Source organism: Photobacterium damselae (assembly GCF_003026815.1).
GTDB classification, from domain to species: Bacteria; Pseudomonadota; Gammaproteobacteria; order Enterobacterales; family Vibrionaceae; genus Photobacterium; species Photobacterium damselae.
In genome coordinates, this window is the sequence record NZ_PYOG01000012.1 from 57,672 (window position 1) to 115,342 (window position 57,671).

Annotated in this window: 49 protein-coding genes and 1 tRNA gene (2 of these 50 cut by a window edge); 18 read left to right on the top strand and 32 right to left on the bottom strand. The window is 41.3% G+C overall.

All coding sequences use genetic code 11. The features are described from left to right. Positions 1–1,051, top strand: the 3' portion of a protein-coding gene (locus tag CTN07_RS12290) for a SpoVR family protein (protein WP_005298316.1). 479 nt of this gene lie to the left of the window's left edge; the window shows 1,051 of its 1,530 coding nt (coding positions 480–1,530); the start codon falls outside the window, past its left edge; the stop codon is at positions 1,049–1,051. Between the two features lie 83 nt (positions 1,052–1,134). On the opposite strand, the gene fadR is transcribed toward CTN07_RS12290, so the two are convergent. Continuing rightward, entirely contained in the window at positions 1,135–1,986 is an 852-nt protein-coding gene (gene fadR / locus CTN07_RS12295; protein WP_036763447.1) for a fatty acid metabolism transcriptional regulator FadR, read from the bottom strand. Between the two features lie 596 nt (positions 1,987–2,582). Between fadR and nhaB the strand changes: the two genes are divergently transcribed. Then, positions 2,583–4,172 carry a Na(+)/H(+) antiporter NhaB gene (gene nhaB / locus CTN07_RS12300; protein ID WP_005298311.1) on the top strand — a complete coding sequence of 530 codons (1,590 nt, stop codon included), beginning with the start codon at positions 2,583–2,585 and terminating at the stop codon, positions 4,170–4,172. 220 nt (positions 4,173–4,392) lie between these two features. After that, the gene (gene dsbB, locus CTN07_RS12305; RefSeq protein ID WP_036763445.1) at positions 4,393–4,914 is read left to right on the top strand and encodes a disulfide bond formation protein DsbB; all 522 of its coding nucleotides are present in this window, start codon (positions 4,393–4,395) and stop codon (positions 4,912–4,914) included. 78 nt (positions 4,915–4,992) lie between these two features. Here the strand turns inward: dsbB and CTN07_RS12310 are convergent, their stop codons facing one another. Beyond that, entirely contained in the window at positions 4,993–5,616 is a 624-nt protein-coding gene (locus CTN07_RS12310) for an SEC-C metal-binding domain-containing protein (RefSeq protein ID WP_036763444.1), read from the bottom strand. Between the two features lie 183 nt (positions 5,617–5,799). Between CTN07_RS12310 and dusC the strand changes: the two genes are divergently transcribed. From dusC to CTN07_RS12325, 3 genes are all read left to right on the top strand, one after another. After that, positions 5,800–6,744: a tRNA dihydrouridine(16) synthase DusC gene (dusC, locus tag CTN07_RS12315; protein ID WP_005298308.1), complete on the top strand. Its 945-nt coding sequence runs from the start codon at positions 5,800–5,802 to the stop codon at positions 6,742–6,744. Between the two features lie 240 nt (positions 6,745–6,984). Beyond that, positions 6,985–7,848, top strand: a complete 864-nt coding sequence (gene ypfJ / locus CTN07_RS12320; RefSeq protein WP_005298306.1) for a KPN_02809 family neutral zinc metallopeptidase — start codon at positions 6,985–6,987, stop codon at positions 7,846–7,848. Between the two features lie 262 nt (positions 7,849–8,110). Further along, positions 8,111–9,094, top strand: coding sequence for an MBL fold metallo-hydrolase (locus CTN07_RS12325; protein ID WP_005298304.1), 984 nt, complete (start codon positions 8,111–8,113; stop codon positions 9,092–9,094). 127 nt (positions 9,095–9,221) lie between these two features. Here the strand turns inward: CTN07_RS12325 and CTN07_RS12330 are convergent, their stop codons facing one another. The 3 genes from CTN07_RS12330 to CTN07_RS12335 all read right to left on the bottom strand — a co-directional run bounded on the left by CTN07_RS12330 (position 9,222) and on the right by CTN07_RS12335 (position 11,022). After that, complete coding sequence (locus CTN07_RS12330) at positions 9,222–10,073, bottom strand: CPBP family intramembrane glutamic endopeptidase (protein WP_005298302.1); 852 nt, start codon at positions 10,071–10,073, stop codon at positions 9,222–9,224. 200 nt (positions 10,074–10,273) lie between these two features. Then, complete coding sequence (locus CTN07_RS23240; RefSeq protein WP_085999117.1) at positions 10,274–10,408, bottom strand: hypothetical protein; 135 nt, start codon at positions 10,406–10,408, stop codon at positions 10,274–10,276. A 176-nt stretch (positions 10,409–10,584) separates the two neighbouring features. Beyond that, positions 10,585–11,022 carry a YcgN family cysteine cluster protein gene (locus tag CTN07_RS12335; RefSeq protein ID WP_005298300.1) on the bottom strand — a complete coding sequence of 146 codons (438 nt, stop codon included), beginning with the start codon at positions 11,020–11,022 and terminating at the stop codon, positions 10,585–10,587. A 265-nt stretch (positions 11,023–11,287) separates the two neighbouring features. On the opposite strand from CTN07_RS12335, the gene CTN07_RS12340 reads away from it, so the two are divergent. Then, positions 11,288–11,542 (top strand): YkgJ family cysteine cluster protein, encoded by a 255-nt coding sequence (locus tag CTN07_RS12340; protein WP_036763439.1) that lies wholly within the window; start codon positions 11,288–11,290, stop codon positions 11,540–11,542. A gap of 19 nt (positions 11,543–11,561) precedes the next feature. On the opposite strand, the gene CTN07_RS12345 is transcribed toward CTN07_RS12340, so the two are convergent. Together CTN07_RS12345 and CTN07_RS12350 are read right to left on the bottom strand one after the other, a co-directional pair. After that, positions 11,562–11,807 (bottom strand): TIGR02647 family protein, encoded by a 246-nt coding sequence (locus tag CTN07_RS12345; protein ID WP_005298298.1) that lies wholly within the window; start codon positions 11,805–11,807, stop codon positions 11,562–11,564. 251 nt (positions 11,808–12,058) lie between these two features. Further along, positions 12,059–12,916, bottom strand: coding sequence for a Tim44 domain-containing protein (locus CTN07_RS12350; protein ID WP_171027818.1), 858 nt, complete (start codon positions 12,914–12,916; stop codon positions 12,059–12,061). A gap of 593 nt (positions 12,917–13,509) precedes the next feature. Between CTN07_RS12350 and CTN07_RS12355 the strand changes: the two genes are divergently transcribed. Beyond that, positions 13,510–14,106: a TetR/AcrR family transcriptional regulator gene (locus tag CTN07_RS12355; protein WP_036763436.1), complete on the top strand. Its 597-nt coding sequence runs from the start codon at positions 13,510–13,512 to the stop codon at positions 14,104–14,106. Positions 14,107–14,120: 14 nt separating this feature from the next. After that, positions 14,121–15,998, top strand: coding sequence for an MFS transporter (locus CTN07_RS12360; RefSeq protein WP_005298291.1), 1,878 nt, complete (start codon positions 14,121–14,123; stop codon positions 15,996–15,998). A gap of 84 nt (positions 15,999–16,082) precedes the next feature. On the opposite strand, the gene menE is transcribed toward CTN07_RS12360, so the two are convergent. Genes menE through CTN07_RS12385 form a run of 5 tightly spaced genes read right to left on the bottom strand, consistent with a single transcriptional unit; the run spans position 16,083 to position 22,451 of the window. Continuing rightward, entirely contained in the window at positions 16,083–17,513 is a 1,431-nt protein-coding gene (menE, locus tag CTN07_RS12365) for an o-succinylbenzoate--CoA ligase (RefSeq protein ID WP_005298288.1), read from the bottom strand. Continuing rightward, positions 17,501–18,475 (bottom strand): o-succinylbenzoate synthase, encoded by a 975-nt coding sequence (gene menC, locus CTN07_RS12370; protein WP_005298286.1) that lies wholly within the window; start codon positions 18,473–18,475, stop codon positions 17,501–17,503. Before menC ends, menE begins: the two co-directional genes overlap by 13 nt. 52 nt (positions 18,476–18,527) lie before the next feature. Continuing rightward, the gene (gene menH, locus CTN07_RS12375) at positions 18,528–19,352 is read right to left on the bottom strand and encodes a 2-succinyl-6-hydroxy-2,4-cyclohexadiene-1-carboxylate synthase (protein ID WP_005298283.1); all 825 of its coding nucleotides are present in this window, start codon (positions 19,350–19,352) and stop codon (positions 18,528–18,530) included. Next, a complete protein-coding gene (menD, locus tag CTN07_RS12380; protein WP_036763433.1) occupies positions 19,336–21,102 on the bottom strand; it encodes a 2-succinyl-5-enolpyruvyl-6-hydroxy-3-cyclohexene-1-carboxylic-acid synthase in 1,767 nt (588 codons plus the stop codon). Before menD ends, menH begins: the two co-directional genes overlap by 17 nt. Continuing rightward, positions 21,084–22,451 carry an isochorismate synthase gene (locus CTN07_RS12385; protein WP_050787789.1) on the bottom strand — a complete coding sequence of 456 codons (1,368 nt, stop codon included), beginning with the start codon at positions 22,449–22,451 and terminating at the stop codon, positions 21,084–21,086. The genes menD and CTN07_RS12385 overlap by 19 nt, the downstream gene beginning before the upstream one ends. A 468-nt stretch (positions 22,452–22,919) precedes the next feature. Between CTN07_RS12385 and CTN07_RS12390 the strand changes: the two genes are divergently transcribed. From CTN07_RS12390 to CTN07_RS12400, 3 genes are all read left to right on the top strand, one after another. After that, positions 22,920–24,134, top strand: a complete 1,215-nt coding sequence (locus CTN07_RS12390) for a pyridoxal phosphate-dependent aminotransferase (RefSeq protein WP_005298278.1) — start codon at positions 22,920–22,922, stop codon at positions 24,132–24,134. Positions 24,135–24,243: 109 nt separating this feature from the next. Further along, positions 24,244–24,828, top strand: a complete 585-nt coding sequence (gene yfbR, locus CTN07_RS12395) for a 5'-deoxynucleotidase (protein ID WP_005298277.1) — start codon at positions 24,244–24,246, stop codon at positions 24,826–24,828. Next, positions 24,828–26,156, top strand: coding sequence for an anti-phage deoxyguanosine triphosphatase (locus CTN07_RS12400; protein WP_005298275.1), 1,329 nt, complete (start codon positions 24,828–24,830; stop codon positions 26,154–26,156). The genes yfbR and CTN07_RS12400 overlap by 1 nt, the downstream gene beginning before the upstream one ends. A 197-nt stretch (positions 26,157–26,353) precedes the next feature. Here CTN07_RS12400 and CTN07_RS12410 read toward each other — a convergent pair whose 3' ends face one another. Continuing rightward, positions 26,354–26,974: a tRNA-uridine aminocarboxypropyltransferase gene (locus CTN07_RS12410; protein ID WP_005298274.1), complete on the bottom strand. Its 621-nt coding sequence runs from the start codon at positions 26,972–26,974 to the stop codon at positions 26,354–26,356. A 9-nt stretch (positions 26,975–26,983) separates the two neighbouring features. On the opposite strand from CTN07_RS12410, the gene rrtA reads away from it, so the two are divergent. After that, positions 26,984–27,541 (top strand): rhombosortase, encoded by a 558-nt coding sequence (gene rrtA / locus CTN07_RS12415; RefSeq protein WP_005298272.1) that lies wholly within the window; start codon positions 26,984–26,986, stop codon positions 27,539–27,541. Between the two features lie 86 nt (positions 27,542–27,627). Next, positions 27,628–27,966: a TehB family protein gene (locus CTN07_RS12420; RefSeq protein ID WP_005298270.1), complete on the top strand. Its 339-nt coding sequence runs from the start codon at positions 27,628–27,630 to the stop codon at positions 27,964–27,966. An 84-nt stretch (positions 27,967–28,050) separates the two neighbouring features. Here CTN07_RS12420 and CTN07_RS12425 read toward each other — a convergent pair whose 3' ends face one another. The 8 genes from CTN07_RS12425 to CTN07_RS12460 form a co-directional block, all read right to left on the bottom strand. Then, on the bottom strand, positions 28,051–28,311 hold the full coding sequence (locus tag CTN07_RS12425) for a ComEA family DNA-binding protein (RefSeq protein ID WP_370466065.1): 261 nt from the start codon (positions 28,309–28,311) through the stop codon (positions 28,051–28,053). Between the two features lie 189 nt (positions 28,312–28,500). Next, the gene (gene ppiD / locus CTN07_RS12430; RefSeq protein ID WP_036763431.1) at positions 28,501–30,393 is read right to left on the bottom strand and encodes a peptidylprolyl isomerase; all 1,893 of its coding nucleotides are present in this window, start codon (positions 30,391–30,393) and stop codon (positions 28,501–28,503) included. Positions 30,394–30,743: 350 nt separating this feature from the next. After that, positions 30,744–31,016, bottom strand: a complete 273-nt coding sequence (gene hupB / locus CTN07_RS12435) for a nucleoid-associated protein HU-beta (RefSeq protein WP_005298263.1) — start codon at positions 31,014–31,016, stop codon at positions 30,744–30,746. Between the two features lie 200 nt (positions 31,017–31,216). Beyond that, a complete protein-coding gene (gene lon, locus CTN07_RS12440; protein ID WP_005298261.1) occupies positions 31,217–33,580 on the bottom strand; it encodes an endopeptidase La in 2,364 nt (787 codons plus the stop codon). 225 nt (positions 33,581–33,805) lie between these two features. Further along, entirely contained in the window at positions 33,806–35,086 is a 1,281-nt protein-coding gene (gene clpX, locus CTN07_RS12445) for an ATP-dependent protease ATP-binding subunit ClpX (protein WP_036763429.1), read from the bottom strand. Positions 35,087–35,198: 112 nt separating this feature from the next. Further along, positions 35,199–35,822: an ATP-dependent Clp endopeptidase proteolytic subunit ClpP gene (gene clpP, locus CTN07_RS12450; RefSeq protein ID WP_005298256.1), complete on the bottom strand. Its 624-nt coding sequence runs from the start codon at positions 35,820–35,822 to the stop codon at positions 35,199–35,201. A gap of 105 nt (positions 35,823–35,927) precedes the next feature. Next, entirely contained in the window at positions 35,928–37,226 is a 1,299-nt protein-coding gene (gene tig / locus CTN07_RS12455; protein WP_005298254.1) for a trigger factor, read from the bottom strand. Positions 37,227–37,737: 511 nt separating this feature from the next. Then, positions 37,738–37,814: transfer RNA gene (locus CTN07_RS12460), tRNA-Arg, on the bottom strand. Positions 37,815–38,071: 257 nt separating this feature from the next. Between CTN07_RS12460 and folD the strand changes: the two genes are divergently transcribed. Further along, complete coding sequence (folD, locus tag CTN07_RS12465) at positions 38,072–38,932, top strand: bifunctional methylenetetrahydrofolate dehydrogenase/methenyltetrahydrofolate cyclohydrolase FolD (RefSeq protein WP_005298253.1); 861 nt, start codon at positions 38,072–38,074, stop codon at positions 38,930–38,932. 261 nt (positions 38,933–39,193) lie between these two features. Here the strand turns inward: folD and galU are convergent, their stop codons facing one another. Then, on the bottom strand, positions 39,194–40,096 hold the full coding sequence (gene galU, locus CTN07_RS12470; protein ID WP_005298251.1) for a UTP--glucose-1-phosphate uridylyltransferase GalU: 903 nt from the start codon (positions 40,094–40,096) through the stop codon (positions 39,194–39,196). Between the two features lie 87 nt (positions 40,097–40,183). Next, positions 40,184–40,681, bottom strand: a complete 498-nt coding sequence (gene rfaH, locus CTN07_RS12475) for a transcription/translation regulatory transformer protein RfaH (RefSeq protein WP_036764870.1) — start codon at positions 40,679–40,681, stop codon at positions 40,184–40,186. 435 nt (positions 40,682–41,116) lie between these two features. Between rfaH and CTN07_RS12480 the strand changes: the two genes are divergently transcribed. Then, positions 41,117–42,505 (top strand): peptide MFS transporter, encoded by a 1,389-nt coding sequence (locus tag CTN07_RS12480; RefSeq protein ID WP_036763427.1) that lies wholly within the window; start codon positions 41,117–41,119, stop codon positions 42,503–42,505. Positions 42,506–42,558: 53 nt separating this feature from the next. Here the strand turns inward: CTN07_RS12480 and CTN07_RS12485 are convergent, their stop codons facing one another. Next, a complete protein-coding gene (locus tag CTN07_RS12485) occupies positions 42,559–43,611 on the bottom strand; it encodes a response regulator (protein ID WP_005298245.1) in 1,053 nt (350 codons plus the stop codon). Between the two features lie 322 nt (positions 43,612–43,933). On the opposite strand from CTN07_RS12485, the gene CTN07_RS12490 reads away from it, so the two are divergent. Both CTN07_RS12490 and CTN07_RS12495 read left to right on the top strand, forming a co-directional pair. Continuing rightward, positions 43,934–44,809 (top strand): LysR family transcriptional regulator, encoded by an 876-nt coding sequence (locus tag CTN07_RS12490; protein WP_036763424.1) that lies wholly within the window; start codon positions 43,934–43,936, stop codon positions 44,807–44,809. A 378-nt stretch (positions 44,810–45,187) separates the two neighbouring features. Beyond that, entirely contained in the window at positions 45,188–45,787 is a 600-nt protein-coding gene (locus tag CTN07_RS12495) for a Yip1 family protein (RefSeq protein WP_005298241.1), read from the top strand. Positions 45,788–45,939: 152 nt separating this feature from the next. Here CTN07_RS12495 and purF read toward each other — a convergent pair whose 3' ends face one another. The 8 genes from purF to CTN07_RS12535 all read right to left on the bottom strand — a co-directional run. Further along, positions 45,940–47,457: an amidophosphoribosyltransferase gene (gene purF / locus CTN07_RS12500; protein ID WP_005298240.1), complete on the bottom strand. Its 1,518-nt coding sequence runs from the start codon at positions 47,455–47,457 to the stop codon at positions 45,940–45,942. A 69-nt stretch (positions 47,458–47,526) separates the two neighbouring features. Continuing rightward, complete coding sequence (locus CTN07_RS12505; protein ID WP_036763422.1) at positions 47,527–48,018, bottom strand: CvpA family protein; 492 nt, start codon at positions 48,016–48,018, stop codon at positions 47,527–47,529. A gap of 64 nt (positions 48,019–48,082) precedes the next feature. After that, positions 48,083–48,751, bottom strand: a complete 669-nt coding sequence (gene dedD / locus CTN07_RS12510; protein ID WP_005298239.1) for a cell division protein DedD — start codon at positions 48,749–48,751, stop codon at positions 48,083–48,085. A 53-nt stretch (positions 48,752–48,804) separates the two neighbouring features. Next, complete coding sequence (gene folC / locus CTN07_RS12515; RefSeq protein WP_005298238.1) at positions 48,805–50,073, bottom strand: bifunctional tetrahydrofolate synthase/dihydrofolate synthase; 1,269 nt, start codon at positions 50,071–50,073, stop codon at positions 48,805–48,807. Positions 50,074–50,297: 224 nt separating this feature from the next. Beyond that, a complete protein-coding gene (gene accD, locus CTN07_RS12520) occupies positions 50,298–51,230 on the bottom strand; it encodes an acetyl-CoA carboxylase, carboxyltransferase subunit beta (RefSeq protein WP_005298236.1) in 933 nt (310 codons plus the stop codon). Between the two features lie 450 nt (positions 51,231–51,680). Next, positions 51,681–52,466 carry a tRNA pseudouridine(38-40) synthase TruA gene (gene truA / locus CTN07_RS12525; RefSeq protein WP_005298234.1) on the bottom strand — a complete coding sequence of 262 codons (786 nt, stop codon included), beginning with the start codon at positions 52,464–52,466 and terminating at the stop codon, positions 51,681–51,683. A 172-nt stretch (positions 52,467–52,638) separates the two neighbouring features. Continuing rightward, positions 52,639–54,171 carry a PKD domain-containing protein gene (locus CTN07_RS12530; protein WP_005298232.1) on the bottom strand — a complete coding sequence of 511 codons (1,533 nt, stop codon included), beginning with the start codon at positions 54,169–54,171 and terminating at the stop codon, positions 52,639–52,641. 281 nt (positions 54,172–54,452) lie between these two features. Beyond that, on the bottom strand, positions 54,453–57,671 hold the 3' portion of the coding sequence (locus tag CTN07_RS12535) for a FimV/HubP family polar landmark protein (protein WP_005298229.1). It continues 774 nt past the right edge of the window; the window shows 3,219 of its 3,993 coding nt (coding positions 775–3,993); its start codon lies beyond the right edge, outside the window; it ends in the stop codon at positions 54,453–54,455.

The following is a 57,671-nucleotide window of genomic DNA, read 5'->3' on the forward strand; positions in this document are numbered from 1 at the left end:
TGGCGTAGATGAGGTCGAAAAACTTCTCGATTCCTGTCATGCCTTGATGAATTATGGGGTTGATCGTTATAAACGCCCACAAAAAATCTCTTTAGTTGAAGAAACTGCCAGACAGAAAGCACGAGAAGATTATTTACAGACCCAAGTCAACGCTTTGTGGCGAACCATTCCTGTCCATAAAGAACTAGAACAAGAAAAACCTAAAGAGCGTTTTCCATCAGAACCACAAGAAAACATATTGTATTTTTTTGAAAAACACGCACCGCTATTAGAGCCATGGCAACGAGAAGTTGTGCGTATTGTGCGAAAAGTCAGTCAGTACTTTTACCCTCAAAAACAGACCCAAGTGATGAACGAAGGCTGGGCTACCTTTTGGCATTACACCATTATGAATCACTTATATGATGAAGGACTAGTTTCTGAGCGCTTTATCATGGAGTTCCTTCATAGCCATACCAATGTTGTCGCGCAGCCAAGTTATAACAGCCCCTATTACAATGGTATTAACCCTTATGCTTTGGGGTTTGCTATGTTCCAAGATATTCGCCGTATTTGTGAAAACCCAACGGAAGAGGATAAATATTGGTTCCCTGATATTGCAGGCTCTAATTGGTTGGACACAGTCCATTTTGCGATGGAAAACTTTAAAGATGAGAGTTTCATTAGCCAGTTCTTATCGCCGAAAGTGATGCGAGATTTTAAGCTGTTTGCGGTTGATGATAATGACCGTCATAACTATGTTGAGATCAGTGCTATTCACAATGAAGAAGGCTATCGTATGATTCGAGAAAAACTCTCTTCACAATATAACCTTAGCAATAATGAACCCAATATTCAGGTGTGGAATGTCGATCTTCGAGGTGATCGTTCACTCACCTTACGCTACATTCCGCACAACCGAATTCCACTGGCTGATTCACACAAAGAAGTCATTAAACATCTACATCGTATTTGGGGGTTTGACGTTATCTTAGAGCAAGAAGAGCCCGATGGCCGCGCAAAGATCTTAGAAACCTGTCCTCCTAAAACCAATTACAATACGGAAATATAAACTGCACACAAAAGAAAAGGGAGAGCTTAATATAGGCTCTCCCTTTACTTATATAATCTGTAGCTCCAACGAACAAATCGTTATTACTGCTCTTCTTCGTGCATATAACGCATGATCTCGTCTCGGTGCATAAACCAAATTGCACCACTATCGCGACCATAGGTACGAATACGCTCAGCAACTAATTCAGGCTGCTGATTATCACAATATGCCTGCATATCACGATAGTAACTTAACGCCAACTGGCACGCTTCTGGCTTCATAAAGTAGTAGCCACCAACACGAGTGTAGATTTTGCGAAGGCCATTAATGGTCAGAACATATAAGGTATTGTTTGAACACTTCGCCATGCCTTGGAACATGCGGTAATCATAAAAGTTAAATGCACGAGCGCGACAAATTGCTTCACACAGTTCAGGATCATCCTTACCGTATTTATCGACAATTTTCTTCACTTCTTGTAGCAACTCAACTTTATCTTCGTTCTCTTCAATAAATTCCGCAAAGCTCTCTGCTGCAAGCAGTTTTTCACATGATTCGATCACATGCTGAATTAACTTGCTTGACTCTTCTGCATTACCTTTAACGGCATAACGCATAAAAATGCTACTGATATCAGTACGAGCTGCCAGCAGATCCGTTAATACTCGTTGTACATCCTGTCCATCTAGAGTAATCAGCGTATCTAAAATATTAAGACCCGACGTATCCATATAATTATTTACGCGGGTTGGCTTACCATGCTGAATGGTCAACCACCCATCACGAGCAAGACGCTGCAATACTTCACGTAAAGTCGTACGGGTTACACCAATCAATTCAGAAAGCTCTCGCTCCGCAGGTAAGATAGATCCCTGAGGAAAGTGATTATTCCAGATGCTTTCGATAATATATTTTTCTGCAAATGTTGCTGGGCTATCTGCCTTTATAACCATTTAACTATTATCCAATTTGCTTCTTGCTTATATTTATATTGACTCATCATACCACTAGTTTTGCCATATCCCCAAACTACTTCCATTATCCTTTTTGTCGCAATTGGCCAAGATGAATATCTACAAAATGTAAACTATAAAGCATAATATTTGCGCAACTAATAACGCAAATTAGTGAACTTAGTTTGATGTTACGCAACATTCCCTTACACTTTTGCCGTTATATTAATCAGCTGAGTGTCTGGCACATTATTGCTCCCATTTTTGTGATGTAATTTTAAGAAAAGAATTAAGTTCAAGTTATTCTCTTGACTGATCTAGATCAAAAGGTAGAGTAACAAGACATGAACTTTGGGAGTGAAATGGATGTGACTGCCTGCTTTAAGTTAAACACCATATTTACCGCTTAATTCAAGTAATAACCTTACTATTGAAGCAGTTAAAGCATCACAACTTATGGTTTTTAGCTTAGAGGTCTCAATAATTCATCGTTACCTACTATTGCACGGAGCAATGTAAGTAACTCGGCCTATTGATTACTTAAGGTACTGCAGCCAGTTCTCTGTATTAACACATAATTATAAGAGACCGTTTACATGGCTATATCTCTAGGGAACGCCTTTATCAAAAATTTCCTCGGTAAGGCGCCCGATTGGTACAAAGTTGCAATTATTGCATTTTTAATTATTAACCCTATTGTTTTCTTCCTTGTTGATCCTTTTGTTGCTGGTTGGCTTTTGGTGGTTGAATTTATCTTCACCCTAGCCATGGCACTGAAGTGTTACCCGCTCCAACCTGGTGGCTTACTGGCTATTGAAGCCGTTGCTATTGGGATGACTAGCCCAGAGCAAGTAAAACACGAATTGGTTGCCAATATTGAAGTTCTACTGCTACTTGTGTTTATGGTGGCAGGTATCTACTTCATGAAGCAGCTGCTACTGTTTATCTTCACCAAGATCTTAATTGGTATTCGCTCAAAAGTTTTATTGTCGTTGGCATTTTGTGTCATGGCCGCATTTCTTTCCGCTTTCTTAGATGCTTTAACTGTTATTGCGGTTGTTATTAGCGTAACAGTTGGTTTTTACAGCATCTATCACAAGGTAGCTTCCGAACAAGATCCAAATAGCCAGCATGACCACACCTCTGATGAAAATGTGCAGGAAGTGAGTCGTGATGACCTAGAAAACTATCGTGCTTTTTTACGTAGCTTATTAATGCATGCTGGTATCGGTACCGCTTTAGGTGGCGTAACAACCATGGTTGGTGAGCCACAGAACTTGATTATTGCCGATCAAGCTGGCTGGCAGTTTGGTGAGTTTATTATCCGCATGGCTCCAGTGACAGTGCCTGTATTTATCTGTGGTCTACTCACCTGTATTTTGGTCGAAAAGTTCCACTTATTCGGATATGGCGCTCGGTTACCAGAAAATGTACGTAAGATCTTAGTTGATTTTGATAATGAAGAGCGTAAAAGTCGCACTAACCTCGACTATGCCAAGTTAATCATTCAAGTTGTGATTGCTGTATGGTTAATTGTAGGTTTGGCTCTGCACCTTGCCGCGGTTGGCTTAATTGGTCTTACTGTGATTATTCTGGCAACATCATTTACCGGGATCACCGAAGAGCATGCACTGGGTAAAGCGTTTGAAGAAGCGCTACCTTTTACGGCACTATTAGCGGTATTTTTCTCTATCGTTGCCGTTATTATCGACCAACATCTGTTTGCACCTATTATTCAATGGGTACTGAGTATGGAAGGCAGCGCTCAGCTCACTATGTTCTATGTCGCAAATGGTATTTTGTCGATGGTGTCAGATAACGTCTTTGTTGGTACGGTATACATCAACGAAGTTAAAGCAGCTCTGCTTGATGGTGTCATTACTCGCGATCAATTCGACATGCTAGCCGTAGCAATCAATACCGGAACGAACCTACCATCGGTTGCAACACCAAATGGTCAAGCAGCATTCTTATTTGCTCTAACTTCGGCAATTGCACCACTGATTCGTCTTTCTTACGGTCGTATGGTCTATATGGCGCTGCCGTATACGATTGTACTGACATTAGTAGGTCTTGCTGGTATTGAGTTACTTCTTGTACCAATGACCCATTGGTTCGAAGCTACTGGTTGGTTAACCGCTCCTGCAGCAGAAGCCATTCAAGCTGTTGTCCCTGCGGCTCATTAAGAAGCAAGAGTTTTAGACTAGGTAACAAAATATCATAAGGCCAGTTTACTTATTACTGGCCTTATGATTGAATCTTTGCCAATTTCAAAGGTCATAGATAAGTAGTTACCTAAGAGCAAAAACCTTGTAGCTTCAATTAATTAGTTATATATGATTACCCAACCAATGATGCTCTACCTAAACAGGAAGCATTGGTGTTCCAATATCAGAGAATGACATAATGCAACTGATGCAATTTTTTAACGCCTATTCAAAAAGCCGTAAAGCTTGGCTGACCCTATTGTTCTGTATCATCTTTTTTGAAGGCTGTGCCCTATTTTTTGAACATGTCATGGGACTTGCACCTTGCGTTATGTGTATTTATGAGCGTGTAGCAATGATGGGGATTGTCGTTGCAGCTCTAATTGGTTTAATTGCACCGCAGTACCCTTATTTCCGCTGGTTAGGTTTAGCTGGATGGGCATACAGTGCGTTTCGAGGATTTGAGTTAGCTCAAGAGCATGTTGGTTATCAGTTTAATCCATCACCATTTGCAACTTGTGACCTCTTCGTAAAATTCCCTGATTGGGCACCTCTAAACCATTGGGCTCCTTGGATGTTTGAAGCTTATGGGGATTGCTCAAAAGTGGTGTGGAGTTTCTTAGGCCAATCAATGCCACAATGGCTAGTGATCATCTTTGCTGTGAACCTACTGGCATGTGCTGTGATGATTTTGGCGCAGTTTTTTAATAAGAAAGCTTAAATAGAACCAATTAAATAAGCCCATAAGTAAAAAAAGCGAAGTTTAACCATAACTTCGCTTTTTTGTTATCTGCAGTGATTACTTACCGCAACACTGCTTGAATTTTTTGCCACTGCCGCACGGACACGCGTCATTACGACCGACATCTTTAAATGGATTAACCGCTTGTGCCCCCGCTCCAATTTGTAGCTCATCACCGGCCATCATCACTTCAGTTAACATCAAAGAGAGTTGCTGGCATAAAATCTCAAGCTCTGGCATCGCATCAATGCCAGCTTCTTGCATCTGAGCACGAGTCTCTTCTTCATCAACTAGTAGCATTAAAGTTGTGAGTAAAGCAGATAGCATACGCATAGTGCCATCATTAATTGGTTGTTCTGCCCAGTTTGGTTCAATGTGTTGCCAAACAGACAAAAAACCTTGGGCAAATTGTGCTAAATTTGCACGGTTCTCTTCAGCCCATACTAACGTTGGATCTAACTGATACTCGCCAGCTTTAACGGTACGATATTGCAATTCAAAGTGATTAAGAATAAGCGTTTTATCATCATCACTAAGGGCTACATCACTCCCAAGCAGTTCTGGCAACCAAACTTCTGGCTCCATTGGTTTTGGGTTTGAATTAGCAGCAAACAGTGCACCTTCAATAAATGTTGCTGACATGCCCTGCCAATGGTCAGGAAGTTTGATTAAATCGGTCATTACTTATCTCAATTAAAATGAGCAAAAGAAAATAATTATACCCAATGGTCGAGAATATGCGAACCCGAGAAAAATCCAACCATAAAAACATCAACATTAAAACAGAGGTGACAAGCTAACTCTCAACCTCTAAAATCACGCCCCTTACTGTGAATTCATCCTTTATTAAGAGTTAGCTAACCCATGCGCGTAATTTTAGGTCCGATGGAAGGAGTGCTCGACCATTTAATGCGAGAGATCTTGACCGATATTAATGACTATGATCTCTGTGTTACTGAATTTGTTCGAGTTGTTGATCGCCTTTTTCCTAACAGTGTCTTCTATCGTCTTTGCCCTGAATTACACAATGGGGGAAAAACTCGTGCAGGAACCCCAGTTCGCGTGCAAATTTTAGGACAAGATCCAAATTGGATGGCAGAAAATGGCCGTCGAGCTGTAGAACTTGGCTCCCCTGGTGTCGATATTAACTTTGGTTGTCCAGCTAAACTGGTAAACAAAAGTAAAGGTGGCGCAGTATTACTTAAAGAACCAGAGCTCATCCACCAGATCGTGAAATCTGTTCGTCAGGCTGTTGATCCCACCAAACCGGTTACAGCAAAGATTCGCCTTGGCTGGGACGACCCTAATCACTGCTTTGAGATTGCCGATGCCATTGCTCAAGCTGGCGCGGATGAAATTACCGTTCATGGTCGAACTAAAGAAGATGGCTATCGCGCAGAAGAGATTAAGTGGGATTACATTCATCAATTACAACAACACAGTCCTATCTCAATTGTTGCCAATGGTGAAGTATGGAATTATCAAGACGGCCAACAGTGTATTGCCACTACAGGCACCCAATCTTTGATGGTTTGTCGCGGCGCAATTAACCTGCCAAATTTAGGTAATGTCATAAAATATAACGCTGACCATATGCCATGGACCGAAGTATTAGACCTATTGCTGCACTACTCTACGTTTGAAATTAAAGGTGATAAGGGCTTGTACTACCCTAACCGAATCAAGCAGTGGTTTGCCTATTTACGTCATGAATATCCTCAAGCAAAAGCACTTTTTGCCGATATTCGTCGTCATAATAAAGCTCAACCTATTGTTGATATTCTAACTCAAGCTCGCGCTGCGCTTTAAGTCAAACACGCTCCTAGCTCTTTTCAAATAACAGATCATATACAGGGTCTTATGATGGCCCTGTTGATCTAAGTTCAGTCATCCTATTTTGTAATGTTCCCTACTCACTCCATACCACTTTTGTCTGCACTTTGTAAAATTTTCTGCTAACAGCTATTATTTGCCGCCATTTTTTTGTCACAGCCAGATCGATTGGTTTATCCTCGACTAAAAATTAAATAGATAATCAAAGGTAACAGTATGCGTTGGCGCGATTCCAAACAAAGTGACAATATCGAAGACAGACGAGGCCAAGAACCCGCTCAAGCAGGTATGGGTGGCGCGGGCCTTATCCGTTTGATTCCATTTCTGATCCGAACCAAAGTCGGTCGTATTATTTTATTGGTCGGTGCTGCATTTTTCGCTGTTCAACATTTTACCGGCGGCTCATTATCTGGCTCACAAAGTCCATCCAAAGCAAGCTCTCACGTTGCTAACGATGAAAATAAACAATTTGTCGCAGCCGTTCTTGGTACGACAGAAACCGTTTGGAAAAATCATTTAGGTAATCGTTATCAAGAGCCAACTTTAGTTCTGTACAACAAAGTCACTCGTACAGGCTGCGGCGTTGGGCAAGCACAAACAGGCCCATTTTACTGCCCAGCAGATCAAAAGATTTACCTTGATCTTAGCTTTATGAAAGAGCTAAAACAGCTCGGTGCACCTGGAGATTTTGCCTTTGCTTATGTGATTGCTCATGAAGTCGGTCACCATGTTCAAAATCTATTGGGTACCAGTACCAAAGTACACCAACTTCAACAACGTAGCAGTAAAGTTGAAGCCAATAAACTGAGTGTGATGTTAGAGTTACAAGCTGACTGTTACGCTGGTGTTTGGGGACACGATGTAAACAAACAGATGAACATGCTAGAGCCTGGTGATATCGAAGAAGGTATTAAAGCTGCCGATGCCGTTGGTGATGACCGCTTACAGCAAATGGCAGGTCAAGCCGTGCAGCCAGATGCATTTACCCATGGTTCTTCTGCTCAACGTATTGCATGGTTTAAAAAAGGCTTTGAATCAGGCGATCCTCGGGTTTGTGATACCTTTAGCTCAGTACAATAGTACATATCATTGGTAACCCAATAGGCTCAGTAAGGTCATCTCTTATTGAGCCTTAATTTTTCGGCGATTTCTCTCCCAAATCCATAGCCCTACAGTGCAACCAGTAGCTTTAGCACAATCAGAGCGCCTAAAACACATCACACCATAAATCTCTAAATAACTTCATCGAGATCCCATTCTCAGTAAAAATAACTTTGTGATCTGAGTATCTTTTTGTATATAGCCTCAAAATTTTGTGGAATATCGATTCAAGAAGGATCTTATGGTAAGAAAACTGATTGCTGCTATGCTGTGCTGCTACTCAACATTAAGTTACAGTGGCTTTGATGTGGTTACGCTAGGTGCTAAAGGAGGCATCCAAGATGGTAACCTAACTGCCTTTATGCTCAAATCTAACAGTGATGATAACTACATTACATTAGACGCAGGAAGCTTAGTAAATGGATTAAGAGCTGCGGTACAAAAAGAAGCTTTTAACGACCTTACTGTACCTCCTACTTGCGATTATAACGAAGTCGGTTATCTGCTTAACAAAAAAATCAAAGGCTACTTTATCAGTCACGGCCATCTTGATCATATTGCAGGCCTTATCATTTCATCACCCGATGACAGCTCTAAAACTATCTATGCTCTACCATCGGTTCACCAAACAATTAGCCAACACTACTTTAACTGGAAAGCTTGGCCTAACTTTACCAATCAAGGCGAAGGCTACAAACTTAATAAGTATGTACTTACCCCATTATCAACCTCAGGCTGGCAGCAAGTTAAAGGAACAGAGCTAAAAGTTAAGACCTTTCCTCTAAGTCATTCTGGTATTGAGTCTAGTGCTTTTTTATTTGAAAACTCAGCCAAAGAAGCGGTGATTTATCTTGGTGATACTGGGCCTGATAGTGTTGAAAACAGCCAGTCATTAGATACTATTTGGAAGCAATTAGCCCCTTATATCAATGCAAGGCAGCTAAGAGGGATCTTTATTGAGTCATCATTTAGTAATAGCACGCCAGATAAAGCCCTCTTTGGCCACTTAACTCCTAACTGGATACAGGCCGAGCTAAATAAATTGGCGTCATACACGGATAATCCCCAGGCCATAGCAGGGTTAAATGTTGTGATTACACATATAAAATACAGTTTAAAACAAGGCCCAGATCCTAAGTTTGTTATTCAACGAGAGCTTAATGAAAACAATCCATTAGGTATTAATTTTATCTTCACAGAGCAAGGGGATCGCATCAAGCTCTAACTTAAAGACAAGTCAAAGATAAATCTGTATTGATGGTAAGTAGATACTTCAAAAAGAGAGTGTCTACTTACTATTATTCTATACTCCAATCCCCTGATTTATCTCCAAGCACCATGTTTTGAATAAATCATGCTTTTAATAATGGATAAGTAAAAAAGAGTAAGTGAATCAGATTAAAGCAAAAATGTACGGCAATAGCTAACGTCAGCTTTTTACTCCAATAATAGCTCAGGCCATACAATCCACCTGCCAGTGCCGCGACTATAACCAGCATTACCCCACCAGCAATGTGTGCAATACCAAACAATAAGCTCGCAAAAATTATTGCCCATACGATAGGCAATTTACGCGCTAACTGGGTTTGAATATAGCCTCGAAATAACACTTCTTCTGCAACACAGGTAAAGAGTAAGTTATTAAAGATAAACCAGCCAATCCAGCTCGGTACGATAAAGTCAGGTTTTACAATCCCCACTCCCATCGCAACCAATGGCAGGACAACTAGGCCAACGCCAATACCCAGCCATTGTTTGGCCGTTAATTGCCACACAATAGGTTTATCTCCCATCATATTTGGTAATAGCAAAAGCAAACCAAACACGATCATGGGTTTATCTAAATTGAAATATAGAGTAAAAGGCACACTATCAGGGCTGGTGATGACTTTATCTAATACCAATAGATTATGAAACCCAGGTAGAGCGTGAATAGTTAGCGCAATAGCCCACCCCAGCACAAAAATATGCCCCGCAATGTACCAATAACCCCGACTAAACTTCTGAGTCATATAAGCAACGGCTAAACCTATTATGACCACGAATGCACCAATTGGAGTCAGCACTCCAACCCATAATGCGGAGATTAGCGTCATCCCAAGCGGTAATGACCACCATGGCTTAGACGATGATATCGCGGTCACAATCGACACCGCGAGCAGTAGCCAAACAATAAGTTCGGGAGTTGATGGAAAGATAAACATAGAGGAAAGATTCTTATCCGTAAGAAAATGAAGAGCTTATTATATGAGGAATAATGATATTAAGAGAAATGCTATTAGGTAATATTTTGCGGCTCTTGATGACAAAAACAGACAAAAAGCTCGCGTAAGAGATTAGGAAGCAAAAACGAATTAGGTAACGACTGATTAAAATCGGTAAATTGGACTATTATCCCAACGCCCTACTTGCGATTCTCTTTGTCTTGTAAATACTCAGCATACTTTTTAGAAATTAATTGAGGCATATGAAGCCCGGTTTTACGAACCAAATACCAATCTAGCGCAGCTAAAATAATTAAGCCTATTATCGTTCCCATTTAAAAATTCTCCTTAACCGTTAAATCATCACGATACCAAACCATTGGTAAAATTTATAAAGCATTCATACTTATGGTTTTGATAAAAAAGCAACTCAATATAAGTATAAACACACAAACAGAAGATACAAAAAAGCTCGCGTAGTAGCGAGCTTTTAATAAGAGCGAGTGAAGTATTAATTACGATGAGGATGATTCAAAATATGATCTTCCCAATCGATCACATCAATTTCATACACAAATTGATCGCGAACTGATTCGCCAGCATCATGCATTGCATCTTTAGAGCCCGTCAATAATGGGTGCCATTCCGGTAGTGATTTACCTTCAGCCAATAGACGATAAGCACAAGTTTCAGGTAACCAAACAAACTCATCAATACGTTCACGAGTTAGTTTCAAACACTCTTCGCCAGATTCGAAGCGGTTTGCGTAATCTTTACAAGAGCATGTTTTATTATCAAGCAGACTACAACCTACATTGGTGTAATAAATAGCATCAGTATCATCATCAATCAGTTTATGTAGGCAGCATTTACCACAACCATCACAAAGTGACTCCCACTCTTGCTCTGTCATCTCTGTTAAGTTTTTTTCTTGCCAAAACTGCGTCATGATAGCTACACCAATTTTATTCGATCATTCAATTAAAGAATGCGGTTTATATCGATCCATCAAGCAAAGTGCAAGATCATCCTACCTATTAATATCACTATAGGTTAGAAATAAGAGGCATTCTTAATTATCGTTCGGCTAATTATTATTGATACAGAATTTTGACCCAACAGCAAATGAGTGGTAACTTTCGCCCCCCTTATGGAGTAGAGTCATCGGACTTATCGCTTATAAGTTGAGTTAATTACATATAAAGAGGTAAAAAATGGAATGCAGACTAGGCTGTGGAGCATGCTGTATTGCGCCAAGTATTTCATCACCGATCCCAGGAATGCCACAAGGTAAACCTGCGGGTGTACGCTGTATTCAACTAAACGAACAAAACCTCTGTAAACTCTTTGGCAAGCCAGAAAGACCAGAGGTTTGTCATCAATTTAAAGCATGTAGTGATGTTTGTGGTACAAGTAATGAAATTGCCCTACAAACTATTACTGAATTAGAAAATATCACCGTGAGCTAAACTCGCAAGAGATAATTCCTTACTCCGACACTTTGCCGGTTAAAATGCGTAAAGCCGCTTTTGCATGCTCAACCGCTTGATGGCCGGCATAAGTTAAGTAGCCCCCATCTTCTTGAGTTACCAAACCTTTTGCATAAAGACGTTTAGCAGCCTCAACCATCTCTGGTGTTGCATTACTGTGAACCTTGATCCCCTCAAGATTTGAGTGCATTGGAAATTTAACCAGAAGATTCATTTCATTAACGATATCAGCGGTATATGGCATAGTCACCTCGTTACAAATGCTCCGCGAGCGGAATTAACTTATCTGTGTTCATACTAACCCTAGCAAAGAATAAAAATAGGTGTAGAGATCATGTTCTTGCAATCTTTACTTAGATAAGCGAGATCTAGCTCAAACAAATGAAATATCACGCATTTTATCTCATTTTAAACTGCATAAATTTTCAACAAAAAAAGCCGCATCAACATAATATTAACGCGGCTTTCTCAATAACTAGGTCTATATAACTAAGCTTAAGCTTGAATACCTACAATTAACCAAGGTGCATTTGGCGTACGAAGATCACGCTCTAGGTGCCACACATCGGTAATATCTTCCTCAACACCTTCATGGCTATCTTTATAGCGACCAGAGAACTGGATACTTAACTGAGCCATGTTCGCATCGTAATCTGCACGTACGACTTCAGCATCGACATACATCACTTCAGTATGTTGCTCACCATTGAGTTTCGCACGCTCAGCCATTAGATCGTTAAGCAACGCAGGAGAGACATATTCACGAATCTTAGCCAGATCGTTTTTATTCCATGCTTCCTGAATCGTACGATAATGTTCACGAGAACCGTTCAAGAATGCATTTAAGTTAAAGTTCGGCGGTAAATTAAATGGCACATCGCTGTCAGGAGAGAAACCCGTTGAAGCACCATTTGCCGCTTGACGAAACTGAGCTTGTTGTTGATTACGCTGTTGAGGGGAATTCCCTGCATACGCTTCACGATGACCCATTGGCGTACCTTTGTTTGCTCTCATGCCTTTTAGTAGCTTGAAGATAACAAATGCGATCACACCAATGATCAAAATATCCATAAAGTTGATGCCATCAAAAGCACCACCAAAGAATGCAGCAATCAAACCACCAGCGAGTAAGCCACCTAATAAGCCCCCCATCAGACCTTTCTTACCTGATTGAGTATTGGTTGCTTTCTTTCCAATCGTATCGGTTTGCTGTGGTTTTTGCTGCTGTTTCATAGGCGCGGTCTTATAGCTTTTGCCAAAAGACTTACCGCCACCAAATTTCTTTGCTTCTACATGCGGAGCAGCAAACGACACCGCAATAATGAGAGCAAAGAGGGTAAAGAAACGTTTCATAATGATATCCAATACCTTTTTCGATTGTGATTTACCCTTATACCTAAAAGATAACCTATTAGAAATATGAGCAATTCTTTGCATCCTAGCGACATCTAACAGAAAGTCAATGAAGCCAAAGAATGAAATTGTTACCAATAATTATCGCTGCTTATCAAAATTCTTGCAATTTTCATCAATCCGTCTCTTTTTCGCGATTTAACCGTATGAAATCGTAAAATTCACTATTAATCGAACGGTTGAACAATTAAAATTGAGAGGTAAACAAAAAAAGAACTCAATTATTTTTTGATAAAAATGCGTTGAGTATAGATTCGGTTGGCAGAAATCGATCTTTAGGGCACTAAAGATTAAATTTATAGTCAAAGTGAGTGTATGTTCGATATTTACCCAGAGATAAATGCCAATATGGATATTAAAAGCCATCAGAATATACATCAGCAGAATAATCGCACTCTGTGATGTTGACCCTTATAGGCAATTAAACTTAAAATATCGAACGTCATTCTATATCCCCGATAGTTAGGGATTGCGGCACAACGAATAACAATAATTACAACATAATAGAATCTTTTACTTAAGAGTAGTATTCAATGGCAAGAAGAAACGACCACACTCGTGAAGAGTTGGTAAATATGACTTTGGAGCAGGTTAAGAATTTTCTTAACGAACATCCACACCATGAACTTAGCTTACGTAAAGTAGCGGCAATGATCGGCTATGTTCCTAGTACGTTAGTAAATGTTTTTGGTAATTACAATTTATTGTTACTGCATGCTGTTGCTCAGACACTAGACGAAATGTCGAAGGAAGCTGAAGCTAGTATGAAAGAAGCAACCTCAGCAGAAGATGCGCTTCGCAGACTGGCATATTGTTACTTAGAGTTTGCAACTCAGCATCCTTATCGTTGGCAGTTGATTTTCCAACATACGATGAATGGTGAAGATCTACCTGAATGGCAATCTGAGCGTATTGATAATATGACAGGTATGCTAGAAGCATTAATCCGTCAGATCACACCAAATAAATCAGAAGATGAAATTCTTGAAGCTAGCCGTGTTCTTTGGGCTGGTGTTCACGGTATTACACTACTAACGGTTGATGACAAGCTATTTACCTCAACACCTGTTGATGGCAAAGCGCTTATTGATAACCTGCTGAACACTTACTTAAACGCTTGGCATAGCTAAACGGACATTTATCTATGGCACTATCGCCCCACTCTAGCCTTTTGAGAAAACAACGTTTTCTACCATACTTTTTAACTCAGGCGCTTGGGGCATTTAATGATAATGTCTACAAGAATGTTCTATTAATATTAATCGCCTTTGCCGCACCCGGTGCTTTACCTTTTAGTAGCGATCTCGCTATTAATATCGCGGCAGGGCTTTTTATTCTCCCCTTTTTTCTGTTTTCAGCATCTGCGGGTGTTTTATCAGATATCTATGATAAAGCACAGATTATGCGAATCGTAAAATTTGCTGAAATCATCATTATGGCGTGTGCAGCCATCGCTTTTATTACCCAAAGCTATCTTATCTTGCTTTTCTTACTCTTTTTGATGGGAACACAATCAGCCTTCTTTGGCCCGGCTAAATACGCTTTGTTGCCACAACATCTAAAAAAAGAAGAGCTAATTGCAGGTAATGCTTTAGTTGAAATGGGCACATTCTTAGCCATACTACTAGGAACACTCTTTGCTGGTGTTATCGCAGACAGTTCACAACATGCCCACCTTTTTGCCGGTATTTCAGTGGTCACTTTCGCCATTTTAGGTTATCTAACCTCAAGAAAGATCCCTGAAGCAAAACCGAGTCTTCATGGTGTTCAATTTCAATGGCGCCCTATTGAGCAAACAAAAACGACACTGGCTATCGCTAAAAAAGACAAAACCATCTTCCAATGTGTTATGGGGATCAGTTGGTTTTGGTTTTTAGGAGCTTGCTATTTAACACAATTTCCCAACTTTACCCGAGAGAGCTTAGGTGGTAGTGCAGCTTCAGTTTCATTATTACTGGCCCTGTTTTCTATTGGTATCGCTATTGGGTCCATGCTTTGTAATAAATTGTCTCATCAGCGAGTAGAACCCGGTATTGTGACATTAGGTTGTATTGGCATGACACTCTTTGGGGCTGATTTGTATTTTGCAACACCCAATATTGCCCCAGTTACCCAATCTGTTTTTGACTTTTTAACTCAACCAGAGCTTATTCGCGTTTTTGTCTCTTTGGTGATGTTGGGCGTTTCTGGTGGTCTTTTTATTGTGCCTCTTTACGCCTTAATGCAAGAACGCTCTCCTGAAGATGAGCGAGCACAAATCGTTGCCGCTAATAATATTTGGAATGCCATTTTTATGGTATTTAGCTCATTGGCAGCAATCATCTTTATCTCTGTTTTGAAGCTTTCTATTCCTGAGTTTTTCTTAGTTCTTGCAATAATGAATGCGTTGGTAGTGATCTATATTTACCGACAAGCCCCTGATTTTTTCTGGCGTTTTATTGTCTGGTTAGTCAGCCATACTATGTATCGTGTTCGTCATAAGAATGTAAAAAATATCCCTCAACAAGGTGCGGCACTGTTGGTGTGTAACCATGTAACCTATATGGATGCCCTATTGCTAGCAGGAGCTTGCCCAAGACCGATTCGCTTTTTAATGGATATTCGCCTATACAAATTACCGATGATCAACGCCTTTTGCCGTGCTTGTAAGGTGATCCCTGTCGATAGCCAAGATCGTCGCTCTATTCAAAAAGCGTTTAATCAAATTGATACGCTATTAAAAGCTGGCGATATTGTCTGCCTATTTCCTGAGGGACAATTAACTTATGACGGTGAAATTGGTCCTTTTATGCGCGGGGTAGAGGTCATAACAAAACGCAATAAAGTGCCGATTATTCCAATGGCACTACAGGGTTTATGGGGCAGCTTCTTTAGTCGAGAACGAGGACGAGCAGTACTAAAACGCCCAAAACGGTTCTGGTCGAAAATCAATATTATAGTGGGTGACCCGATTTACCCGCCCGAGGTTTCAAAAGAAGAGTTACGCGCTCAAGTCATTGAGCTTCGCGGCTCTGAAAGATGATCGATACGATTTAATAAGAAAGCCCTCACTTCATTAACTGAATGTGAGGGCTTATTTATTGTTAAGCCATTTTAATAATGAGTTCTAAAAACTGTAATGGCTTACCCAATCAGCAAGTTGTTTACGAGAAATCTTAATGCCCGATTCCATGAAAATTTCAGGCAATGCCACATAATGAATTGGTCGTTTAAAGCTGGTCACATGTTCTGCCATGTAGCTTTGTAACTGAGCAACTAACCCATCATCAAGAGCATGGCTGGTAACCAAAATAGCCACAGGACGTTGACCAAACTCATCATCCGCTATCGGTAAGATAAAGGCCTGATGAACACTTGGATGAGCTAATAGAACCTTTTCGATATCTTCTGGCTGCACATTTTCACCTCCAGAAATAAACATATTATCGACTCGACCTTGAATAAATAGCTCATCATTGTGCCAAATACCAAGATCTTTAGTAGCAAACCACTCGGGCTCTAATTCATTATTTCCTACCACAGGAAAAATGGTTTTATTACGATAATACCCAAGGCATAAAGCTTTACCTTTAACAAGTATCTCGCCATCACGCAGAAATAGCTCTCGATTCGGTAAGACTTGCCCAACACCAGCGCTGTCGTCAGCCAATTTTGCTGTTACCGTTGAGCCCATTTCTGTCATGCCATAGCCGCACCAGCACTCAATGCCAAGACTCGTTGCTTGTTGGGTTAAGGTGACAGGAATAATGGCTCCCCCTAACAAAACACGTTTTAATTGTGCAGTGCGCTGATTTTGGCCTAGATAATCCAAATAACGTTGTAATTGCGTTGGTACTAATGATGCGTGAGTAACAGAATCTAGCGCCTCATTTAAAGGTTGTTTATCATTGATAGCTAAACAAGCCCCTTGAGATAACCAACGCCAAATGATAGCCATTCCAGAAATATGAAATAGCGGCAGAGATAAAAGCCAAGTGTCAGCTGCTAAATAACCAAATCGAGCCAGTAAACCCGATGCATTAGCAAGATGAGATTCAGGTGAGTGTACCGCAGCTTTTGGCGTTCCGGTTGATCCCGATGTTAAAGTCAAGGTTACCGCTCGATGCGCTTGCCACATCACCGGAATCATCTGTTGGGTTTGAGCCAATTCAAGAGTTAATGTCTGGCCTGATAATCCCGTTAGATCGTAATCTACAGACCAGATAAAATCATGTTGCAACTGAGCTAACTGGGTTGAAACTTCAGCTTTCGTCAGCTTGGGGTTTAATCCGACATAACGAGCCCCTACACGCCAAATAGCCAACAGCATCCATAATGTCTGTTCACTATTAGGTGCAATAACCGCAACCAACTGATCTCGCTTAACCCCTTGAGCTAATAAGCTTTGAGCATAAAGATCAATATAGTGTGAGACTTGAGACCAAGTCATATTAGCTTGTTGCTGATCGCCACCTAACCGAAGTGCAATATCATCGCCACGTTCTGTCGCCCAATATTGCCAAGGCCAAGTCACGAAATCATGATTTATTTCTGGCATATAATCTCTAACTCCGATAATGCCTTTACAGGTAAGTTCGATTCTGGCCACGGGGTTTCTAACTGCTCAGCAAACAACTGCATGGTATCTAGCCCTGGAATCACACCCGGTGTTAACCATTGTGCCACACGCGCTAATTGATTCAGACCTAAGCTTGATTCTAAGCTCGAACTGATCACCGCGGTTAAGCCCTGTTGATGCGCTTGCTCAACCAGCTGACGGCACTTATCGATCGAACCCACTAATGTCGGCTTAATAATAATAGCAGCAACACCTGGCTCCGCTTTAACTTCAAAACCGTCATCACGTACGGTTTCATCCCAAGCGATATTAATACCAGTCTCTTGCGCAAAAGCCAAACTATCTGCTGGATTTCGACATGGCTCTTCTAAAAAGGCAATACCTGCACGAAGTTCTGGTTTGACGTATTTAGCAAACTGTTGTGCTTTTAATGGCGTCCATTGACGGTTTGCATCCAATCGCAACTTAAGCTCAGGGATCGACTCCAAAAACATATTTGCGACAATGCCATCACGCACAGCTTCATATAAGCCTACTTTAATTTTCGCAACTTTATCACCAGACATTTGGTTTAAACGTACCACCAAATCATCTGGATCGCCTGAACATAGTGGAGCAACTTGATAGTTACCTTCGACTGGCAGTGCTTGAGATAATTCCAACTGAGCCATGCTAAAACCAAAAGCAACAGATGGCGACACCGCATTTAAATCCACGTCACCAGTTTCAACCCATTGCTCGATCAATGCCTCAGCTTGCTGCTGTGCTTGTTCTAGTGTCTCATGACTGAATTCAGGAAGAGGCGCAATCTCACCAAAACCACAGCGTTCGCCCTCTTTAAGCTCAACAATAAAACCATCTCGGGTAACCAATCGTTGATTACGTAAAATGACACCAGAATCCATAGGCAGTTGGTATTGATATAACTTAGCGCTTCGCATGATCGATAGCCTTTTATGTCAGTTGTCGTAGTAAAATCATCGTATTAATGCGCTACGACACAGATTGAATGAATGTCCTTATTTGTGCTGCAAATGCGTGTGGCGCTTCTACATGCACATTGTGACCCGCTTGCTCAATGATGGTGTAATCAAGGTCGAGTTGGGTGGCGAGTTCACAGAATTTTTGATCTTTTTTGCCGCAAATATACAGCATAGGTGCCGTCACTTGCGGTAAAACAGCCGCAAGTTGGGGCTGCTTTGCTAAAGATGTTGCCAGTAGCATACGTGCTACACCAGAACCTGAATTATGACTGCGTTTAACTATAAGACTTTGTCTTTGGTCATAATTTAAAGAAGAAAAAACACTTTGCTGATACCAGTCAGCTAAAACTTGCGGTAATGGCTCAGAGTCAAATCGTCGAGCCCAGTGAGTATCATTATTCCATCGAGCAGCTTGCAATTCAGGCTCGATCCCAGGGTTGCCCCCCTCAATAACGACACCGAGCAAAGCACCTAACAATGATGGTTGTGAAATCTGCGAGGTAGCGTTTGGGGTTAACAGAGGCTGACACACAGTATGCATTGCTAAACGCCCCCCCATTGAATAACCGATCAAAATATAACGTTCTATATTTCGAGCCGCCAGAGTCTCCAAAATGGCTTGAGTCACCTGCTCAAATGAGGTTGGAATGGCCTCAACACTAAAACCATGACCGGGCAGATCCAGTGTTATACAAGGATAGTCATGGCTTAGCTCATCAATCACATGTCGCCAATCCCGTCCATTTCCCAGTAATCCGTGTAGAAAAACAAGTGTTGGACAGGATGAGTCTGATAGTGATTGTTTAGGCAAAAAGATCTCAGAATAAAGACGCATTTTTTACCTTCGTAAATAAGGCCTTTAGCATATCACCCGCTTCACCAGATGGTGTTACCACTTCAATCACAGTCGTTTGACTGGTTGCTTGATGGGCCTCTTGTGGGGTGAGTCCGTCACGAACAGCACTTGCTAACTCCTCGATAGATGAAGGGCACTGATAGTTCAGACCAAACATCGCAGCGGCATGAGCAAAGGAAAGTCCGTGAGGCATACGATAGAAATCATCTTTTTGCTGGTCGGGAACAGGCAATAAATCAAAAATTCCGCCGCCGTTATTATTGGTGACAATCACAACCATGGGCTGCTGCGCTTGAGTCAATAATGCTAATGAATTGAGATCATACAGCAGAGAAGTATCACCAATTAAGCAGACCATCGGGGTTTGACGCGCTTTCTGTACTCCAGCGGCTGTGGCAATCAAACCATCAATACCAGAAGCACCACGATTGGCAAATGTTGCAGTCTCAGGCAAAGTCCCTACCATATCCAGCAAACGAACAATTAAGCTATTGCCTAAAAACAGTTCAGTACCTGTTGGCAGCCAATGATGGAGATGAGTAGCTAAAGCGAGCTCGGAGAGTTCGGTCGTCTCGGAGGCCACCAGCTGCGCAGTATTACTTGCCGCAGTTTGTAACGATAGCGCCCAATCTGCTTGAGGTGATGATTGCACCATTTGCTTAGCATCTTGTGCCCATTGACCACAATTGGTTTGAATACGTTGGGCAGATAAATGCCACTGATCTAATCGCCCAGCAAGGGGATCTAACAACCAATAAGCTTGCCATTGCTGTTGACCAATCCATTGCAGCAGACGTTTAGAGACAATTCGACCGCCAAATTGCAGTAGAACTTGAGCTTGTGATAAGGCATCTAATGCAGCAGGGTTTTGCATCCACACATCAAATCCTGCCCATTCACTGCTACCGCCAGCTTGCGGATCAACCAAAATAGGCCAACCAAGTGTCGTCGCAAGAGCTTTAATTGAAGTCAATTCATCAGGTAACACACGCCCTACTACAATCACCCCTTTTTTCGAGGTAAATCGCGGCCACTCGGTCTGAGATTGAACAAAATCCGCATGGATAGAACTTAAGTGCTGACAATAGGCCAACTCATGATTTTGCCAATAGGCAACAGGCGATAAATATTCTGTGAAATCGAAATCTTGTCCATAAAGCGGTTCTGGATAATGACAATTAAAATGCACTGTACCACCGCGTTGGGTTTGCTGTTGCATTAAGTCATCAATTGCCGCCAATAACCAACTTGGTGAGATATCTAAGGTTGGTGATGGAATATCAATAAATGCGGTTGCATGGCTAGAGAAGATCCCGTGTTGACGGATAGCCTGATTAGCACCACATTGAATCAATTCAGCGGGACGGTCAGAAGTTAGCATAACCAGCTTTTCACCAGTTAACCCCGATTCTGCAACTGCTGGCAGCAAGTTTGCAACCGCCGTTCCCGATGTAACTACAACGGCAACCGGCTTTTGACTCGCCTTTGCAATACCTAAGGCCATAAACCCTAAACCACGTTCATCAAAGTGAGTATGAATCGTTAATTTAGGGTTATTTGAAGCGGCTAAGGTTAAAGGTGTCGAACGAGACCCAGGCGCGATACAGATATGTTCAACGCCAAGACGAGTTAACTCTTCCAACATAAGGCTCGCCCAAAGTTTATTGAGCGAGGCACGGTAGGTGTTTGAGTTAGCTAAGACAGTGGATGTTACGCCGTTTGCTGCCATTTTTCATTTTGCTCCCAAGTCTCTAACTGCATAATTGAAGCCTTTTTTGCTTCAATATCCGATGGTAGAGACTCAAATAAACTGCAAAGAGTTGAGGTTTTACGATTAAGTTCTTTCCATTCACTACTTGGATCTGAGCCTGGAACAATACCAGCTCCCGCAAACAGATGCAGTTCTTCACCAGCAATCAAGGCACTGCGAATTGCAACACAAAACTCGCTATGCTGACGACTTAAATACCCAACTGCGCCACTATACCAACCACGAGAAAACGGTTCGTGTTCAGAAATAAATTCCATCGCCTTTTCTCGAGGAAGTCCTGCAATAGCAGCTGTTGGCTGTAGATTATGGAGTAATTCTGTATTGAAAACTTGAGGGTTAAGCTCTGCTTCAATATGACGTTTGATATGCTGTACTTTACGAAGACGTACTAACTCGGGTTGATGAGCAACATGAAGAGAGTGGCTACACGAATTAAGACGGCTTACAATATCATCGACAACAAGCTGATTTTCATAGCCATTTTTGTTGTCATTCATCAACCAACTGGCTAACTCATCATCTTCACGAGCGGTTTTACCACGACCAATAGTACCGGCTAAAGCCTCTGTTTGTAGCGCATGATCGTGGCGCTGAAATAGGCGCTCTGGCGTTGAACCAATAAAGCAGTGCTGTGCATCAAGCGCCATCATAAAATGAAAACTGTTGCTGTTATTAGCTCGGCTCGCTTTCATCATCTGCGCAGGAGTTACGGGGGTATCCAGTTGTAACGTCGTGCGTCGAGCCAATACAACTTTCTCAAAAACTTTATGAGAAATTGCATCTAACGCTTGGCCTATCATAGATGCCCAACCTGAAAAATCCGGAGCATAAGTACGATTGACAATACGGCTTGAGATCTCATCAACCACAACAGAAGAAAAGCGTAATTTAGCTAAACCATCGAGCACTTTTTGGTAATCGTCCCCTAAGTTAATCGCAACTGACCATGTTTGGCCGTGGCGCATAATCTCAAGTTGGGGCAGAAAGAAAAAAGCCGATAGACAGCGTCGATTACGATCGGTACGGCCATCAAAAGAGCGACCGCCCCAGACTCGTTGATCGTCATGAATCATTTTTTCTGCCGCTAATGGGTCAGTAAAGGTTTTTACTTGACCTAAAGCGACAACCTCTTCTTGGCCGTCACGAGATTGCCAATAAAATTTAGGAAATACAGGTTGGTTTTCCATCCAATCAATCAGTTCTGCTTGGATAGGCAAATCTAACTGCACCATTACACGATGAGTTGTTTGCTTGGCTTGTTGGATTTTAGCAATTAAATGCTCAACAGCTTGTTGTAACGCAGTCAAGGTAACCTCACTCAGCTCACATTGCACCAATAACGGCTCATCCCTGGCTGATCATTGCTCAAACATCATTAATCGATGCTATCTTTATTTTTTATAAATACCCATTTGAATAAAACTGAAATCATCAAAGTCTACAATTTATTCAAATTGATATAGTGATAGTCATAACTTTCAGGCAAATAAGTAAAATAAAGCAAAATATTACTTAATCATTCACCATTTTTTAAGAATTGGTAATTTTACATCATCAAAACCATAATGACTAATGAAGTGAGTATCTTGTTTTTAAGCTCATTTTGGCACATCTTCCCAACTCATTAATAAAACACTAGTTTATTACACCTAATTAAGAACCTTATCACGAAATATAATTCTGTTTGACATCATTTTTACTAACAAGGTATTCCTCTCAGTTTGTTTTTTAGTGTAATGTGTCGAATATCATCTTTTCTTAGCAGGAATACACAAATGCAAAATTTCGGGATGTCTTCCAAACTGAATAACGTTTGTTACGACATACGAGGTCCCGTTCTAAAGCATGCCAAACGCATGGAAGAAGAAGGGCAAAAAATCATTAAACTCAACATTGGAAATCCTGCGCCATTTGGTTTTGACGCACCGGATGAAATTCTTGTTGATGTGATTCGTAATTTACCGACCTCACAAGGGTACTGTGATTCAAAAGGGATCTACCCTGCCCGTAAAGCAATTGTGCAGCACTACCAAAAACGTGGCATGCTCGACCTTGATGTTGAAGATGTCTACATTGGTAACGGTGTTTCTGAATTGATCGTAATGGCGATGCAAGCTCTACTTGATCATCAAGATGAAATTCTCGTCCCTTCACCGGATTATCCGTTATGGACCGCTGCCGTTTCCTTATCTGGGGGCACACCAGTTCATTATATCTGTGATGAAGAATCCGATTGGTATCCTGACTTGGATGATATTAAGAAGAAAATTACCCCACAAACTAAGGGTATCGTCTTAATTAACCCAAACAACCCAACCGGTGCCGTATATAGCCGAGATTTTTTACTAGAAGTCGTTGAGATTGCTCGCCAGCATAATTTGATCATTTTTGCCGATGAGATCTACGACAAGATCTTATATGACGGTGCACAACACACTTCGATTGCACCTCTAGCTGAAGATGTTTTCTGCATTACCTTTAACGGACTATCAAAGTCTTATCGTGTATGTGGTTTTCGTGCCGGTTGGATGGTGCTATCTGGTCCTCGACAAAAAGCCAAAGGTTACATTGAAGGCTTAGATATGCTGGCATCTATGCGTTTATGTGCCAACGTGCCAATGCAACATGCGATTCAAACAGCGCTGGGTGGCTATCAAAGTATCAATGAGTTAATTCTACCGGGTGGCCGTCTACTTGAGCAGCGCAATAAAGCCTATGAGTTACTCACTCAGATCCCAGGTGTGTCATGTGTGAAACCGAAAGGTGCGTTATACATGTTCCCGAAATTGGATCAAAAGAAATTTAATATTGTGGATGACCAGAGAATGGCTCTGGATTTCCTCCAGCAAGAAAAAGTATTAGTGGTTCATGGCACAGGTTTTAACTGGAAACAGCCAGATCACTTCCGAATTGTGACCCTACCACGCATTGATGACCTAGAGATTGCGATAGGCCGTCTAGAGCGCTTCTTAAGTGGTTACCGTCAATAAATTAAAGATATATCTTAAGCCTCAGTTCATACTGGGGCTTTTTTCTATTAGGATAGATGTTATATCCCCAGTGACTTGGGTATAACCGTTGCAGTAACAAGGAAGCCTCATGAAACAAAGTCACTTTTTTGCCCATCTAGCGAGAATGAAATTAATTCAACGCTGGCCCTTAATGCGCTGCGTATCTAGCGAAAATATTTCAGAGCACAGTCTTCAGGTCGCTTTTGTTGCTCATGCGCTTGCTTTAATCAAAAACCGAAAATTTAACGGAACAACCAACCCTGAAAAAATAGCACTTTTAGGTCTATTTCATGATTGTAGTGAAGTGCTGACCGGTGATATGCCAACCCCCATCAAATACTACAACCCAGCCATTGCCGAAGAGTATAAAAAAATAGAATTAGCGGCAGAGCAAAAGCTACTCTCCATGCTACCGGAAGAGTTTCACCAAGATTACGCCCCACTATTAGATAGCCACTATATCGACCCAGATGACTACCATATAGTTAAACAGGCGGATTCTTTGTGTGCTTATTTAAAATGTTTAGAAGAACTTAATGCCGGAAACCACGAATTTGCCCAAGCGAAAAAGCGTTTGGAAGAGACACTAGCTGCACGCGAAACCCCTGAAATGCGTTATTTTCTAGAGACCTTTGCTCAGAGTTTTACTTTAACGTTAGATGAGATCAGTTAATGACTAGCGAGTTTGATTTAAGTGAACTATGGCAAGAGCGCTACAGTAACGAACAAAAAATGAGACGCAATGATCACCGTTCAGCTTTTCAACGAGATCGTGCCCGTATCTTACACTCTGCCGCATTTCGTCGGCTTCAGGCCAAAACCCAAGTCCACAGCACTGGGTTAGATGATTTCTACCGAACTCGTTTAACCCACTCCCTAGAAGTATCACAAATTGGTACGGGAATCGTGGCACAACTTAAGCTAAAACAACCAAATTTTCGCGCCTTACTGCCGTCAACTAGCTTAATGGAAAGTTTGTGCCTAGCTCATGATATTGGTCACCCTCCTTTTGGCCATGGGGGTGAAGTCGCGCTTAACTATATGATGCACAAACATGGTGGTTTTGAAGGTAATGCTCAAACATTTCGTATTGTTACGCATTTAGAACCTTATACTGAAAATTTAGGAATGAATCTGGCTCGACGCACCTTGTTAGGATTAATTAAATACCCTGCATTACTAAGCCAAACTCAACCACTTGTTTTTCCTGCTGAAGTACCGAACTTTCGCCGTATGAAAGCCAGTGAATGGCATCCGGCAAAAGGGATCTATGATGATGACAAAACCACTTTTGATTGGGTACTCGCTCTGCTCAGTGATAATGACCGCAGTCTGTTTAATCAGATGCGCTGTAGTCGAATTGATGATGTCACACCACTGAAGACTCGCTTTAAATCTCTTGATTGCTCGATTATGGAATTGGCCGATGATATCGCTTACGGGGTTCACGATTTAGAAGATGCTATCGTTATGGGTATTGTTACCCGAGAACAGTGGCAAGAAGCGGTAGCCAGTAAACTTGCTGAATGTGGTGATCCTTGGATTGAAGAGCAAATATCTAAAATCAGTGATCAAATGTTTGGCTCTCATCATGAGCGGAAAGATGCGATTGGCGCACTTGTTAACGCACTTTTGACCTCAATTAATATCGCCCCTAGCATTCAAGACGGAATCCATCGCTTTGATGAACCACTACTACAATGGAACGCTTATCTGTCTGAGACCATGGAACTGGTTCTTAATACGCTAAAACAATTTGTCAGCATCTATGTGGTGAAAAAACCAGAGATCCAACTGTTTGAATACAAAGGCCAGCAGTTGGTGATGGAACTGTTTGAAGTCTTTGCCTCAGATCCTGAGCGTTTACTGCCAGAAGAGACTCGTCAACGATGGCTCGAAGCCTACACGAACGAAAGTAATCCGATGCGTGTTATTGCAGATTACATTTCTGGTATGACTGATGGGTATACGCAAAGGTTATATGAGAGATTACTCGGGTAGCGAGAAGCGAGAAGCGAGAAGCGAGAAGCGAGAAGCGAGAAGCGAGAAGCGAGAAGCGAGAAGCGAGAAGCGAGAAGCGAGAAGCGAGAAGCGAGAAGCGAGAAGCGAGAAGCGAGAAGCGAGAAATTTAAGCATAGAGCAATAGAGTGTTAAAGCTCTTTATTAACACTCTCATCATCTCAATGCTTGGATTTTATTTACTTTTCATCGCCATAATTTCGCTCAAATACGCCTTCTGGCATCTGCTTTATCTGAAAATCAATCATACGTTCAAAGGTTTCAAGTAGTGGGATATAGCGCGACTGGGGTGGTTCCATTGCAGACAGCGCTAAAAATCCCGCTTCAACCGTTGAAACCCCATTTTCTTTGGGAGACTTACGAATTCGATAATTTCCGTTATCGGCATTATCGAGCATCACTGCGGGTAACTGCTGTAAGTTTGATGAAAGTTGCCACATTTTAAAGGCTTTCTTCCAAGTACCATCAAGCAAAATCAATGTTTGAATGGCGCTAGCATCTGCCGCTGACTGTGCTACCTGAGAAATAGGTAATGCGCCTTCTCCGGGATAAATCACATAAGCTTGACGACAAGGATCGGCCAGTAACTGATTAAGTTCTTGATGATCAGAAAAATCTTCGCCCACAAATAAGCGACTATTAGGTAATGATAATGTCAGTATACGAGCGGTACCAATTGCACGCTTAGTTTCACTTGGATGTTGTAATATCCACAGTTCAGTTTTAGCATCAATAGTTTGAATCCAGTGGCAAATACAGGCTTTAATTGCCTTTCCACACTGCTTACAGTATCGGCTCATGAGGTTATCTTGTCTATTCGTACGTATTTGTTGTTAGCCATTATTATTGGTGTTATCGCCCAATTTCCAAGCCTTTCACCATATCTTAATTGGGATCGAAACGCCATTTTAGATGGTGAGGTCTGGCGAATCGTAACAGGAAATATCACTCATACCAATTGGCCTCACTTAATCATGAACTCAATTGGTTTTATTATCATCACTTTTATTTTCCGCCGACATTTCCAACCTAAAATCTACACTTTAGTTATTTTCACCCTGAGTATGGCCATTGGTATTGGGTTATTCGCAACTTCTATTCTGTGGTACGCGGGATTCTCGGGGGTACTTCACGGATTATTTGCTTGGGGAGCAGTTAAAGATATTCAAAGTAAAAATAAAGAAGGATATCTCTTATTACTGGCGCTTGCGGCCAAGGTTGGTTGGGATTGCTTTAGTGGCGGTTCAACAGAATCAGCATCACTTATCGGGGCCCATGTTGCCGTTCAAGCTCACTTAATTGGCGCAATTACGGGTACCTTTATTGGTCTTAGCTCTTATATACAAAAAAATGAAAACTCATATTGAGAATAATTCTCAAAAAGTTCTTGCATCAAATATCAAAAGTGGTATTGTTTATACATGTTTTGAAGAACAGCTTGAGAGAGGTTCCTATGAGTCACCTACGTATTCCTGCAGATTGGACAGTTCAGCGCTCTACCCCATTCTTTACTAAAGATAATGTACCTGCAGCACTGCTAACTCATCATAATACTGCAGAAGGTGTTTTTGGACAGCTTTGTGTTATGGAAGGACAAGTTACCTATTATGGTTTTGCAGATGCAGATGCTACAGAACCAGAGGTTAAAGTGGTGATCAATGCAGGTCAATTCGCTACTAGCCCTCCACAGTATTGGCACCGTATTGAAATGTCTGATGATGCACAGTTCAATATTAATTTCTGGTCAAATAAAGATAAGAGAAATCAACCAATGTTTTCAGCAAAAAAATAAATAGTACATAATATAAAAGTACCAATCTGATTAACGGGCAGATTGGTACTAGCAAATTAGCTAACTAATAACTAAAAACATATCCTACAGTTCAATGCGATCGCGGTTTTTTTCTACGGTTGAGGGGCCAATGCCTTTTACCTTAGCAAGATCATCCGCGGTCGCAAATTTGCCATTCTGCTTACGATATTGGATAATATTTTCAGCCTTATCTGGGCCGATTCCAACTAGTAACTTATCTAACTCTTCTGCATTTGCTTTATTAATATTGACAACAATTTCAATATCTTCGTACTTATCTTTCGCTGCATAAGCTAACGGGGTAAGTAGCATTGCTAATGCCATTACTACAGCAACAAATCCTTGTTTCATATCTCTACCTTCTCTGCTCTATCTCTTATTAAGAAAAAATTAATACACAACATACCGTGCACGAGCAGTGTAGAAGAAGAGCCTTATTATTTTGTAGGTTATAGGCCAAAAAACAAAACGGGCTGCACAATGGCAGCCCGTTAATAGATCTATCAATTTCAATTAATTGGTAGATTGCTCCAATACTGGAGTTGAGATATCAGCGGTTTCACGAAGTGTTTGAATCGTTGTCGCCATATCTTGTTGTGCGTTCATCTGCTCAACTTGCTGAGCAAATTGAGGATCTGCCGCTTCTTTAGCAACGTCTTGATCAATTACTTTATCAAGCTGAACAATGAGCACGTTACCTTTCGCATCACGAGTCACACCGTAAGTTGCTTTGCCAGCTTGAGGCTTAGCAAGACGAAACGCTACTTGAGATACTTGGTAATCAGGACCAGAACGAGTGATTGTTTGCTCACCAGAGAAACTATAACCTTCTTTGGTTAGTTGCTCTGACTTACCATCACGTAACTGTGCGACTAGCTCATCGGCTTTCTTCTGAGCTTGTTGCTCACCATCACGTTGAGCCAACAGTGATTTCACTTTAGCTTCAACATCTTTAAATGGTAGAACCGTTTCATCACGAGCATCATCAACGCGAACGACTACAACGTGTTCTGGACCCACTTCAATCGCATCAGAGTTCATACCATCTTCACGAACTTCAGGGCTTTGTAGCGCCTGTAGAACTTTAGGATTGTTCAACACACCCGGTGCTGTTTGCTCTGAGAAGAAGTCTGTTGCGTGAACTTTTGCTTTAACCGCTTCAGCTGCTTCATCTAATGAATCTGGTGATTCAAATGCTGTTTCAGCTAGCTTAGTTTGCATCGCATAAAATTCATCACCAGCTTTTTGCGATTTGATATCAGCGATAATTTCAGCTTTCACATCTGCAAATGGTTTTGCTTTTGCAGGTTCAATACCATCTAGAAGGATGATGTGGTAGCCAAAAGATGACTTCACAACACCAGATAGATCGCCTGGTTTAGCAAGAGCAAATGCTGCATCTTCAAATGCCGGATCCATCACGCCTTTTTCAAACCACTCTAGCTTACCGCCATCTTTAGCGCTGAATTTGTCATCAGAATCTTTCTTTGCAAGCTCAGCGAAATTAGCGCCATCTTTAAGTTGGGCTAAAATTGCTTCAGCTTTCTCTTTTGATGCAGCTGAGTCACCTGTAATTAAGATGTGGCTCACTTGACGCTTTTCAGGTGTGCTGAATTTGTCTTTGTGCTCATTGTAATACGCTTGTGCATCAGAAACTTCAATAGAATCTTTTAGCTTATCGCCTGTAATCTCAACGTAAGATACTTTAACTTGAGCTGGACGAGTAAATTGCTGCGGATTTTGCTCATAGAATGCTTTTTCTTGCTCTTCTGTAATAGAAGCTTCTGCTTTCTTAGTAAAATCAGCAAGGTTCAAGGTCAGAGTACGAATAACACGCTCTTGAGACTCAAGCATACGAAGCTCATTCACTTCGCCACTTAGAGCAAAGTCACTGCCTTCGATAGCGCCTAGGAACTGCTGACGAAGAAGATCGGTACGTAGAGACTCAGCAAATTGTTCAGGTGTGATACCAGAACGACGAAGCAATTGGTTGTATTGCTCGTTATTAAACTTACCGTCAACTTTAAACTCTGGCATCGCAAAAATCGCATCACGAATCTGCTGGTCACTAACACGTAGACCTAATTCATGAGCTCGTTTTTGGATCAGAACATCGTTGATCATACGCTCAAGAACACTACGGCGGAACTGCTGCACATATTGAGGATTACCCAATAGATTTGAGAAGTTTTCACCAAGCTGTGCTTGCATACGATTACGTTCGTTTTGATACGCTTGCTCAAACTCACGTTGACTGATTTCTTGTCCATCGACTTTTGCTGCAACTTGCTCGTTATTACTTGCTAAGTAGCTGCCTACGCCTGCAAAGACAAAAGATAAAATAATTAGGCTAAGAATAATCTTAAACCAAATGCTATTGGCGCCGTCGCGCAATCGCTCCATCATAACTCGCCGTATCCCCTACTATATCGAGTTGGCTATCAACCAGGTAGATTTACGTTTACTGGTATTTTTTTAGCTAAACCCATGTAAAAAGTGTTCATCCCTAAGTCATTATTAATCAAATTTTAGGCCAATAAATCCAAGGATACTATTTACAACGGTAAATCTACTCAATACCAATCGGGATAACGAAATAAATGACACTATCTCTTTATGCTAATTGGTATAACCAGCTGTTTTAATATTAAAAAAGCGCACCATGATGATGCGCTCATTAAAATAAGAGTATAAACGCTCTTGCTCGATTATTGAAGATTCTCAACACGTGGAATCATCATAATGAGCTCAAGGTATTAGTTTACAGAATCTTTAAGCGCTTTACCTGCTTTAAAGCCAGGTACTTTTGCTGCTGCGATTTGAATCTCAGCACCAGTTTGTGGGTTACGGCCAGTACGAGCTGCACGTTCACGTACAGAGAAAGTACCAAAGCCAACAAGCGCCACTTGATCACCTGATTTTAAAGTATCAGACACAGCTTCAATAAATGCGTCTAAAGCGCGACCAGCTGATGCTTTTGAAATGTCTGCGTTTTCTGCGATTTTATCTACTAATTGAGTTTTGTTCACAGTTTCATCCCCTTAATGAACAAGTCCTACAAGTCACATCCTTTTCTAAACGTCACTGTATTGTAGGTAAAAAACAAATTAATCTTTTATGATTCGAAACCAGTTCAGCACCGCGCTGTTATTGGATCCACTTATAGCGGCACAAAAAAACGCTGACAAGGGTTTTATTCTTGAAAGCGTTCTTTCTTTACTTAACTTTGCTACGCATCACTGTTTTGCGCACGAACAAGTTCGATGCCTTCAGGATGATTTTGCAATGCAATTGTCAGAACTTCATCAATCCAGCGTACAGGTCGTACATCTAAATCAGCAATAACATTCGCTGGGATTTCTTCAAGATCGCGTTCGTTCTCTTTTGGAATCAGAACGGTCTTAATTCCACCACGGTGTGCAGCCAGTAGTTTCTCTTTTAAACCACCAATTGGTAGTACTTCGCCACGCAGGGTAATCTCACCTGTCATAGCAACATCAGCACGAACAGGATTACCCGTTAAGCTAGAAACCAATGCTGTACACATCGCAATACCCGCACTTGGGCCATCTTTTGGTGTTGCACCTTCAGGAACGTGAACATGGATATCACGTTTTTCATAGAAGTCAGAAGCAATACCAAGTCGCTCTGCTCGAGTACGAACCACTGTCATCGCAGCTTGAATCGACTCTTGCATCACATCGCCCAAGGAACCAGTATAGGTTAGCTTTCCTTTACCTGGCATAGATTCTGTTTCAATGGTCAGTAAATCACCACCCACTTCAGTCCAAGCAAGGCCAACTACCTGACCTACACGGTTGCTATCGTCTGCTTTACCGTAATCAAAGCGTTGAACACCTAGATAGTCTTTTAGATTATCTTGGCTAATAGACACAGTCTTCACATCTTTGTTCAATAAAATTTCTTTTACTGCTTTACGGCATAGTTTTGAAATTTCACGCTCAAGACCACGAACGCCCGCTTCACGAGTGTAGTAACGGATAATACCGATTAACGCGGAATCATCGACATCGACTTCACCTGGTTTTAATCCATTTCGTTTGATCTGTTTATCAAGTAAATGGCGCTTAGCGATGTTTAGTTTCTCATCTTCGGTGTAGCCTGATAAACGAATAACTTCCATACGGTCAAGCAAAGGACCTGGGATATTCATTGAGTTAGACGTTGCAACGAACATAACATCCGATAGATCGTAATCCACTTCTAGATAGTGATCGTTAAAGGCGTTATTTTGCTCAGGGTCTAATACTTCAAGCAATGCTGATGCAGGATCACCACGCATATCAGAAGACATCTTATCGATCTCATCAAGCAAGAATAGTGGATTTTTCACCCCTACTTTTGCCATTTTCTGGATCAATTTACCCGGCATAGAACCGATATAAGTACGGCGGTGACCTCGAATTTCAGCTTCATCGCGTACACCACCTAAAGCCATTCGCACATACTTACGGCCTGTAGCGGCTGCAATCGATTGACCTAGAGATGTCTTACCAACGCCAGGAGGACCCACTAGACATAAAATTGGGCCTTTTAGCTTATTCACACGGCTTTGAACAGCTAAATACTCAAGAATTCGTTCTTTAACACGCTCTAAACCATAGTGATCTGAATTTAAGATCTCTTCTGCTTTTGCAAGGTCTTTCTTCACTTTTGAACGCTTATGCCAAGGCACATTAAGCATCCAATCAATGTAGCCACGAACCACTGTTGCTTCAGCAGACATCGGCGACATCATTTTTAACTTTTGCAGTTCTTGCTCAGTTTTTTCTTTGGCTTCTGCCGGCATTTTAGATTCATCAATCTTAGCCTTCAGAGCTTCAAACTCATCTGGAGCATCATCAAGATCACCCAATTCTTTTTGGATAGCCTTCATCTGCTCATTTAGGTAGTACTCGCGCTGGCTCTTTTCCATCTGCTTTTTAACGCGACCACGAATGCGTTTTTCAACTTGTAGCAGATCGATTTCCGATTCCATCATTGCCATTAAGAACTCAAGACGTTCTGTAATATCAACAATTTCAAGTACTTTTTGTTTATCAGCCAGCTTAAGAGGCATATGAGCGGCAATGGTATCAGCCAAACGTGCCGCTTCATCAATACCATTTAACGATGTTAGAACTTCTGGTGGAATTTTTTTATTAAGTTTAACAAAGCCATCAAACTGATTAATTGCAGTACGAACCAGCACTTCTTGCTCGCGCTCATCCATTTCAGGTGTAACGAGATACTCCGCTTCTGCAACGAAGAAATCATCATCCATCAGATGCTCTACTTTGGCACGCTGCTGACCCTCAACTAACACTTTCACAGTGCCGTCAGGAAGTTTCAGTAGCTGCAAAATAGTGGCGACTGTACCCACATCGTACAAATCACTAATCGAAGGTTCGTCCGTGGCAGCTTCTTTCTGTGCCACCAACAGAATCTGTTTATTGTTATCCATCGCTGCTTCAAGACAACGAATAGACTTCTCCCGACCCACAAACAATGGAATAACCATATGCGGGTATACCACTACATCACGTAGTGGTAGAACCGGGATCTCAAGGCGCTCAGAACGCTCCAGGTTCATATTCTTCTCTCTTTCGTCCGATACGAATTCAATTTAAGTATCTAAACTCATCCCAATCAAATCAATTCACTGATTGGTATAACAAAATACTTAAAATGACTGAAAATCTTTTCTCTAATGAGTATATGGGGGTAAGTTGGCAAGATTCAACGGAATAAATCATAGAAAATAAAAAAGGAGGCTGATGCCTCCTTTTTTTGTTCCAAACGAACAGTAATTAACCAATTATTCAGCACCAGCTGCTTGGTTTTCTGTGTTTTCATAAATCAGTAGAGGCTCAGATTCACCTTTAATCACTGATTCATCAATCACAACTTTGCTAACGCCTTTGGTTGATGGCAGTTCGTACATGGTATCAAGTAGTACTGCTTCAACGATAGAACGAAGACCACGAGCACCTGTTTTACGTTCCATTGCCTTACGAGCAATAGCAACTAGGGCATCATCGCGGAACTCAAGCTCAGCACCTTCAAGCTCAAAAAGCGCACCATACTGTTTAGTTAGGGCATTTTTAGGCTCACGAAGAATTTGAACAAGCGCATCTTCATCCAGCTCAGTTAATGTTGCAGTAACAGGTAGACGACCAATAAACTCTGGAATTAGACCAAATTTCACCAAATCTTCTGGTTCAACCTGTAAGAACAGATCAGTTAGAGTTCGTGATTCATCTTTAGAACGAACCTCAGCACCAAAACCGATACCTGTATTTGTTGCAACACGCTGCTCAATCACCTTATCAAGGCCTGCGAATGCACCACCACAAATAAATAGAATCTTAGAAGTATCAACTTGTAAGAACTCTTGCTGTGGATGCTTACGACCACCTTGAGGCGGAACAGAAGCGACTGTGCCTTCAATCAGTTTTAGCAGAGCTTGCTGAACACCTTCACCAGACACATCTCGTGTGATTGATGGGTTATCAGACTTACGAGAAATCTTATCGATCTCATCGATATAAACAATACCACGCTCAGCTTTTGCTACGTCATAATCACACTTCTGCAGCAATTTCTGAATGATGTTCTCTACATCTTCACCAACATAACCCGCTTCAGTTAGCGTTGTTGCGTCGGCCATAGTAAATGGAACATCCAACATGCGCGCTAGAGTTTCAGCTAGAAGTGTCTTACCACTACCGGTAGGACCGATCAGTAAGATATTACTTTTACCTAGCTCAACACCATCACTGTTGGTATCGCCATTACGAAGACGCTTGTAGTGGTTGTATACGGCTACCGCAAGTACCTTTTTCGCATGCTCTTGACCAATTACATAATCATCAAGATTGTGGCGAATCTCCTGCGGAGTCGGCAATTCACTGCCATCGCGTTTAGGCAAAACTTCCTTGATTTCTTCGCGAATAATGTCGTTACATAGATCGACACACTCGTCACAGATATACACAGAAGGGCCTGCAATTAGCTTGCGAACTTCATGCTGACTTTTACCGCAGAAAGAGCAATACAGTAGTTTACTACTACCACTCTCTTTTCGCTTATCTGTCATTCGCTAACCTCTTAATCGGGAATAATCCCTATTTACCTTGTTTTGAGTGTACAACATTCCAACTTCATTTGCGCTGCAAAATACATATTTCCTTTACAACGCACAGTCAGAATTAGCTACGGTGACTCAAAACAGCATCCACTAAACCATACTCAACCGCTTGGTCTGCAGACATGAAGTTATCACGATCAGTATCACGCTCGATCACTTCTAGAGGTTGACCTGTGTGCTCTGCAAGTAGGTTGTTTAGTTTCTGCTTGATAGTAAGAATTTCTTGCGCATGGATTTGAATATCCGATGCTTGACCTTGGAAGCCGCCCAATGGTTGGTGAATCATCACGCGAGAGTTAGGTAGACAGTAACGTTTACCTTTAGCACCACCAGCGAGTAAGAAGGCACCCATTGAACACGCTTGGCCCATACATACTGTGCTCACATTTGGCTTAATAAACTGCATGGTGTCATAAATAGACATACCCGCTGTTACGCTACCGCCTGGTGAATTGATGTATAGGTAGATGTCTTTATCTGGGTTTTCAGATTCTAAGAATAGCAACTGGGCAACAACTAAGTTTGCCATATGATCTTCAACCTGACCGGTAAGGAAAATCACACGCTCTTTTAGTAGTCGGGAGTAGATGTCGTAAGAACGCTCACCACGTGAAGTCTGCTCGACCACCATAGGAACCAGCGCATCTAAGATTGGCGACATGGCATTTTTTTCTTGGTAGCTCATACTTTATTATCCCTAAAATAAATGGTCCGAATGAAATGACTCATACGGACCATTGTTAGCAGAAGATTCGCAGTAAAGTCAAATCTCTACAATAAATTCAGCGAATTAAGCCGCAGGATTCATTAGATCGTTGAAGCCAACTTCTTTATCAGAAACCTGAGCTTTAGCAACGATTGCGTCGATTGCTTGCTCTTCTAGAGCAATGTTACGCATGTTGTTCATTAGCTGCTCGTTACCTTCGTAGTAAGCAACAACTTCTGTTGGATCTTCGTATGCAGAAGCCATTTCAGCGATGATAGCTTTAACACGCTCTTCATCAGCTTTTAGCTCTTCAGACTTGATCACTTCACCAAGAAGAAGACCAACAACTACGCGACGCTTAGCTTGCTCTTCAAATAGTTCACGTGGAAGCTCTGGCATGTTCTGTGCGTTGCCGCCAAAACGTTGTGCAGCTTGCTGACGTAGAACATTGATTTCTTGATCGATAAGAGCTGCAGGAACTGCGATATCGTTTTGCTCGATAAGACCGTTGATTGCTTGCTCTTTGATGCGACCTTTAACAGCTTGCTTAAGTTCGCGTTCCATGTTCTTACGAACTTCAGCTTTAAGTGCATCTACAGAACCGTTTTCGATACCAAACTTAGCTACGAACTCTTCAGTTAGTTCTGGAAGCTCTTGAGCTTCAACTTTAGATAGTTTGATAGCAAATACTGCAGCTTTACCTTTTAGGTTTTCAGCGTGGTATTCTTCTGGGAAAGTTACTTCGATGTTGAACTCTTCACCCGCTTTCTTACCAACGATACCGTCTTCGAAACCAGGGATCATACGACCTTGACCCATAGCTAGAGCGAAACCTTCAGCTTTGCCGCCGTCAAATGCTTCACCGTCGATAGTACCTTCGAAATCGATAGTTACGCGGCTGTCAGCTACAGCTGGAGCATCAACTTCAGTCCAAGTAGCTTGCTGCTTACGTAGAGTTTCGATCATGTTATCAACGTCAGCTTCAGTTACTTCAACAACTGGCTTCTCAACAACAACTTTATCTAGACCTTGAAGAGCGATTTCAGGGAATACTTCAAAAGTTGCTTTGAATACTAGATCTTGACCTTCAGCCATTTCTACTGGAGTGAAAGTAGGAGCGCCAGCTGGGTTGATCTGCTCTTTAACGATAGCTTCGATAAAGTGACGCTGCATTACTTCGCCTAGGATGTCTTGACGAACAGATGCGCCAAACATTTTAGCAACCATCTTAAGTGGTGCTTTACCTGGACGGAAACCATCGAAACGACGATTCTTAGCGATTTTCTTAAGCTCTGCAGTTACTGCATCTTCAATGTTAGCTGCAGGAACTGTGATAGTTAGTTGGCGTTCTAGACCTTCAGTGGTTTCAACGGTAACTTGCATTTTATTTAACCTCAAACTTACTCAGTATTCTGAGTGATGTTGCCGATCAGTCAATCACTGATGGTGGCATCCTTTTCGTGTTACGGTTTTAAACCATAACGCCTTAATTCTGATTAACCTCTTACCTAACCCTCTACAACGAGATATCGTAGAAAACCATAGGTAAGAAATTAAAGCGCGTCATTATAACGGCAGAGTGACAAACAGTCGAGAACCGCCCTAAGACACAAATAGTTCTTAAACTGTTTTACAAAATAGGGGCATTTACGGGCATTTCAACCCTTAACTATAAAAAAAGTGGCTTTTTTAACACTCTAGAGACATTAAGAGCTGGAAAAACGAACAAGTTAACAATTTAATCAGCAATTAAGGAATATTACGAAGATCAGATCGCTTGACTGAAAAAGCCAAATTTAAATAAATAGAATAAGAATTTTTTATTTAAAATGAAAAATAGATCACAAAACAGGGAATTTGAAACAGAAAATGTAGAATAGAAAAGAAGAGGAAATGGCACGCCCTGCAGGATTCGAACCTGCGACCACATCCTTAGAAGGGACGTGCTCTATCCAGCTGAGCTAAGGGCGCATCATTGTGTAACATTACGTTACGGGTTTGGATTATACGTTGCCGACTTATAAGGTCAATATTTTTTTCTTTTTTTGCTTTCAAGCGGTTAAAGTTCCAACAAAAAAAGAAAAAATCATTCTTCTACTTAATATGTAGCTCCAATTAGATACTTTCCAGCCCTAACGCAAACGATTGCGTTATAGATCTTAATCACAGAATCTGCGACAATGCTTTTATCTACTTATAACCAATCGGTATTTATCGAAAGGAACATCATGACGGCTCAAATTATTGACGGGAAATTAATTTCTCAAACAGTTCGACAGGAAGTTGCCGCAAGAGTAGCAGCACGAACCCAAGCAGGGCTACGCGCTCCTGGCCTTGCGGTAATTTTAGTTGGTCAAGATCCTGCATCACAGGTTTATGTAAATAGTAAACGTAAGGCGTGTGAAGAAGTTGGCTTTGTCTCAAAATCATTTGATTTGCCAATCACAACAACTGAGTCTGAGTTACTCAATTTAATCGCTGAATTAAATAACGACCCAATAATCGACGGGATTTTAGTTCAACTACCACTACCAGCAGGTATTGATACCACGACTATCTTAGAATCAATTGTTCCAGATAAAGATGTTGATGGTTTTCACCCTTATAACGTTGGTCGCTTAAGCCAGCGTATTCCAAAACTGCGTTCTTGCACTCCTAAAGGGATCATTACCCTACTTGAGCGTTATAATATTCCAGTACGTGGCAAACATGCTGTTATCGTTGGTGCTTCAAATATTGTTGGTCGACCAATGACATTTGAATTGCTACTGGCTGGAGCGACAACCACAACCTGTCACCGTTTTACTCAAGACTTAGAAGGTCATGTGCGTCAAGCAGATATCTTGGTTGTTGCAGTAGGTAAACCAAACTTTATTCCGGGCGAATGGATTAAAGAGGGAGCTACGGTAATTGATGTGGGCATTAACCGTTTAGATACGGGAAAATTGTGCGGTGATGTAGAATTTAATGTTGCTAAAACTCGTGCAAAATACATTACCCCCGTACCAGGAGGTGTGGGTCCGATGACTGTTGCCACCTTAATTGAAAATACCCTACTGGCGTGTGAACAGTATCATTCTGACGAGTAGCGAGTAGCGAGTAGCGAGTAGCGAGTAGCGAGTAGCGAGTAGCGAGTAGCGAGTAGCGAGTAGCGAGTAGCGAGTAGCGAGTAGCGAGTAGCGAGTAGCGAGTAGCGAGTAGCGAAATTGTCAACATACTTAGTTTGATGTCAATGTATTTTCCTACTCGCTGTACTCAAATTGGAAAACTTGGAATTTTACTTTAGCGAGATCGAGAATCTAACGCCCTATTCCTAGTTTTTATTCCAACTTTTCTTTAACGAGCTAACTTTAAAGTCCCTTAACTACATCTTGTAGATACGCTTTAAAGTCTTCGCCAAGATCTGAGTGGCGTAAGCCGTATTCAACAAATGCAGCCATATAACCTAGCTTATTACCACAGTCATGGCTCTTACCAGACATATGGAACGCGTCGACCTCTTGCTGCTTCATCAGCATATCAATGGCATCAGTTAGCTGAATTTCACCACCAGCACCCACTGGCGTTTTCTCAAGTAGAGACCAAATTTCAGCCGGAAGCACGTAACGGCCTACAATAGCAAGGTTTGAAGGCGCTTCTTCTACTGGCGGTTTTTCAACCACTTTTGTCATTGGTGAACTTTCACCTGCACCTAACTCCACACCACCGATATCAGCAACACCATAGCTTGATACATCGTTCATAGGAACAGGCTCAACCATTACCTGACTGACTTTAGTCTCATTAAAGCGTTGAACCATTTTAGCTAGATTATCAGTTTCTAGATTACTTGCAGCGTCATCCAAAATAACATCAGGAAGCACAACCGCAAAAGGAGCATCACCAACTAGTGGTTGTGCACACAAAATAGCATGACCTAAGCCTTTTGCTTGTCCTTGACGAACATGCATAATCGTGACGTCAGGAGGACAAATTGCTTGAACTTCTGCCAATAACTGACGTTTAACACGCTGCTCTAATGTGGCTTCTAGCTCAAATGATGTATCAAAATGGTTCTCAATCGAGTTCTTTGATGAATGTGTTACAAGCACAATCTCTTTAATACCCGCAGCAACACATTCATTCACAACATATTGAATTAGCGGCTTATCAACAATAGGCAACATCTCTTTTGGAATGGCTTTTGTTGCAGGTAGCATGCGAGTGCCTAAGCCCGCAACTGGTATAACGGCTTTACGTACTGAATTGTTCATTGATTATCCATTCATATAATAATTAGAAATAAATACCCATTTTTATGAGCTGATTTCTATACTAGCAAAAGAGCCCTATTCTTTTTGTTAGCGTTTAATCAAATCTTTATTATCAACACTCACAGTCACAGCACGTCCAAGTAAATTGATCAACATAAAAGAACGCTTCTCACCATCAGCTTCCTGATAAATGGCATCAATCCCTTTAAATTGACCCTGCGACAAGGTTAATGAATCACCAGGTTTAGGTAACTCGCATAACGCTTCTTTGTGTTCGTCGCAGTCTTCATTCATCATTAATTGATAAATGAGTTCTTGTTGTACTAATTGAGGTGTTGATCCCCGACGAATAAAATCTGCTACACCTCGAGTTGAGCGGATCGAGGTATAACTCACTTGTTCTGGATCAAAATAAACAAACACATAGCTTGGAAATAATGGTTCTAAAACTTCCTGCTTTTTGCCTCGAACAATTTTATCGATGCGAACTTGTGGGTAGTAACACTCAACCCCTTGACGATCAAGATTGATCACTGCTCGCTCTTGTTCACTTCGCTTGCAATAAAGTAAATACCAACCTTTCATCATGAGCCCATCAACTATTAATGTATCTCTAAAATTATACCGATCCCTTACTAAGTTACCATCATCGATCTCACATCTCCTATTAGATGCTGGAATATTATCCATTCTTAACTAAAGAGAATAAGAGAAAATAACTCAGGTTAAAAATGTAACATCCATTAAAAAATCAATTTTGCAGAATAAAAAACCAAAGAAACTTAAAAAATAACAATAAACAACCACAAATTTAGCCATTAACAGACTATTTAGAAAAAACACTTAGAGATATAGCAAATTAAAAACAAGCTCAAAAAAACCACAAAACATTATATTTCATACAGTTACAATGTTTTTCATTTGTTCTGCATTTGTTAAAACTTGCGGTATATTGCTTTGTGCTTTATAAAGCTAGCAGCATTAGCAAACACACAAATAATTAAAATACAGAGAATCATCATGAGCAATCAAAGTAGTGGCACTTTTATGGGCCACCCAAAAGGCTTGTTCCTCCTGTTTAGTACAGAGCTTTGGGAACGTTTCTCCTACTACGCCATGCGCGCAATCTTGGTTTTATATTTGACAGATAAAACCATTAATGGCGGCTTAGGCTGGTCGACTCAAGACGCATTACAGCTATACGGAACATACACAGGTCTTGTCTATTTCACGCCTCTTATTGGTGGTTGGATTGCCGACAACATTTTAGGCCAACGCCGTTCTATCATTATTGGTGGTATATTAATGGCAATTGGTCAATTCACTTTGGCACTACCACACAGTATGGTTGACCCTCATGCCGTGACATTCTTTTATATCGGTTTAGGATTCTTAGTTGTTGGTAACGGTCTATTTAAGCCAAATATCTCAACTATGGTTGGTGACCTCTATAAAGAAGGTGATCATCGCCGTGACGGTGCATTCACTATCTTCTACATGGGGATTAACATCGGTTCTCTACTTGCAGGTGTTATTGCAGGTACTGCTTCTACAGTATATGGCTGGAAAGCGGGCTTCCTATGTGCTGGTATCGGTATGACAATGAGCCTTATTATTCAGCTCCTATTTGCAGAGCGTCTATTAGGTAATATCGGTAAAGTTCCAGCGGCGCATCGTGCAGCGGCAATGAACAAGAGCGGTAAGCAAGAGCCTCTAACAAAAGTAGAGCGCGATCGCCTAAAAGTTATCTTAGTGATGTGTACCTTTGTAATCGTATTCTGGGCTGGCTTTGAACAAGCGGGCGGTCTTATGAATATTTACTCTCAAGAGTACACAAACCGTATGATTGGTAGTTTTGAAGTACCTGCGGCATGGTTCCAGTCACTAAACCCATTCTTCATTATTATCTGTGCCCCTATCTTGGCGTCAATTTGGGTGAAAATGGGTAAAAATGAACCAGCATCACCAGTGAAATTTGCATTAGCTATGTTCTCTCTTGCGCTAGGTTTTGCTTGTATGATCGGTGCAGCACTAGAGCAAGGTGGCGATCTAACTGTTAAGACTTCTATGATGTGGTTAGTGGGTGCATATTTCTTCCATACTATTGGTGAGCTATGCCTATCTCCTATCGGTTTATCACTAGTAACAAAACTAGCGCCACTACGTCTAGCTTCTCTTATGATGGGTGCTTGGTTTGGTGCCAATGCCATTGCGAACTATGTCGCTGGTATTATCGGTTCTCGCTTAGGTGAAACAGGCCCTCTGGCTATTTTCTCTGGTATTGCGATTACGGCAATCGTGGCAGGTGTTTTACTACTTCTTCTATCAAATAAACTGATTGATTGGATGCACGGTGCTGAAGGTCATAAGAAGGAAGAAGAAGTTGAAGTGAAAACAGCAAACGCTTAATCATTTCTTATTCAAATAAAAAGGCGATCATTAGATCGCCTTTTTTGTATAAATCAATGTGTTGGTATGCGCTGTAAAGTAATACTAAAATTAGCACAATCAATTTCACTCAAAGATAATCTAACCCCTGATGGTGCAATTTTTAGTCGAGAACCTTGGTTAAAAAAGGCTTTCTGCCCTAACCATGCTTGTCCTGAAATAGTATGATTTTCTTCGCTGGTTTGAACACTTCCGCCAATTCCTGCGGGCATCAAATTTAATTGATGGTTGACTACATCAAACAGACCAAAAATACACTTAATATTAGAGGTGTAACGAGAGCTTTTCAGATGTTTTTCAATTTCTTGTAGTAGTTCAACAATATGACTTTCATGTACTCGCTGTTGGCGTAAATAGTCATTGAAAAAAGCGCGTATAAGCAGAGCTGTCGCCGTACCATGGCTTGGACAGGAGCTACAATCGATAACATAAAAAGCCAATCGACCATCCATCAACCATGTATAGTCTAAAAGTACAGGGGCCTTATCAGCGTTTTGAAGTACATAGTAGTTTAGTTGCCAACTACCGCAACTGGATTGGATATCTGGCATCAAACCCGTTAATAGCTCTCTAGCAGCAGTAGGATCGTTATCCAACTCTTCGAAATGCCACGCAAGCTCTTCATCTACCATCTCATTGCGTTGCGGCCAAGTAGTAGAGGCATCACCAGTATTACCTTGCTGGATATCAGCAGCTTTAAATACCGTCATCATTGCTGACTTAAGCACCAGAAAGTTATCCAAAGGCTTAACTAAATAATCTTTGACTCCCAATCGTAGAGCTGCCGCAACATCAGCCATTGCCCCTGTCCCCGATACTACAATGATAGGCAGCATTGGATATTGAACTACCGCTTCTTCAACAAACTCCATTCCCGACATTATCGGCATCGATAAATCACACAACATCAAATCAGGAATTGCGTTTTGTAGCGCTTTTAGTCCCTGCACCCCATCTTCAGCATACCGAACAGAACAACCTTGATGCTGGAGAAAAGCTGAAACCATATTGCGAAAAATAGGATCATCTTCCACAATCAGAATGTCTTTTCCTTCAAGCAATGACATGTACTTCTACTTCCAACTCTAGATAAAAAAAAGATGAATATAATAAATCACAATTATCATGCTGATTTATTAGGCATCTATATAGGTATAAGCATAGTATAAAATGCTTTTAATATGATTTTTATTTGTTAAAAGCGTTTAATAGTTGCTAAATTTGCTAACAGGTTCAAAATATATTTCCTTAAAAGCCAAACAAAATCAGAAATAATGGCTATTTATTAGACTTTTTGTCTTTTTTAGCAAAACTTTTGTTTTTTTGGGATATATTTGACCCGTTTTGTTATACAATTCCCCATTATCAGTTTTCAGTATTGACGTTTATATGAAACTTGACGATCTAAACTTATTCCGCATGGTTGTGGAAAATGGCAGTTATACCGCTGCCTCACGCAAAACCCAGGTGCCAGTTGCCACACTGACGCGTCGAATTCAAGCACTGGAAGAATGCCTGAACATTCGTCTATTGAATCGTCACGCCCGTAAGCTTTCACTTACTGAAGCAGGTCATAAGTTTTATGATGACTGTGCTCCTTTATTGCAGCAGCTAGTTGATACTACTGAGCATATCAGTGAAGAGTGTAAAGGTGCCGCTGGTAAACTTCGCATTGCAGCGCCAAGTAACGTTACTAAAGTGATGTTACAACCTATGCTAAACCAATTTATGGTCGAGCATCCGGCAATTAGCATTCAACTTTATATGAGCAACGAACCCGATCAACTCGATCCAACTGATTGGGATGTTATCTTCCGCGTTGGTCCTCAACGTGACTCAACACTGATCGCTCGTCGTATCAATGAAGTAAAAGATATTCTGGTTGCAAGTCCTGAGTACTTAAAGAAAAACCCAGCACCGAAGCACGCTCAAGATCTGCACGAGCACTCATTGCTTAAAGGTAACCCTCTACTGCGCTGGCGTTTAACTAATCACAATGGCGAAACAGTTACAATTACTGAGCGCGGTCGTTTTGAAGCGAGTGAATTAAATGTCGTTCGCCGAGCTTGTTGTGCTGGCCTTGGTATCACTTTGATGCCGGATGTGATGTTAGAAAACTACATCGAATCAGGTGAAGTTGTTCGTATTCTAGAGAACTGGTCTGCAAACCCTCGTGATGTGTATCTGATTTATAACCACCGTGATTATCAACCAGAGAAACTACGTCTGTTTATCGACTTTGCCAGTCATTACTTTGATTTGTAAAGACGAGTAGCGAGTAGCGAGTAGCGAGTAGCGAGTAGCGAGTAGCGAGTAGCGAGTAGCGAGTAGCGAGTAGCGAGTAGCGAGTAGCGAGATTTTCGACATACTTAGTTTGATGTCAATATATTCATTCTCGAAGCTCGCTTACCCGAAAACTCAAAATCTCTAAACCTCGAAACTCGCAATCTCTTAATCTCTTAATCTCTTAATCTCTTAATCTCTTAATCTCGTAATCTCGTAATCTCGTAATCTCGTAATCTCGTAATCTCGTAATCTCGTCACCGATTCTTCCCTAATTTCCTTGCGCTTCATCACAAATCTAACTACACCTTAATATAAGCATCTCCATTCGTATTTACCTTTTTAATAGGGATTCTGCTTATGATTTGGGAACATGTCGTGGGTTTTTATCGCAACCCCATCCAAGAGTGGCATAGAGTAGATAAACATCATCAAAGCATATTTGTCAGCTTACTGCATATTGCTATTTTCGCTTTAATGCCCCCTGTGATGGCTTATTTATCAAGTGTCTATATTGGATGGGATGTTGGAATTGGCGAGCCAATATATTTAACCGCAACTAGCGCTTTAAATATGTCTTTGGCAATGTATTGCACATTGATTATGGGAGTTATCGCCCTCGCCTATTTGACCTATTGGATGAGTCATACTTTTGGTTCCAACCCAACTTACGCCCAAGCCCTTGAGTTAGCAGCATATACAGCAACCCCTATTTTTATGGCCAGCTTTGCAGCATTAATTCCACATGTTTGGTTTTTGATGTTAGTTGGGTTATGTGCCGTTGCTTACTCGGTGTACCTACTTTACATCGGCGTCCCAATTTTGATGCACATCCCTAAAGAACAAGGCTTTATTTACGCCAGTTCTATTGTAACGTCAGGTCTTGTGCTGTTGGTGAGTATTATTGCGAGTTCGGTGATTTTATGGAGTTATGGAATGGGGCCGGTGTTTGAGCATTAAGCGAGTAGCGAGTAGCGAGTAGCGAGTAGCGAGTAGCGAGTAGCGAGTAGCGAGTAGCGAAATTCTTAGACATATTCATTTTTATGTCAATACATTCATTCTACCCGCTTTTTCTCTAAACTCGCAATCTATTAGTCTCGTAATCTTCGAAACTACCCTTCGTTATACAACTCAAGGTTAGCGAGATCTTGCATCTTCTCTTGCTTACGTTTTGCCGTTTCAGAACGAAGTGCTTCAAGATGTTCTAGGTATGCTAAATCGACATCCCCTGTCACATAATTACCATCAAAAACAGAAGTCTCAAACAGTTTGATATCTGGATTACCTTGCGCGACTGCATCAACAAGATCGCTCAGATCTTGGAAGATTAGACCATCAGCTCCGATCATTTTGCAAATTTCGTCCACATCACGACCATGAGCAATCAACTCATGAGCAGATGGCATATCAATACCATACACATTCGGGAAGCGAACTTCAGGAGCCGCTGATGCGAGATAAACCTTACGAGCCCCAGCTTCACGAGCCATTTCTATAATCTGCTCAGAAGTAGTACCTCGTACAATAGAATCATCTACCAGCAATACACTTTTATCTTTAAACTCAGAGTTAATTGCATTGAGTTTACGACGCACAGATTTACGGCGCATTTGTTGCCCTGGCATGATAAAAGTACGACCAACATAGCGGTTTTTAACAAAGCCTTGGCGATACGGTTTATCCAATGTACGGGCAATTTCTAATGCTGAATCACACGATGTTTCCGGAATAGGAATCACAACATCGATATCAATATCGTCCCATTCACGTTTGATTTTTTCACCAAGTTTCGTCCCCATTAATACACGGGCGGCATAAACAGAGACTTTATCAATAAACGAATCTGGACGAGCAAAATAAACAAACTCAAACACACATGGGTTTAATGCTGGATTTTCAGCACATTGTTGAGTAAACAGCTCTCGTTTATCAAACGTAATGTAGATGGCCTCACCTGGGGCGACATCGCGCATAAAGGTAAAACCAACTGCATCTAACGCAACGGATTCTGATGCCACCATATATTCGGTAATGCCATTAATTTCGCGTTGGCCGATACACAAAGGACGAATGCCATTTGGATCACGAAAAGCAATCAGACCATGGCCAATCACCATAGCCACAACGGCGTAAGCACCTTTAACCGTACGATGAACATTACTTACTGCGGTAAAGATATCATTTGGTGTTAATGGATAAGAAGTGGCATTTTCCAATTCATAAGCAAGAACATTAAGAAGAATTTCAGAATCGGAGTTGGTATTGACGTGACGTTTAGCTTGTTCAAACAAAGAGGCGGTAATGGCATCGGCGTTAGTTAAATTGCCGTTATGAGCTAAAGAGATACCATAGGGAGAGTTAACATAAAACGGCTGAGCTTCTGAAGCATTAGAACTGCCAGCAGTTGGATAGCGCACATGGCCAATTCCGACCATTCCTTGTAAGCGCTGCATGTGCTTAACTTGGAACACATCTCGTACTAAGCCATTAGCCTTCCTCAGACGGAAACGATTGCTTTCTAAGGTAACAATACCAGCTGCATCTTGGCCACGGTGCTGTAACACAGTTAGCGCATCATAAATAGACTGGTTTACAGGAGTTTCCCCCACGATTCCGACAATACCACACATTTTGTTTAAATTCCTCGTCGTGCATTAAATATCAAGAACTTACACCTAAGTCCTTGATATGAACTAACATCATTTGATATTAGGTAAAAAGCTCGAAGTTTCCTTGAGGTATGAGAAGAACCATTCAATCACAACGCCAAACTGAGGGATCAACTGAGATTGTTTCCACCACTCAGAGCTCGAAAAGCTGGTAAAGGCGTCAAGAAAGAAGAGAACCGCTGACACAATCAGCACGCCTCGAATACCACCAAAGACAATCCCTAACACCCTATCTGTGCCAGACAGCCCAGTTTTCTGAACAAGCTGCCCAATCACATAGTTTACTATTGCCCCCACAATGAGAGTGGCAATAAATAATGCGGCAATCGCACTACCATTTCGCAATATCGTATCGTGAATATTAGTGAAATGACTCGCTAACTGTGGGTAGAAGTGACTCGCCACAAAAAACGCGCCAAACCAGATCACTAACGACAGTGCTTCTTTAACAAAACCACGGACTAAACTTATCAGAGCCGATAAGCCAATCACGCCAATAATTACATAATCAATCCAGATCATTTTTGATACTTTTCGTCTTGTTGATGCGTATTCTAACAGAAAAAATGAGAACGCAAACGTTTTCCTAAGGATTTAGTGGGTTAAATTTGAACACTCGACCTTTTAATCCCGTAATCTTTTGTAACTGTCCAATTTGCCCTGTCAGCTTATCTTTTGACGTTTCAGGACCAACAATAACTCGAACATATTGACCAGATTTTGGATTTTTTGGTGACAAGTGAGCTTGATAACCAACCGCTTGAAGTTTTTCAACTAAGGCTTGAGCATTAGAAACATTACTAAACACGCCTAACTGAATAGCCCATGAACCACTGGTTGTTGCTGCCGGTTTTTCTGGCTTAGGCTGCGGTTTCACAACAGGCTTTGGCTCAGGCTTGGGTTGTGGTTTTGGTTCAGGCTTCACTACTGGTTTTGGCTCAGGTTTAGATTGAGGCTTAACCGCAACAACTGGAGTCGTATCCGTAGTGCTTAAATCTGCATTTTGCTTATGCTCAGATTGCGAATGATCTATTGTCACCTCAGCCGGATCTTCAGGCAACGCGACTTGCTCCTCCGTAGGATCTGGAACTGTCGTATACTTTTCATCTTCGCCCGCTTTTGGCTGCAACGGTATACTTGCGAACTCTTCTTTATAATGCTCTTTCTGCCCATCAAAAATATCAGGCAGAACAACAACCCCTACGGAGACTAAAATTACGGTTCCGATCAGGCGATTTTGAAACTTACTCGCCACGTACACTCCTATTTATCAACGCAACAGGGCTCAAATCAATCGAGCCCTAAACTTTAATTTTTTAAGTAATCTGATATCTGCCCTACAGTGTAAAACGAGCCAAATACGATTACCATCTCATCAACATCAACTTGTGTAAGAGCTTGGTTAAATGCTTCTATTGGCTTATTAAACATCTGACAAGGCACGCTAAGGTGAGCCACAATTTCATCGGCTTTAGCGGCACGAGGGCCTTCTAATGACGCAGGATACCAACAATCGACCACATCTTGCATTTCAGCGATAGTTGAAGCAATGTCTTTGTCATGCAGCATAGCAACAACCGCATGAACTTTATTTATCCCTTCTCGCTGCTTTAGCTTAGTCAACTGATTAGCAAAATAATTCGCTGAATGCGGGTTATGAGCCACATCCATAATAATTAGCGGTTGCTCTTGTACTCGCTCCATACGTCCAGGCAAAGATGCAACCTTTAGACCTACGACAATATGCTCATCGGTGATCTTTAATTCAGAAGCACCTAGAGCCATCAAAGCAGTTGCAGCATTTGGCAAAGGCAACGATGGGATTGGCAGATCGACTAAATCAAATGCCCCACTATGCCAACTCCAAGTTTGAACCTCTTCATCAACTTTATAATCGAATTGATAACCCACTTGAAACAGCTCAGCACCAATATCATCAGCATGAGCAGCAACGGTTGCCGGTGGATGTGGTTGTCCACAAATAGCCGGTTTGTTGGTTCGGAAAATCCCCGCTTTCTCATAACCAATCACATTAATGTCATCACCGAGCCAATCAACATGATCGATAGCTAAACTGGTAATAACCGTTACATCGTGATCCACAATATTCGTTGCATCCAATCGGCCACCTAATCCCACTTCAAGTACAACCACATCCACCTGATGCTGTTTAAATAATGTAAGAGCCGATAAGGTACCAAATTCAAATAAACTTAAACTGATCTCACCACGCTGCTGCTCAACAGAAGCAAATGCTTGGCTATGTTCACTATCATCGAGCTCTTTACCGTTAATTCGCACACGTTCATTGTAACGAATCAAATGGGGAGAGCTGTAAACACCAACCGAATAACCCGCTTGCATCAGAATGGATTCCAACATGGCACAAGTAGAACCTTTACCGTTGGTACCTGCTACCGTGATAACCGTGGGAGCGGGTTTAGTGAGTTTTGCTTTTTGTGCGACGGCTTGGACGCGATCTAGCCCTAAATCTATGGCACTGGTATGAAGTTGTTCAAGGTAAGTCAACCAAGTGGCAAGTGGTGCCATGGCTGATGGAGCAGTCAATCCTGACATGGAAGTATCAATCACTTGTAAGTACTAAATATGGGTTAATTTAGCATAAGTGGGGATGTGGGGCGAGTAACGGTTGAATGTCATTGTCATCCCGGAAGTGAGGAACGAACTATCCGGGATCTCGACAAGTAAGCACACAAGCATAAGGTTTATTCACCATTGCGTTAGGCTTCATGAGATCCCCTATCTCGTTCGTTGCACTCACTGTAGGGGATGACACATTATTAATATGCAGTCTGCTCATCTTCCTTAATAACCGCCTCTTCTTCAGCAGTTAATTCAGGTTGATGGTTCTGCGAATCAAGGGCAGGCTGATTTGTCAGTTTTGCTACTAGACCAGCCACACGCTCACGCATTTCACGACGATCAACGATCATATCAATTGCGCCGTGCTCAAGCAGAAATTCACTGCGTTGGAACCCTTCAGGCAGCTTTTCACGTACCGTTTGCTCAATAACGCGCTGACCGGCAAAACCAATTAATGCCTTAGGCTCACCAATATTGATATCACCTAGCATAGCCAAAGAAGCCGATACGCCACCCATGGTTGGATCTGTTAGAACCGAAATGAACGGCAAACCTTTTGCAGATAAACGCTCAAGAGCTGCGCTGGTTTTCGCCATTTGCATTAGAGACATTAACGCCTCTTGCATACGGGCACCGCCACTTGCAGAGAAACAAATTAGTGCGCAGTTATTAGCAATGGCTTCATCGACCGCACGTACAAATTTAGCGCCTACAACCGAACCCATTGAACCGCCCATAAAAGAGAATTCAAATGCACTCGCAACAATCGGCAAATTGTGAACTGTACCTTTCATAACAATCAGAGCGTCTTTCTCACCACTGTTCTTTTGGGCTGCAGATAGACGATCCTTGTATTTTTTTGAATCACGGAATTTTAGCTTATCCATAGGCTCAAGTTCAGCGGCGATCTCAACTTGACTTTCTGCGTCTAAAAATGTTTCTAGACGACGACGCGCTTTCATACGCATATGGTGGTTACATTTAGGACATACTTCTAGGTTACGCTCTAGATCCGCGTGATACAGTACTTGCTCACAAGAGGTACATTTCGTCCAGACGCCTTCAGGAATTGAAGCTTTGCGTGATGTAACTATGTTGCTTTTCGTTAGAATTTTTTCAAGCCAGCTCATGAATGACCTTTTCTCTGGTTTCCCCCGCTCATTCAAGCCGGAGAGATAAATTACGCATTTATTGGAGTTAGATTAAAACATAAAGTTGCAGCTGTGTAGATAAAAAACTGGTATTACCTTCGCAAGGCAAAGAAACAAGGAAGAGCGGGAAAAAAGGGGAAGGGCTAAAAGATCAGGAAAATAAAGTACTGGATTTTAGCCAGTAAAGTTGGTTCTAGCTCTTCCTAGTCCCCCTTTTTTCCCGCTCTTTCCCATTTACCTTCTCTTCATTCTTTTCCGGCTCTTCCTATTGCCCTCTTTCTCTTTTCTTCCCGCACTTCCTAAAACCGTCTGTTTCTGCTCTTCCTAAAATCCTTATTTTCCTGCTCTTCCCTATTTTCCTTCTTTTCCCTATTTCCCCACTCTTCCCTATTTACCTTCTTTGCCTGTCCTTCCTTGTTCCTAACTATTTCAATCCGCTAAAAATAAAGGTCCCAGCGGCACTCGAGGTAAATTAAATTCTTGCGGGTAATCAACATCAACCAAATAGAGGCCTTCAGCTTTGGCAGTCGCTCCTGCTAATGTGCGATCTTTTTGCTCCAACAACCACTTAATCCATTCAGGTTTTTCTTCGCCTCGACCAACTTTAATTAAGCTACCCGTGATATTTCGTACCATATGGTGAACAAAAGCATTTGCTTTAATATCAATGATGACATAGTTACCTTGGCGCGAAACATTCAGATGCATCAAATTACGCCATGGGCTACGTGATTGACAATGTACCGCACGAAAAGAGGTAAAGTCATTTTCACCAAGCAGGTATTGTCCAGCTTCGTGCATTTTTTTCTCATCGAGATCACCGTGATAGTGACTCACCCCCGAGCTTAAAATGGCAGGACGTAAAGCGTGATTGTAAATAACATAACGATAACGACGAGCAGTAGCGGTAAAACGAGCATGGAAATCATCACTAACTTCTGCCGCCCAACGCACAGCAATATCACTAGGTAGATGTGCATTAACACCCATGGTCCAAGCTGCCATTTTGCGATTTACATTGACATCAAAATGCACAACTTGCCCAGTACCATGAACGCCCGCATCAGTACGACCAGCACAAAACACATCTACTGGTTCATTGGCAATTTTAGCCAAGGCTTTTTCTAAACGTTCTTGAACACTATCTACTTCACGTTGACGCTGCCAACCGAAATATTTAGCACCATCGTACTCGATACCTAACGCAATACGCATAATGACACTTACACTCTTTTCTAACAAAAAATGGGCGAAATCTTCGCTTAATGGGTGAGATTATAGGGGAATTGAAGATTAGGGGCTAGAGGGGTATTAGGCCCTTATCAGGAAGCTAAGGGCCTATTTCAGTCAATCTAAGAAATGTGTCTTTGATTTAAATAATAATAAGTTACTTATCAATACACACACCACTGGAACAATCTGGTAGATCAGCCCAGAACAGAACATCTTTTTCTTTAACAATACCCAACGTTAGCATCACTTGTACTAATGGTGATTTAAGAGCCTCTTCACGATCAGTAATAGTGTCAGATGAAGTAAATACAATAAAATTAACTTTATCGGCAGGAATTGTGAAGTACAGAGAGCTCGCAATACCAGCTACTGTATCAGGCAACATATCCGTCATCATCAAGACCTCAAATGAAATCTTGGCTGGAATATTGATCATATCAGGGAAGCTTCCAAGAATGATGTCGTTAATAACGCCACCAGCAGGATGCCCCTTGAAAAATAGATCGTAGTCTTTACCTAAATAATAAGGGCTAGTTTCATTGATCGCATTATTAATCACATTTACTTGTTGCTGAGCATAATACTCTTTCGTTTCCCCCCCAGCCCAAGTTGTTGTGCCGGTAAAAATAAAGTTTGGTAGTGGGGATTGTGAATATTGTTGTTGCAATTGCTCTTTATCAAAACCCACAATATCTAAAAATAGTGTTTGCTGAGAATCAGATAATTTAGCAAATTCATCCCATGGCATTTGCTTTGCGGAAGAGCCTAAATAATCACGTAAATCATGTAGGTTTGCTTCAACGTCAAGGTAATCTTCGCGCAAAAAGTAATAATCAGTGTCATATAATTTATGCCAGTTATAACGATTTCCCATTCCTTTTGGTGCATCCGGAGATGTTCCTGCTAAATAATTAGCAAGAAGCGATACTTCACCTTCTAATGTTTCTATCTTATTTGGTGTATCTTTCCATTGATATAAACTTACATATTCAGAAGAACCATCATCATACAAACTAATATGAGAAATTTTCACCTTCTCGTTATTATATAAAGGTTGAATAATAGGTGGTAAATTATTAAAAACATGAGCTGTATTTGTATAGAACTCTATATTCAATCGATTTTTGCTCTGAGCATACTCATCAATCGCTGCCACCATTTCTGGTGAGGTATTATTGCCTTTTAATGGATAAGTATGAATGTTTAACTTATTGGCATTATCAGCATCAACAGTTACACGCTTCCAAGAGACAAAACGTTGATTACTTGGGTATTCATCTTTTGCTTGAATAATGTGGATAAGCTGCTGTAGCGATGGTAAGGATGCATGATCGATGTAAACTTCTAGCGTAGGTGCAACAACAGTTAATGTTGTATTTGTGATATACCTATGATCGCCTGTAATACCTTTAAAAGTAAAACAATACTTTTCATCTTGCTTTAACTCTGGAGCAACAAAATCAAAAGATATCGCTTGCTTGTCACTTTCATTCAAGATAGGTGTGCCACATGTTTGCTCCCAAGAATGAGATAAAAAAGAGCTAGGAGCATCAATCGGTGTCAGTTGGTAAGTTTCTGTTTCTACTACATCTGCAGAATTAGAGCTTACCGTTTCTTTCAAGCTGGTATTGTCACTATTACACGCTGAAAGAATAAAAATAGATAGAACTGTCAGTATTTTCTTCATATTAAGCACATTCACATAAAAAATTCTTAGTAGTATATTGCCTCATCTATTTAAGATGATGTTTACATTTGCTTTTTGTGAGATATATCTCATTTGATTTCAGGTTCAATACCAGCATAAAAATATCAATTGAAAAATTATTATTTACAAACTGTTATACCAATAAGTAATAAATAATGAAGATCATTAAAAGTGCGTACTATGCCACACCAGCCTTATGATGACATAGCACGCTTTAAGAGACTCAATCGTTTACGCCTTAAAACAGAACATTTGAAAAATTAGTTATTCAATAACTTCTCAGCTTCCGCTTTCACAGCCCCATCCGCTTTTGCCGTTACCTCTTCAAGTAATTCAATCGCCCCTTCCTTATCATTCATTTCAAGATAAGCTTTGGCGAGATCCAATTTACTTGCTAGCTCTGAATGATCATCCACGTCGGTATGAGCAATATTGGTTAACACGTCGGGAAATTCATCTAAGCCCACATCCAATTTTAAGGGTTGAGCATCTAACTCTTGAGCTAAGGCACTACCATCACCTTGTGTTTCTTTCATTAACTCATCAATGCTAATAAAAGAGTGCGGCTTAGAGTCCTGTGCAACAGAAATTAATTCACTGCCAGCCTCAGGCAAAGTTAACTCTTCTGCTTGCTGAAAAGCTTTATACGCCCCTTTTTCCTGAGCAGGTTCTAATTCATGTTCAATCGACTCAATAACAGAATCAATATCATCTTTAGCTAGACTTGGCTGCTGGCTCCAATCTTCATTTTCTAAGCTAGGGTCTTGAGAGACTTGGTGCCATAACGCTTGCTCATCAGAATCAAGATCGTCATCATCTTGAGTATCGTTATGTACATGAGCTAATAAACCATCCCGTTCAGCATCTGCTAACCCTAAATCGGGATCGGTCAGTAATGCCGCCATGTCCAATCCGGCGGACTCAACAAGCTCATGATCAAATTCTGATGGTAGCGGTTGTGCTGAGTTTGCTACATAATCATCTTGAATTGGATGTGGAGGACGCTGAGTCGAAAAGCCCTTTTCACGCTCGTATTGCTCTAATTCATACTGCTCTTCAAATGAGGCCTGTAGCGCTTCATCTTCATTAAACTCAGGCAATGAGGCCGGATCATAATGGGCAAAGTCGTAATCTTTTTTCTTATGCTCATCAAATGCTGACGGTTCAGATGAAGGCTCAGATGAAACATCGGTCATTGAAGGCTCGGAGATACTCTCTTTGGTTATCTCTTCACTAGATGTCAACTCTTGAGGTGGTGTCTCTTTAGATTCAGAGAGCTTAGTATCAATCGTATCAAGTAACTCAGGAGCCTGCTGATAACGCTCCGAGGCTTCAACCGCTTCTTGTAATTGACGAACAACATTATCCAGTGCTCGTTGTTGATCTTCGTCTGACAGCGCTAGCTCTTCATCAAGTAAGCTTTCTGCTTCAGGATCATTTAGCGCGCTTTGCTCATCAAACTCAGGCAGATCATCAAGCTCAAACGCTTCAATATGTGATTCTGACTGCGCTTTTGTCTCCGGCATTGCATGACTATTAGGCTCTCTCTCATCAAATTCATCTAACGCTGCCTGCTCATCAAAAATAGGAAATTCATCGATAGCTTGCGCTAAACTTTGCTTTTCTTCCGCTTCTTGACGATCAAGTTCGCGCTCTAACTCTTCAACGGTTAAAGGCTTAGCTTCTGGTGCCAAATAATCGTGCGGTGATGATTCCTGAGCCTCATCCGCTAAGGTATGTTGCTCTAATTCTTGGTCTAGAAATTGGTCTAAAATATCATCAATATCTTCTTCAGCGACTTGAGTCTGTAACGGCTCAATCTCCTGAGACTGTTCTACTGTAGCATCGATTGCCTTAGTTGGCTTTTCACCCCAGTCATCCACTAGTTCATCAAGTAGAGCCGTACTGTTTTCTTCGAGATCTAATGGTTGTTCTAAAACAATCTCATCGTCCTCATCGGGGATCAACTCATCAAGCAGTTGAACGGAATTTTCATCCAAGTCGATATCGAGATCCGCACCTAAAAGATCGTCTTCGTCTGTTACGAGTTCATCCAATAATTGAGTGCTACTCTCTGAGATTTCGGTCTCAACTTCAGGTATTGTTTGTGATTCTGCACTAATATTCGATGTAGGATTAGCACTCTCTTCAACCAACTCTTTGCTGCTGATATCCAACTCGTCTATTGTTTTTTGAACTGAATCTTCAACAGTCGGTGATGTAAACGGTTCTTGCTCTAATTGTGGTTCTAAAGAAGCCTTCTCATTAGATATAACATCAGATGCTGCTTCAGAAGTTACTGGTTCTTCTAGTTGGCTATCAATATCAACCAGCAGATCATCTAACATAGATTGATCAAGAAGCTCTTGTTCTGATTTTGGCTCTAACGGTTCAAAGCTTTCATCAAGACCTTCCGCTAAATCAAAATCATCGCTATCAACATCAACTTTTTCTTGCTGTAACGAACGTTCCCATTGAGCAGCCAAATCTTCATCAGAATGAGACGTATCCATTTGATCAATAGCACGCTCCATCTCTTCTAGACCTAGTGCCGCTTCTTCACCATTAACGGAAACCGATTTAGACGACATATCCACATCGAAATCATCGTTAATATCAAAATCATCCAAAAAGAAATTCGGCCCAGGTGCTGGATCTGATTGTGATGTTTCAGATTCAGATGGCTTTGACTCAGAGAGCTTTGCTTCCGATAGCTCCGATTCAGATAGTCCTGTCTTTTCACTCTGTTTTAAATCACGATCTAAACTTTGCTCTAGCTTGTCATTACTATCAGCAAACAGATCGTCGTCAAACAGAAGATCATCTAATTCGTCTAGCTTATCTTCAGAGTCCAAATTAGGTTCAGAAGATGACGCATCATCAATAAGCGGTAGTTGCGAGTTCTTTTCCGCTTGTTCTTCTTGCTCTTCTTTCTTGCCGCGTCGATATAAGAAGAACGCCAATAAACCCGCTAACAATCCGCCAGGAATCAAACCTGCGGCAATCAAAGCAGTAGGATTATCAGCTAATTGATTGAGCCAAGAGGTTTTATCTTCTTCTGGTACTGCTTGTTCTTGTTGGCGCTGTTGACGGATAAAATTAATCACTTCATTGCGAAATTCATCATCATCGCCCACTTGCTCACGTAAAGATGCCATCTCTTGTTGCATCTCAGCCAAACGAACTTTCAGCATATGATTACTTTCAATCAGCTGAGTCAGTTGTTCATCAGAGGCATTAAGAGGATTGGAAACATCTTGCGGTAATGATGCTGCTGCATTAGCACTGACATCTTGTGGTTTAGGTGGAATCGCACCATCACGTTGCACCGAGGCCGTATTAGATTGACTCGATACCGTATTAGCTCCAGTGTTATCGCCCTCTGTTGCCGAAGATGTCACCTGGGCAGGAGCAGACGTAATAGCTTTAGACTGCTCAGTATTTACCTTAGTTGCAGAAGATTGTTCCGTAATCGGTTC

Bases quoted from the DNA above. Each gene is read 5' to 3' on its own strand.
- CTN07_RS12505 (WP_036763422.1), bottom strand. From the start codon at position 48,018: ATGATCTGGATTGATTATGTAATTATTGGCGTGATTGGCTTATCGGCT.
- lon (WP_005298261.1), bottom strand. From the start codon at position 33,580: ATGAACCTGGAGCGTTCTGAGCGCCTTGAGATCCCGGTTCTACCACTA.
- menE (WP_005298288.1), bottom strand. From the start codon at position 17,513: ATGCCAGAAATAAATCATGATTTCGTGACTTGGCCTTGGCAATATTGG.
- CTN07_RS12390 (WP_005298278.1), top strand. From the start codon at position 22,920: ATGCAAAATTTCGGGATGTCTTCCAAACTGAATAACGTTTGTTACGAC.
- clpP (WP_005298256.1), bottom strand. From the start codon at position 35,822: ATGAGCTACCAAGAAAAAAATGCCATGTCGCCAATCTTAGATGCGCTG.
- tig (WP_005298254.1), bottom strand. From the start codon at position 37,226: ATGCAAGTTACCGTTGAAACCACTGAAGGTCTAGAACGCCAACTAACT.
- CTN07_RS12490 (WP_036763424.1), top strand. From the start codon at position 43,934: ATGAAACTTGACGATCTAAACTTATTCCGCATGGTTGTGGAAAATGGC.
- galU (WP_005298251.1), bottom strand. From the start codon at position 40,096: ATGAACAATTCAGTACGTAAAGCCGTTATACCAGTTGCGGGCTTAGGC.
- truA (WP_005298234.1), bottom strand. From the start codon at position 52,466: ATGCGTATTGCGTTAGGTATCGAGTACGATGGTGCTAAATATTTCGGT.
- CTN07_RS12480 (WP_036763427.1), top strand. From the start codon at position 41,117: ATGAGCAATCAAAGTAGTGGCACTTTTATGGGCCACCCAAAAGGCTTG.
- CTN07_RS12400 (WP_005298275.1), top strand. From the start codon at position 24,828: ATGACTAGCGAGTTTGATTTAAGTGAACTATGGCAAGAGCGCTACAGT.
- folD (WP_005298253.1), top strand. From the start codon at position 38,072: ATGACGGCTCAAATTATTGACGGGAAATTAATTTCTCAAACAGTTCGA.
- accD (WP_005298236.1), bottom strand. From the start codon at position 51,230: ATGAGCTGGCTTGAAAAAATTCTAACGAAAAGCAACATAGTTACATCA.
- dsbB (WP_036763445.1), top strand. From the start codon at position 4,393: ATGCAACTGATGCAATTTTTTAACGCCTATTCAAAAAGCCGTAAAGCT.
- CTN07_RS12410 (WP_005298274.1), bottom strand. From the start codon at position 26,974: ATGAGCCGATACTGTAAGCAGTGTGGAAAGGCAATTAAAGCCTGTATT.
- CTN07_RS12325 (WP_005298304.1), top strand. From the start codon at position 8,111: ATGGTAAGAAAACTGATTGCTGCTATGCTGTGCTGCTACTCAACATTA.
- dusC (WP_005298308.1), top strand. From the start codon at position 5,800: ATGCGCGTAATTTTAGGTCCGATGGAAGGAGTGCTCGACCATTTAATG.
- CTN07_RS12340 (WP_036763439.1), top strand. From the start codon at position 11,288: ATGGAATGCAGACTAGGCTGTGGAGCATGCTGTATTGCGCCAAGTATT.
- purF (WP_005298240.1), bottom strand. From the start codon at position 47,457: ATGTGTGGTATTGTCGGAATCGTGGGGGAAACTCCTGTAAACCAGTCT.
- CTN07_RS12420 (WP_005298270.1), top strand. From the start codon at position 27,628: ATGAGTCACCTACGTATTCCTGCAGATTGGACAGTTCAGCGCTCTACC.
- menD (WP_036763433.1), bottom strand. From the start codon at position 21,102: ATGGCAGCAAACGGCGTAACATCCACTGTCTTAGCTAACTCAAACACC.
- CTN07_RS23240 (WP_085999117.1), bottom strand. From the start codon at position 10,408: ATGGGAACGATAATAGGCTTAATTATTTTAGCTGCGCTAGATTGGTAT.
- CTN07_RS12345 (WP_005298298.1), bottom strand. From the start codon at position 11,807: ATGCCATATACCGCTGATATCGTTAATGAAATGAATCTTCTGGTTAAA.
- CTN07_RS12335 (WP_005298300.1), bottom strand. From the start codon at position 11,022: ATGACGCAGTTTTGGCAAGAAAAAAACTTAACAGAGATGACAGAGCAA.
- nhaB (WP_005298311.1), top strand. From the start codon at position 2,583: ATGGCTATATCTCTAGGGAACGCCTTTATCAAAAATTTCCTCGGTAAG.
- CTN07_RS12310 (WP_036763444.1), bottom strand. From the start codon at position 5,616: ATGACCGATTTAATCAAACTTCCTGACCATTGGCAGGGCATGTCAGCA.
- ppiD (WP_036763431.1), bottom strand. From the start codon at position 30,393: ATGATGGAGCGATTGCGCGACGGCGCCAATAGCATTTGGTTTAAGATT.
- menH (WP_005298283.1), bottom strand. From the start codon at position 19,352: ATGCGTCTTTATTCTGAGATCTTTTTGCCTAAACAATCACTATCAGAC.
- CTN07_RS12485 (WP_005298245.1), bottom strand. From the start codon at position 43,611: ATGTCATTGCTTGAAGGAAAAGACATTCTGATTGTGGAAGATGATCCT.
- ypfJ (WP_005298306.1), top strand. From the start codon at position 6,985: ATGCGTTGGCGCGATTCCAAACAAAGTGACAATATCGAAGACAGACGA.
- menC (WP_005298286.1), bottom strand. From the start codon at position 18,475: ATGCGAAGCGCTAAGTTATATCAATACCAACTGCCTATGGATTCTGGT.
- folC (WP_005298238.1), bottom strand. From the start codon at position 50,073: ATGTCAGGATTGACTGCTCCATCAGCCATGGCACCACTTGCCACTTGG.
- CTN07_RS12530 (WP_005298232.1), bottom strand. From the start codon at position 54,171: ATGAAGAAAATACTGACAGTTCTATCTATTTTTATTCTTTCAGCGTGT.
- yfbR (WP_005298277.1), top strand. From the start codon at position 24,244: ATGAAACAAAGTCACTTTTTTGCCCATCTAGCGAGAATGAAATTAATT.
- CTN07_RS12425 (WP_370466065.1), bottom strand. From the start codon at position 28,311: ATGGCATTAGCAATGCTACTTACCCCGTTAGCTTATGCAGCGAAAGAT.
- CTN07_RS12330 (WP_005298302.1), bottom strand. From the start codon at position 10,073: ATGTTTATCTTTCCATCAACTCCCGAACTTATTGTTTGGCTACTGCTC.
- CTN07_RS12360 (WP_005298291.1), top strand. From the start codon at position 14,121: ATGGCACTATCGCCCCACTCTAGCCTTTTGAGAAAACAACGTTTTCTA.
- CTN07_RS12495 (WP_005298241.1), top strand. From the start codon at position 45,188: ATGATTTGGGAACATGTCGTGGGTTTTTATCGCAACCCCATCCAAGAG.
- CTN07_RS12350 (WP_171027818.1), bottom strand. From the start codon at position 12,916: ATGAAACGTTTCTTTACCCTCTTTGCTCTCATTATTGCGGTGTCGTTT.
- CTN07_RS12355 (WP_036763436.1), top strand. From the start codon at position 13,510: ATGGCAAGAAGAAACGACCACACTCGTGAAGAGTTGGTAAATATGACT.
- fadR (WP_036763447.1), bottom strand. From the start codon at position 1,986: ATGGTTATAAAGGCAGATAGCCCAGCAACATTTGCAGAAAAATATATT.
- clpX (WP_036763429.1), bottom strand. From the start codon at position 35,086: ATGACAGATAAGCGAAAAGAGAGTGGTAGTAGTAAACTACTGTATTGC.
- rfaH (WP_036764870.1), bottom strand. From the start codon at position 40,681: ATGAAAGGTTGGTATTTACTTTATTGCAAGCGAAGTGAACAAGAGCGA.